Source organism: Halorubrum trapanicum (assembly GCF_017873555.1).
In the GTDB taxonomy this organism is placed as follows: domain Archaea; phylum Halobacteriota; class Halobacteria; order Halobacteriales; family Haloferacaceae; genus Halorubrum; species Halorubrum trapanicum.
On record NZ_JAGGKE010000012.1, the window covers coordinates 1 to 57,671 of the forward strand.

At 57.2% G+C, this 57,671-nt stretch carries 43 protein-coding genes and 3 pseudogenes (1 of these 46 running past the window's edge); 27 read left to right on the top strand and 19 right to left on the bottom strand.

Annotated features, from left to right (window positions below):
- Window positions 1–131 precede the first annotated feature (131 nt).
- Window positions 132–6,101, top strand: a complete 5,970-nt coding sequence (locus J2744_RS12435; RefSeq protein WP_210113673.1) for a GLUG motif-containing protein — start codon at window positions 132–134, stop codon at window positions 6,099–6,101.
- Window positions 6,102–6,179: 78 nt separating this feature from the next.
- Here J2744_RS12435 and J2744_RS12440 read toward each other — a convergent pair whose 3' ends face one another.
- Both J2744_RS12440 and J2744_RS12445 read right to left on the bottom strand, forming a co-directional pair.
- A complete protein-coding gene (locus tag J2744_RS12440; RefSeq protein ID WP_210113674.1) occupies window positions 6,180–7,919 on the bottom strand; it encodes a hybrid sensor histidine kinase/response regulator in 1,740 nt (579 codons plus the stop codon).
- A 167-nt stretch (window positions 7,920–8,086) separates the two neighbouring features.
- Window positions 8,087–8,239, bottom strand: a complete 153-nt coding sequence (locus tag J2744_RS12445; RefSeq protein ID WP_210113675.1) for a hypothetical protein — start codon at window positions 8,237–8,239, stop codon at window positions 8,087–8,089.
- A 293-nt stretch (window positions 8,240–8,532) separates the two neighbouring features.
- Between J2744_RS12445 and tnpA the strand changes: the two genes are divergently transcribed.
- From tnpA to J2744_RS12485, 8 genes and pseudogenes are all read left to right on the top strand, one after another.
- Window positions 8,533–8,922, top strand: coding sequence for an IS200/IS605 family transposase (tnpA, locus tag J2744_RS12450; protein WP_210113676.1), 390 nt, complete (start codon window positions 8,533–8,535; stop codon window positions 8,920–8,922).
- A gap of 79 nt (window positions 8,923–9,001) precedes the next feature.
- Window positions 9,002–9,742, top strand: a pseudogene (locus J2744_RS12455) (RNA-guided endonuclease InsQ/TnpB family protein); the annotation flags it as partial.
- A 179-nt stretch (window positions 9,743–9,921) separates the two neighbouring features.
- Entirely contained in the window at window positions 9,922–10,596 is a 675-nt protein-coding gene (locus tag J2744_RS12460) for a helix-turn-helix domain-containing protein (RefSeq protein WP_425544864.1), read from the top strand.
- Window positions 10,597–11,481: 885 nt separating this feature from the next.
- Window positions 11,482–11,721 (top strand): 4Fe-4S ferredoxin N-terminal domain-containing protein, encoded by a 240-nt coding sequence (locus J2744_RS12465; RefSeq protein WP_210113678.1) that lies wholly within the window; start codon window positions 11,482–11,484, stop codon window positions 11,719–11,721.
- On the top strand, window positions 11,714–14,224 hold the full coding sequence (locus J2744_RS12470; protein WP_210113679.1) for a molybdopterin-dependent oxidoreductase: 2,511 nt from the start codon (window positions 11,714–11,716) through the stop codon (window positions 14,222–14,224). The genes J2744_RS12465 and J2744_RS12470 overlap by 8 nt, the downstream gene beginning before the upstream one ends.
- Window positions 14,225–14,226: 2 nt before the next feature.
- Window positions 14,227–15,000, top strand: coding sequence for a sulfate reduction electron transfer complex DsrMKJOP subunit DsrO (gene dsrO / locus J2744_RS12475; protein ID WP_210113680.1), 774 nt, complete (start codon window positions 14,227–14,229; stop codon window positions 14,998–15,000).
- Window positions 15,000–16,328 (top strand): NrfD/PsrC family molybdoenzyme membrane anchor subunit, encoded by a 1,329-nt coding sequence (nrfD, locus tag J2744_RS12480; protein ID WP_210113681.1) that lies wholly within the window; start codon window positions 15,000–15,002, stop codon window positions 16,326–16,328. Before dsrO ends, nrfD begins: the two co-directional genes overlap by 1 nt.
- Window positions 16,321–16,884 (top strand): TorD/DmsD family molecular chaperone, encoded by a 564-nt coding sequence (locus J2744_RS12485; RefSeq protein WP_210113682.1) that lies wholly within the window; start codon window positions 16,321–16,323, stop codon window positions 16,882–16,884. The genes nrfD and J2744_RS12485 overlap by 8 nt, the downstream gene beginning before the upstream one ends.
- 119 nt (window positions 16,885–17,003) lie before the next feature.
- Here the strand turns inward: J2744_RS12485 and J2744_RS15330 are convergent.
- Window positions 17,004–17,520, bottom strand: a pseudogene (locus J2744_RS15330) (IS6 family transposase).
- A 642-nt stretch (window positions 17,521–18,162) separates the two neighbouring features.
- Here J2744_RS15330 and J2744_RS12490 point away from each other — a divergent pair.
- Both J2744_RS12490 and J2744_RS12495 read left to right on the top strand, forming a co-directional pair.
- Window positions 18,163–19,215: an RNA-guided endonuclease TnpB family protein gene (locus J2744_RS12490; protein ID WP_210113683.1), complete on the top strand. Its 1,053-nt coding sequence runs from the start codon at window positions 18,163–18,165 to the stop codon at window positions 19,213–19,215.
- A gap of 658 nt (window positions 19,216–19,873) precedes the next feature.
- Window positions 19,874–20,533 (top strand): O-methyltransferase, encoded by a 660-nt coding sequence (locus tag J2744_RS12495; RefSeq protein ID WP_210113684.1) that lies wholly within the window; start codon window positions 19,874–19,876, stop codon window positions 20,531–20,533.
- A 380-nt stretch (window positions 20,534–20,913) separates the two neighbouring features.
- Here J2744_RS12495 and J2744_RS12500 read toward each other — a convergent pair whose 3' ends face one another.
- A complete protein-coding gene (locus J2744_RS12500; protein WP_210113736.1) occupies window positions 20,914–21,915 on the bottom strand; it encodes an NAD(P)/FAD-dependent oxidoreductase in 1,002 nt (333 codons plus the stop codon).
- Between the two features lie 205 nt (window positions 21,916–22,120).
- Between J2744_RS12500 and J2744_RS12505 the strand changes: the two genes are divergently transcribed.
- From J2744_RS12505 to J2744_RS12515, 3 genes are read left to right on the top strand one after another with little or no spacing between them, the layout of a single operon-like run.
- Window positions 22,121–23,287, top strand: coding sequence for an ABC transporter substrate-binding protein (locus J2744_RS12505; RefSeq protein WP_210113685.1), 1,167 nt, complete (start codon window positions 22,121–22,123; stop codon window positions 23,285–23,287).
- Window positions 23,287–24,402 (top strand): FecCD family ABC transporter permease, encoded by a 1,116-nt coding sequence (locus J2744_RS12510; RefSeq protein WP_210113686.1) that lies wholly within the window; start codon window positions 23,287–23,289, stop codon window positions 24,400–24,402. Before J2744_RS12505 ends, J2744_RS12510 begins: the two co-directional genes overlap by 1 nt.
- Window positions 24,402–25,262 carry an ABC transporter ATP-binding protein gene (locus tag J2744_RS12515; RefSeq protein ID WP_210113687.1) on the top strand — a complete coding sequence of 287 codons (861 nt, stop codon included), beginning with the start codon at window positions 24,402–24,404 and terminating at the stop codon, window positions 25,260–25,262. Before J2744_RS12510 ends, J2744_RS12515 begins: the two co-directional genes overlap by 1 nt.
- 66 nt (window positions 25,263–25,328) lie before the next feature.
- On the opposite strand, the gene J2744_RS12520 is transcribed toward J2744_RS12515, so the two are convergent.
- A complete protein-coding gene (locus J2744_RS12520; protein WP_210113688.1) occupies window positions 25,329–26,123 on the bottom strand; it encodes an IclR family transcriptional regulator in 795 nt (264 codons plus the stop codon).
- 203 nt (window positions 26,124–26,326) lie between these two features.
- On the opposite strand from J2744_RS12520, the gene J2744_RS12525 reads away from it, so the two are divergent.
- Window positions 26,327–26,968 (top strand): hypothetical protein, encoded by a 642-nt coding sequence (locus J2744_RS12525; protein ID WP_210113689.1) that lies wholly within the window; start codon window positions 26,327–26,329, stop codon window positions 26,966–26,968.
- Window positions 26,969–26,986: 18 nt separating this feature from the next.
- Here J2744_RS12525 and J2744_RS12530 read toward each other — a convergent pair whose 3' ends face one another.
- The 6 genes from J2744_RS12530 to J2744_RS12555 all read right to left on the bottom strand — a co-directional run bounded on the left by J2744_RS12530 (window position 26,987) and on the right by J2744_RS12555 (window position 33,534).
- A complete protein-coding gene (locus J2744_RS12530; RefSeq protein ID WP_210113690.1) occupies window positions 26,987–28,366 on the bottom strand; it encodes a PEP/pyruvate-binding domain-containing protein in 1,380 nt (459 codons plus the stop codon).
- A 155-nt stretch (window positions 28,367–28,521) separates the two neighbouring features.
- The gene (rdfA, locus tag J2744_RS12535; protein WP_210113691.1) at window positions 28,522–29,148 is read right to left on the bottom strand and encodes a rod-determining factor RdfA; all 627 of its coding nucleotides are present in this window, start codon (window positions 29,146–29,148) and stop codon (window positions 28,522–28,524) included.
- Between the two features lie 214 nt (window positions 29,149–29,362).
- A complete protein-coding gene (locus tag J2744_RS12540; RefSeq protein ID WP_210113692.1) occupies window positions 29,363–31,291 on the bottom strand; it encodes an archaea-specific SMC-related protein in 1,929 nt (642 codons plus the stop codon).
- 328 nt (window positions 31,292–31,619) lie between these two features.
- On the bottom strand, window positions 31,620–32,759 hold the full coding sequence (locus J2744_RS12545) for a glycosyltransferase family 4 protein (protein ID WP_210113693.1): 1,140 nt from the start codon (window positions 32,757–32,759) through the stop codon (window positions 31,620–31,622).
- A 97-nt stretch (window positions 32,760–32,856) separates the two neighbouring features.
- Entirely contained in the window at window positions 32,857–33,261 is a 405-nt protein-coding gene (locus tag J2744_RS12550; protein WP_245203361.1) for a type II toxin-antitoxin system VapC family toxin, read from the bottom strand.
- Window positions 33,262–33,534 carry an AbrB/MazE/SpoVT family DNA-binding domain-containing protein gene (locus J2744_RS12555; RefSeq protein ID WP_210113694.1) on the bottom strand — a complete coding sequence of 91 codons (273 nt, stop codon included), beginning with the start codon at window positions 33,532–33,534 and terminating at the stop codon, window positions 33,262–33,264.
- Window positions 33,535–33,661: 127 nt separating this feature from the next.
- Here J2744_RS12555 and J2744_RS15335 point away from each other — a divergent pair, with 127 nt between their 5' ends.
- From J2744_RS15335 to J2744_RS12590, 6 genes are all read left to right on the top strand, one after another.
- Entirely contained in the window at window positions 33,662–34,474 is an 813-nt protein-coding gene (locus J2744_RS15335; protein WP_245203362.1) for a DUF7342 family protein, read from the top strand.
- A 301-nt stretch (window positions 34,475–34,775) separates the two neighbouring features.
- Complete coding sequence (locus tag J2744_RS12570) at window positions 34,776–36,035, top strand: sulfatase (RefSeq protein ID WP_210113696.1); 1,260 nt, start codon at window positions 34,776–34,778, stop codon at window positions 36,033–36,035.
- 111 nt (window positions 36,036–36,146) lie between these two features.
- Complete coding sequence (locus J2744_RS12575) at window positions 36,147–36,359, top strand: hypothetical protein (RefSeq protein ID WP_210113697.1); 213 nt, start codon at window positions 36,147–36,149, stop codon at window positions 36,357–36,359.
- 1 nt (window position 36,360) lies between these two features.
- Complete coding sequence (locus J2744_RS12580) at window positions 36,361–37,668, top strand: sulfatase-like hydrolase/transferase (protein WP_321169800.1); 1,308 nt, start codon at window positions 36,361–36,363, stop codon at window positions 37,666–37,668.
- A gap of 92 nt (window positions 37,669–37,760) precedes the next feature.
- Window positions 37,761–38,921 carry a glycosyltransferase family 4 protein gene (locus tag J2744_RS12585; RefSeq protein ID WP_210113738.1) on the top strand — a complete coding sequence of 387 codons (1,161 nt, stop codon included), beginning with the start codon at window positions 37,761–37,763 and terminating at the stop codon, window positions 38,919–38,921.
- Window positions 38,914–40,806, top strand: a complete 1,893-nt coding sequence (locus J2744_RS12590; protein WP_210113698.1) for a hypothetical protein — start codon at window positions 38,914–38,916, stop codon at window positions 40,804–40,806. The genes J2744_RS12585 and J2744_RS12590 overlap by 8 nt, the downstream gene beginning before the upstream one ends.
- A 22-nt stretch (window positions 40,807–40,828) precedes the next feature.
- On the opposite strand, the gene J2744_RS12595 is transcribed toward J2744_RS12590, so the two are convergent.
- Both J2744_RS12595 and J2744_RS15340 read right to left on the bottom strand, forming a co-directional pair.
- Window positions 40,829–41,527, bottom strand: coding sequence for a glycosyltransferase family 2 protein (locus J2744_RS12595; RefSeq protein WP_210113699.1), 699 nt, complete (start codon window positions 41,525–41,527; stop codon window positions 40,829–40,831).
- A gap of 66 nt (window positions 41,528–41,593) precedes the next feature.
- Window positions 41,594–42,532 carry an alkaline phosphatase family protein gene (locus tag J2744_RS15340; RefSeq protein ID WP_245203363.1) on the bottom strand — a complete coding sequence of 313 codons (939 nt, stop codon included), beginning with the start codon at window positions 42,530–42,532 and terminating at the stop codon, window positions 41,594–41,596.
- Between the two features lie 465 nt (window positions 42,533–42,997).
- On the opposite strand from J2744_RS15340, the gene J2744_RS12605 reads away from it, so the two are divergent.
- The 3 genes from J2744_RS12605 to J2744_RS12615 all read left to right on the top strand — a co-directional run bounded on the left by J2744_RS12605 (window position 42,998) and on the right by J2744_RS12615 (window position 45,836).
- Window positions 42,998–43,756: a glycosyltransferase family 2 protein gene (locus J2744_RS12605; protein ID WP_210113700.1), complete on the top strand. Its 759-nt coding sequence runs from the start codon at window positions 42,998–43,000 to the stop codon at window positions 43,754–43,756.
- Window positions 43,757–44,007: 251 nt separating this feature from the next.
- Window positions 44,008–44,808: a hypothetical protein gene (locus J2744_RS12610; RefSeq protein ID WP_210113701.1), complete on the top strand. Its 801-nt coding sequence runs from the start codon at window positions 44,008–44,010 to the stop codon at window positions 44,806–44,808.
- Between the two features lie 53 nt (window positions 44,809–44,861).
- The gene (locus J2744_RS12615; protein WP_210113702.1) at window positions 44,862–45,836 is read left to right on the top strand and encodes a hypothetical protein; all 975 of its coding nucleotides are present in this window, start codon (window positions 44,862–44,864) and stop codon (window positions 45,834–45,836) included.
- A 266-nt stretch (window positions 45,837–46,102) separates the two neighbouring features.
- Here J2744_RS12615 and J2744_RS12620 read toward each other — a convergent pair whose 3' ends face one another.
- The 4 genes from J2744_RS12620 to J2744_RS15345 form a co-directional block, all read right to left on the bottom strand.
- A complete protein-coding gene (locus J2744_RS12620; RefSeq protein ID WP_210113703.1) occupies window positions 46,103–47,911 on the bottom strand; it encodes an ABC transporter ATP-binding protein in 1,809 nt (602 codons plus the stop codon).
- 430 nt (window positions 47,912–48,341) lie between these two features.
- Window positions 48,342–48,518 (bottom strand): hypothetical protein, encoded by a 177-nt coding sequence (locus tag J2744_RS12625; RefSeq protein WP_210113704.1) that lies wholly within the window; start codon window positions 48,516–48,518, stop codon window positions 48,342–48,344.
- A gap of 26 nt (window positions 48,519–48,544) precedes the next feature.
- Window positions 48,545–48,751, bottom strand: a complete 207-nt coding sequence (locus tag J2744_RS12630; RefSeq protein ID WP_210113705.1) for a hypothetical protein — start codon at window positions 48,749–48,751, stop codon at window positions 48,545–48,547.
- Window positions 48,752–49,070: 319 nt separating this feature from the next.
- On the bottom strand, window positions 49,071–49,751 hold the full coding sequence (locus J2744_RS15345; RefSeq protein WP_321169802.1) for a transposase: 681 nt from the start codon (window positions 49,749–49,751) through the stop codon (window positions 49,071–49,073).
- A gap of 509 nt (window positions 49,752–50,260) precedes the next feature.
- Here J2744_RS15345 and J2744_RS15510 point away from each other — a divergent pair.
- From J2744_RS15510 to J2744_RS12645, 3 genes and pseudogenes are all read left to right on the top strand, one after another.
- Window positions 50,261–50,356: pseudogene (locus J2744_RS15510) on the top strand (SWIM zinc finger domain-containing protein); the annotation flags it as partial.
- A 275-nt stretch (window positions 50,357–50,631) separates the two neighbouring features.
- On the top strand, window positions 50,632–51,765 hold the full coding sequence (gene dgoD / locus J2744_RS12640; RefSeq protein WP_210113706.1) for a galactonate dehydratase: 1,134 nt from the start codon (window positions 50,632–50,634) through the stop codon (window positions 51,763–51,765).
- A 102-nt stretch (window positions 51,766–51,867) separates the two neighbouring features.
- Entirely contained in the window at window positions 51,868–52,593 is a 726-nt protein-coding gene (locus J2744_RS12645) for an IclR family transcriptional regulator (RefSeq protein WP_210113707.1), read from the top strand.
- Window positions 52,594–52,719: 126 nt separating this feature from the next.
- On the opposite strand, the gene J2744_RS12650 is transcribed toward J2744_RS12645, so the two are convergent.
- Entirely contained in the window at window positions 52,720–56,580 is a 3,861-nt protein-coding gene (locus J2744_RS12650) for a glycoside hydrolase family 2 TIM barrel-domain containing protein (protein WP_210113708.1), read from the bottom strand.
- Window positions 56,581–57,126: 546 nt separating this feature from the next.
- Window positions 57,127–57,671, bottom strand: the 3' portion of a protein-coding gene (locus J2744_RS12655) for an ABC transporter ATP-binding protein (protein WP_210113709.1). It continues 583 nt past the right edge of the window; only the last 545 of its 1,128 coding nucleotides appear in the window; the start codon falls outside the window, past its right edge — the gene reads right to left on this strand; the stop codon is at window positions 57,127–57,129.

Sequence of the window (57,671 nt, forward strand, 5' to 3'; positions counted from 1 at the left end):
AGCAAGGCGACTCCCATTACCGCTTTCTCGACCTCGTTTTCCTAAACTCATTACGGCGTGATCCCGTTGCTGTCTTCCATTTTCAATAGAGCAGAAATAGCACAATTCAACACGTAACAGCGTCTGGTGACGTGAACGGATCGAACCATGTCGGTGGACTTGTCGGCAGACAGGACGGGAATGTTTTAATTCAGAATGCGACAGCGTCTGGCGATGTGATCGGATCTGGTGCAGTCGGCGGACTCGTTGGAACCAACGCGATAAATGGCACAATTCAGAATGCGACAGCATCCGGGGATGTGAATGGGTCTGACCAGACGGGTGGATTTGTTGGGATCAGCTTTGACAGCACGACAATCCAGAACGCCACAGCATCCGGAGATGTGAACGGTTCTTCCAGCACGGGCGGGCTTGTCGGATACAACTTTGGGAACATAGTGGTCCAGAGCGCCACAGCATCCGGGACTGTGGACGGGTCTGACCAGACGGGTGGACTCATCGGATACAGCAGTGGCAACACCACAATCCAGAGCGCCACAGCATCCGGGGATGTGAACGGGTCTGACCAGACGGGGGGACTTGTTGGAATCCGCTTTGACAACACGGTAATCCAGAGCGCCACAGCATCCGGGACTGTAAACGGGTATGACAGTACGGGTGGGCTTGTCGGAGCCAGCTTTGACAACGTGGTAATCCAGAGCGCCACAGCATCCGGGGCTGTGAACGGGGCTCGTAACACGGGGGGACTTGTCGGAGACAGCGGTGGCAGCGGTGGCAACACCATGATCCAGAACGCCACGGCATCTGGGACTGTGAACGGATCTGACCAGACGGGGGGACTTGTCGGAGATAGCGGTGACACCATGATCCAGAACGCCACGGCATCTGGGACTGTGACTGGATCTGACCGCACGGGTGGACTTGTCGGAGATAGCGGTAGAAACACGACGATCCAGAGCGCCACAGCATCCGGGGCTGTGAACGGGTCTGAATTGACGGGTGGACTTGTTGGAGTCAGCTTTGACAACACCACGATCCAGAACGCCACAGCATCTGGCGATGTGAATGGAACGGACGACGTAGGCGGACTCGTTGGAACCGCTTCTGACAATACCACGATACAGAATGCGCAAGCGTCCGGTAATGTGACTGGATCAGACGGCAACGTGGGTGGGCTTGTTGGAGCTGCTGACAATGCGGTAATTCAGAACGTGGTAGCGTCTGGCGATGTAGTGGGTTCTGATCAAACAGGTGGGCTCATCGGATCCATAGGTCGGTTCGTTGGAAATTCTGGAGGAACGGTTCGGAATGCGACAGCGTCCGGAGCTGTGAACGGGTCTCGTGACACGGGTGGACTTGTCGGAGAAAGCCGTGACACCACGATCCAGAACGTCACAGCATCCGGGACTGTGAACGGGTCTCGTAACACGGGTGGACTTGTCGGAGAAAGCGGTGACAATACCACGATACAGAATGCGAAAGCGTCCGGGGCTGTGAACGGGCCTGACCGTACAGGTGGGCTTGTCGGGCATAACGCAGGTGAGAGGATTCAACATACATTCGCTGTCGGTTCTGTGAGTGGAGAAAACGATGTGGGAGGTTTGATAGGGCATAACTCCGGGACTGTCGTAGACTCATACTGGGATGAACAGGCGACCGGCCAGGCATGGTCCGCCGGCGACGCGACGGGGCTCACGACCGCCCAGATGACCGGGGAAGCCGCTCGGACGAATCTGAGTGGGCTCGACTTCGGTACTACGTGGCAAACACGACCCGGCGACTACCCGACGCTCACCGCGATTCAAACGGAACCCGGCGACGGCGACGCGCCCCCAGAAGCGAGAACGATCTCCTTCGTGCCCGGCGGCGGCAGTTCGAGCTTTGGCCGGGACGGGTCCCGCGTGTACGCCGCGAAGATTGTGGTCGCCACGCCGTCCTCGGGCGGGGTCACGATCGGCGACGCGAACTCGCGCGCGTTCCGCGTCGTCCAGACTGACACGGACACGAACGAGTCAGTGGTCGTCGAACCGGAGCCCGGCGTCGGCACGTACAACATCTCCGGCGCGTCGTTCGAGATCTACCGGCCCAACGGCACGGTCGGGTACTCCACCCCGCTCGCGGACCGCGGCCCGGAGCTCAGGGTTCGACTCGCGAACGGGACCAGGACCGAGATCCCGGTCGCGGTCTCCGGGAACCGGGACCTGTTCGACCCGTCCCGCGCCGGGTCGAGCGTGTTCGACCCCTACGCCGTCCAGCTGCTCGCGGAGAACACGACACAGCCGTCCGACTTGTCGGTGCTCGCCGGGACCGAGTCCCGTGTTCGCGGTATCGGCTACGACGGCGGGCCCGGGACCGAGCAAGGGCTCCGACAGAATTCGACCGAGGGCACGATCGAGGTCTCGATCAACCACGAATCCGACGTGAACTCATCGTGGCACGTCGAGTATATCATCGCACCCTCCGCAGAGTCCGTGCTCCAGAACCGCTCGGCAGACTCGGTGATCCTGAACCGCTCGGTCGACAACGACGACGCGGCGGACAACTTCACCGCGACGTTCGACAGCCGCGACCTCTCGAACGGCAGCTATCTTCACGCGTTCGTCATTCGGCCGAGCGAGAGGTCTGACGAGGTGTACCTCACGCTGGCCAGCGAGAACCTCCAGATCGGCGACGCCGACGATGGGCCGGACGGAGGTGAGGACGTCCCGCAGGTCGACGTCGATCCGAGTGACCTGAACGGCACCGGCACCAAGGCCAATCCGTACCGGATCGCGAACGCCTCCCAGTTACAGGCCATGGAGGATGATCCGGACGCGAACTACACGCTCGTAAGCGATATCGACGCCTCACATACGGCGCGGTGGAACAGCGGACGCGGGTTCGACCCAGTCGGTAACTTTACCACCCCCTTCTCCGGGTCGCTCGCGGGCGACGGACACACGATTTCGGGCCTGACGATCGACCGGCCGGCAGAGAACCAAGTCGGGCCGTTCGGAGTTGTCGAGAGGGGAAGCATCCGACAGATCAGGACACAGAACGTCAGTGTAACCGGCGCTCGCAGCGTCGGCGGAGTCGTCGGGTTCAGTGACAAGAGCGTCGTCCGGAACGTGTCCGTGTCCGGAGCCGTGGACGGGACGGAGTTCGTGGGCGGACTCGTCGGACTGAACATCCAGAACAGCACGGTTAACGTGGCGTCGGCGTCTACGCGGGTGAACGGATCTGAGAACGTCGGCGGGGCCGTCGGGTTCAACTTCCGAAACAGTACGGTCCAAAACGCGTCGGCATCCGGGCGGGTGACCGGCCTCGACTCCGTCGGCGGACTCGTCGGGGATCAAGAGACCGGTAGCAGCACCCGGAACGGGTCCGCGTTCGGGCCCGTCGTCGGTACTTCGGAGGTCGGGGGGCTCGTCGGAAACCAGGACAACAGCACGATCCGTGACGCGGTTGCGACAGGTGCGGTGACCGGCTCCGTGAACGTCGGTGGGGTGATCGGTCTCAGCACCAACGCGAGCGTCGCGGACGCCTACTGGGACGAACAAGCGACCGGTCAGAACACGACCGACGGGAGCGCCGTCGGGCTGAGGACGGCGCAGATGCAGGGCGCGGCTGCGGCGTCGAACATGAGCGGCCTCGACTTCGAGACTGCGTGGCAGGTGACCGACGGCTATCCCACGCTCCGCGTCTCCCCCGGCAGCGACGACGGCGGCGACACCGACGGGCTCGCTCCGTTCCCCCGGACGACACAGCCAGGGCAAACGGCTCCGCCGAGCCTCGCCGGGAAGTTCCGCGTCGAGCAGTCAGTCGCCGCGTCGACGAACGTCACGCTTTTAGAGAATTCCTCGACCGAGTACTCGATCAGTATCACTGCGCCCGACGGGAGCGAGAACGTCACGTTCTACCTCCAAGAGCAGGCGATCAGCGCCTCGCAGGACATCGACGACGTCCGGATGCTGCTCGACGGCCAGCCCCGGCCGTTCACGGTCGTCGCGGACGCCGGTCCCGGAAACAGTTCGTGGATCGGGTTTACGGTCCCCGAGTTCTCCACCCGCACGGTCACGTTCACGAGCGAGTCAGACGGCGAGACCGTCGCCCCGTCCATCGTCGCACCGAGTAACGCCACCTACGACCCGAACAACCCACTCACCATCGGGACGTACCACAACGCGACCGGCGTGATCGACGACAGCGACGTGGCGATTAGGATGGTCAACGTTACCGACGGCAACGACACCGAGGTCGCGCTAAACGACTCCGTCCCGGTCGCGGGTAGCGCGAACACGACGATCCCGGCCGGCTCCCTCGCGGGCAACGTGACGATTGAAACGCAACTGTACAACACGTCCAGCCAGACTACCGTTGCGGTCGACGCGGTCGCGCTGACAGCTGACACCGGTCGGAGAGACGTCGATCCCGGCGACCTCCCCGGAAACGGGACGCCCACCGATCCGTATCTGATTACGGACGCGGCAGAGCTACAGGCGATGGCAGCCGACCTGGATGCACACTACACGCTGGCAAATGACATCGACGCCTCTGGGACAGTTGACTGGAACGCTACCGACGGGTTTGTTCCGGTCGGCGACGACGGCGTCGGAAACGAATTTGGCGGGACGCTCGACGGCGCGAATCACTCTATCGATGGACTATTCATCAGCCGCCCATCGGAGTCTGGGGTTGGTCTCTTCGGCGATATTAACGATTCGGCCACTGTTCGAGATGTCACGTTGACCGGAGTTGGTATCGAAGGAGGCAGTAGCGTCGGTGGCCTCGTCGGTAGCAGTGGCGGGAAAGTGGATAATGTGTCCATCAGTGGAACCGTCACTGCAGACAACGAAGACGGTAGTGGTGGCCAATTAGTGGGTGGCGTTGCCGGAGTATCCTATGGAACAATAAGCGATTCGCATGTAGATGTCTCAGTGCGTGCAGAGGGAACGGCTGGGGGCCTCGTCGGCCACATTACCGGTGGAACCGTTGTGAGATCGCACGCGACTGGGACTGTCGAAGCGAATCCGTACGGTGATACTGGTGGGTCCGTGTATGGAGAACATCTCGGTGGCCTCGTCGGAGAAAATGACGGTTTCGTAAACAGATCGTACGCGACCGGAACTGTCTCCGGTGAAAATACCACCTCTCTCGGCGGGTTAATTGGACAGAATTCGGCGGAGGGAGCCGTTGACAACTCGTACGCGACCGGGGTCGTGAGCGGTGCGAACAACGTCGGTGGACTCGTTGGATGGAACGATGGCTCGGTTACTCGGTCGTACTCGGTAGCATCAGTGACCGCTCCTGCGGAAGATCAATTCGGTGATCCAACCGACGTCGGAGGGCTTGTCGGCTTGAATGACGACACGGTCACCGACTCATACTGGGACACGACCATCATCAGTACGTCCAGTGGTGGGACCGGACTGACGACGGCCGAGATGACCGGTACAGCAGCGGCAGCCAATATGACCGGGATCGACTTCACCAGCACATGGGAGACCCAATCAGACGGGTATCCCGTTCTCAGGTGGCAAGTGAGCGACGGCATGGACGGCGGTGATGGGACCGATGGTGGCGACGGAACTGACGGCGGCGATGGGAGTGACGGCGGCGATGGGAGTGACGGCGGCGATGGGAGTGACGGCGGCGATGGGAGTGACGGCGGCGATGGGAGTGACGGCGGTGACGGGACCGACGGTGGCGACGGTGACACCGGGACGCCGTCGTTCGCGGTCTCCCAGCTGGAGCCACGGAACCTCACGATCACGGCCGGCGACACGCTCACAGTTTCCGCGACAATCGAGAACGTCGGGAACGCCACCGGCACGCAACCCGTCGAGTATCGCATCGGCGGGACCACGATGGCCAACGAGACGGTGACGCTCTCGTCCGGCGAGAACGCCACCGTCGAGTTCACCGATATCGGAATGACGAACCTCGTCGCGGATGACTACGATCACGGCGTGTTCACTGCGAACGCCAGCCAGACCGGTACGCTGACCGTCGAAGCCGATACGGGTGGCGGCACCGACGATTCGACGCCCGGCTTCGGGAGCGTGGCCTCGCTGCTCGCGCTCGTCCTGTTCGTGGTTGCCGCGAAACGACGAGGTGGCTGACGGGCCGCCGAGCGCCATTTGCTTGTTCGCGGGTACGGACGCGCGAGGAGACGTCCCCTTCCTCGCCCGGGACGGCCGTCAGGACGTCTCGACGTCGACGCCCGTGATCTCGAACCGCGCGCCGCCGTCGCTCCCGTCGGTCACCCGCACGTCCCAGTCGTGCGCCTGTGCCACGCGATTCACGATCGACAGGCCGAAGCCGGTGCCCGCCGCCGCGGTCGAGTAGCCGGCCGCGAACACCTCGTCGCGGTCGGTCTCTGGGATGCCGGAGCCGTCGTCTTCGACGTAGAATCCGCCCGGCAGGTCGCCGACGGTGACAGTCACGTCCGTGCCCGCGTGCTCGACGCTGTTCCGGAAGAGGTTCTCGAACAACTGGCTCAGCCGGCTCTTATCACCGTGGACCGTCCGTTCGGTCTCGGTCACGAGCGTCGCGTCGGCGGTCTCCACGTGTCGCCAGCACTCGCCCGCGAGCGTCGCAAGATCGAGCGCGGCGGTCTCGGTGACCTGGTTGCCGCTCTGTGCGAGCCGCAGGAGGTCGTCGATCAGTTCCTCCATCCGGGCCAGCGCCTCCGCCGTCGCGTCGAGGTACTCGCTGTCACAGGCGTCGCTTGCGAGCTCAAGGTTCCCCGCCGCGACCTGAAGGGGGTTGCGGATGTCGTGTGTGAGCACGCTGGAGAACTCCGCCAAGCGCTCCGTCTCTCGTTCGAGCTCGCGCTCGCGCTGTTTCTGCTCGTCGATGTCGAGGTGGATCCCGACCGCGCGCACCGGCTCGCCGGCGTCGTCCCGCTCGACGACCTTCCCGATGTCGCGGATCCACTTCCAGTCGCCGTCGGCGGTTCGCATCCGGTGTTCAGTGTCGTAGTACGGCGTCTCCCCGTCGATATGCGCCTGGAGCGCCGCCTCGACGGCGTCGAGGTCCTCCGGGTGGACGCGCTCTTCCCACGTGTCGAGGTGCGGGTCGAGCTCCGCGACCGTGTGGCCGAGCATCTCGGCCCACTTGTCGTTGAACCGCACCTCGTCGGTTCGCATGTCCCAGTCCCAGACGCCGAGGTTCGCCCCCTCGATGGCGAGTTCGAGGCGGGTGCGCGTCCGTTCGAGGCGGGATGCGCGCTGTTCGTGGTCGGTGATATCCCGGACGGTACAGACGAACTCGCCGCCGTCGGTCTGCGAGAGGACGCGGTCCGCGGGGAACGTGCTCCCGTCCGCTCGGCGGCCGACCGACCGGCCGTGCCAGCGTCCGGTCTCCCGCACCGTCGGCAGGATCTCGGTGCGAATTCGCTGCGCCTCCTCGGCGGGGACGACGCGCTCCCAGCGGGACCCACGCAGCTCCGCGGGGTCGTAGCCGTACAGGTCGGCGTACGCCTCGTTCACGAAGGCGAACCGCTCTTCGTCGAGGATGGCGATCCCCTCCTGTGCGGTCTCGATGGCGCTGAGGTGTCGCTGGCGCTCGCGCACGGCGGTGGCGCTGTCGACGGCGTTGCGGATCCGGTTCGCGAGCACCGCGTACTGACTCTCTTCGGTGCTTTTCTGTAGGTAATCCGTGACGCCCGCCGCGATGGCGTCGCTGGCGACCGCCTCGGATCCCCTGCCGGTGAACAGGATGACCGGGAGATCGGGATGGTCTTCGCGGACGGCTTCGAGGAATTCGAGTCCGGTCCGGTCCGGCATCTCGTAGTCGGTGACGACGCAGTCGACGTCCGCTGTTGCGAGGCGTTCCAGCCCCTCGCTCGCGCTCGTCGCCGTCTCCACGGTGATCCGCTCGCTTTCGCCCTCGAGCAGGGCTGCCGCTGTCTCGACGAACTGCGGGTCGTCGTCCACGTGTAGTACCCGTATCGGATCCGAACGCGCGGTCATAGCACCGCCATCTGCTCCCGAATCATCAGCCAATCAATATAAATGTTGTAACTACCCCTCGGCCACACGGACGGAGCGATTGGCGGCGAGGCCTTCATCGCGACTCGACCAGCCGCACGCCGATCGGGTGCTTACCTATCGAGTTCGCGGGCGAAGACGCGCTCATCGCAGTTGTCACACTCGATCGCCGTCTCCCACCCTTCGTACGTGTGGTCGGTCGGCGGCACGGTGACCACGTCGATGTCGGTGTCGCCGCATCGGGGACACGCCGCGGGGAGGGGCATACGGGCGGCTGTTACGTCATTCCTTATCAAGAGTTCGTATAACGACTGGAAATTGTTTCAGGAAATTAATATGAACGGCGCGATTAACTCGTGGTGTTCGGATATGCTGGCTCCATTGGAAACTGAACCATCTGACCCAGTCATCGGTGATAAAGATACGAGCGCATACCCCCATCTTTACGCGGGGGTCAAGCGGACAATAGCTGACACACCCACCGACGACGCTATGGCCGGATTTCCAACCGTTCTATCAGTAGCATTAAAACGCCGACAGACTATAGTATGCGACACGGATGAAGACCACACGGCACGCGACCTACAACCTCAACTATCACATAGTGTGGTTGCCGAAGTACCGCAACTCGGTACTCAAAGGCGAGGTCGCCAGCCGCATCCGGTCCATCCTCCACGAAATAGCCGACAACAAGGGCGTCGAAATTCTCGACCTCACCGTCCAGCCCGATCACGTTCACCTGTTCGTCAGTAGTCCACCCAAGAACGAACCGGCGCTCCTCGCTAACTGGTTCAAAGGTATCTCCTCACGCAAGTACAACCACCGCTACGCCGACCACGACGGCGAGAAAATCGGATGGGCGCGAGGCTACTACGCAGGGACCGCCGGGCACGTTTCGAGCGAGACAGTCGAGAACTACATCCAGCAACACAAGGAGAGCGACTCGTGACCGAACTCACGAAGACGCTCGAACTCAAACTCGTGGACCCGAACGCTCACAAGCGGCGGAAACTCCGTGAGACGCAAGAAACGTCACCGCCACCCGCGACGTGGGGGAACGCTCTGAGGCGTCCGCCGAAGAACGGACGCCTATCGGAGTGGACATCGGGGAAGCGTCACTCGTCACGGTGTGTCACCGCGACGACCACGGTTCTCCGACCGCGCCCGAACTGTGGGCCGACGAGGGAAAGACCGTTCGTCGGCTCCGCAAGACCTACTTCACCGCCAAGCGCCGACTCCAGACGCGGGAAAGCGAGCGGATCGCGGAGTCCTTTGGCGACGACCTGTGGAACCAGATAGACGATGTGTTCCACCGGGTCACCCGCGAAGTCGTGGAATACGCCGAATCCGTCGAGAATCCTGTGCTGGTTTTGGAAGATCTGACGTACATCCGGGAGTCGATGGACTACGGCGACTTCATGAACCGGCGTCTCCACGGATGGGGGTTCGCCAAACTCCACGCGCAGATACGCCACAAGGCCGTCGAGAAGGGAATCTCCGTTGAGACGGTGAACCCGCGCAACACCTCGAAGGAGTGCCACGCTTGCGGTGAAGTGGGATACCGCCCACGACAGGCGACGTTCAAGTGTACGAACGACGACTGCTGGATGGGCGAGTACCAAGCGGACGTGAACGGGGCGATAAACATCGCAGACCGCTACCTCGGCGGAGAGAGCTATTCAAGAGAACACAGGGATGGCGATGACTCGGCTGAGGATGGGGGGCGTTTGACCGCCCCACAAGACACCCACGTCGATGCTGAGACCTAGCAGGCGACGCGTGGAACGTATGCGTCTTGAAACCGTCAGGCCACGCTCGGCCTGAAATCCCGTGGTGGGATTCTCGCGTCTTCAGACGCGGGAGGAGGTCAAGCCTCGTTTCACCGTTCCCATGGAATTAGAATTCTCCCCATTCGGTATAGGTGGTCCAAATGTAACTTCATCTTAACATGAGGGCGGACACACCACCAACTCCCGACGCGGCCAGTCGGGATCTGTATGTCGCGTTTGAGATAACGCCCGTAATGGAAAGCGACTGTCCCCTGAACGAATTCGACGGTGAGGCTGATGTGATCGAAATAAACCAGCAACTACAACACGGTCAGTGCCGCACCGAAACGATGATTCAGCCCAATGGGTCCCCTGACTCCTCGGACTGCGGGAAAGCGAACGTCGTCCATTCGGCCAGTGATGTCGGAGAGGACTGTTACTGTGCGGTTTTCGGTGATTTCGGGTGTATCCCCAAAATTGCCGGTGTTAACGGGGATACGATTCATATCGAGACGTTTCTCTCCGATCGAGAGCGACTTACCGACCTGGTTGAGGCACTGAAAGCAGTTACCGAAGAACTGCGACTTCAACAACTGAAACCGATCGACTCCACCAACAATAGTGACGCCTCCAGCCAAACGGTTACGCTCGTTCTCGACGAGGTCACAGAGAAACAGCGTGAAGCGGTCACGAAGGCGGTCGCAGCGGGCTACTACTCCACCCCACGTGAGGCGTCACTTGAAGAATTGGCTGACGATCTCGGCATCTCGAAATCAGCGTACTCGCAGCGGTTGAACGCCGTCGAGTCAACACTGGCGACCAGAGCGTTCGCGAACACCACCACCGACATGTGACGACGCGAGACCCCTGAACCCACTACGATCTCGCGTTGGCGTCGTTTTGCGACTGCGAACGCAGCAATCGACGCAACACACCGATTGACATCCTCCCCGCGCTGAAGCGCGAGGATTCCAGCGCAGGAGCGGGCCGGTCTCGTGTCCTCGCTGGCAACTTCTCGCCTGCCGAACGGGGTCCGGTGAGGCGATACCGGGTTCGTGCGCGATACGTCGGCCCCGCGAGGGGTGTGGCATATTTGGCGTCCGCTTGGACGCGGTATCCGCTTGTATCGTACATCTCGTTTGTCTCGGAGAGACGGCCGGGATGCCCCCGGCCGCAGGTTCCCCGGCGTCCAGTCACGGGCCGTGCCATCGGCCTGCCTTCTCTTCGTATCACGGTGGGAAGGCACAATCGAGCGAGGGTCACTTTTTGCTTGCTGTGTCGCCACGGCCTCGGAGACGCCCTCTCGGGAACGGTGTAAGAGCCTTCATCGTCCGGGCGGACTCCAATCCACCCGCCAGTTTTTGCCCGTTACTTGATTACGAATCTGCTGTCAACTAGCTTAAAACCAGTGGCTGTGGCGGAGTTGTCGGATTCATCCCCACCCTGGAGCACGGGGTGTTCTCCTCGATTTCCGTACCGATTGGGGACCGGACGACGGCGCCACGGACATCTCGGGTCTTCCTCTCTCGAACTCATTGGCATACCGACATAAAGGCTATTCATATTTTCAGAATCCGGAGGTCGTATGATAAAACGCACGTATAGGGGCCTGAGCACTCGACATGTGGGTGTTGTTCTCTCACTAATGATCCGATTCTCGGCAGTATCTAATGTGACACTTGAATCCCTTCACAATCCAGAAGAAGGGATATCGACCCCGACGTGAAAGGGTGGAATGTATGACGGAGGAATCACGACCTCACCACGAGCCGATACCGGAGTGGGATGAGATCGCCGATGAGATTCTCGAGGGGTGTGGGTACGACCCGGACCTCGGAAAGCGCATGGCCGAAGACGCCATCAAGATCGCGAACGGCGAACTGACCGAGCAGGAGTTCCACGAGCGGTACCACGAGGAGGTCAAAGCCGAGTTCGGGACTGACGACCGACCCACGAAACCGGAGGGGTTCGATGACTGACGACGAACTCACTGCGTCCCGCCGGGACATCCTCAAAACTGGCGCTGTCGCCGGGGTCGGTCTCGGCGGTGGTAGTGGCGTTCTTTCGACGCTCCAGCCCGCTGACGAATCGGGCGAAGCCGTCGATCAGGTGACGAGCTTCCTCGGCGAAGATCAAGTTGTCAAGACGGCGTGCGGGCCAAACTGTCGGGGCGATTGTCCACTTGACGTGTTCGTCCGGGATGGCCAGATAAAGAAGACTGAACAGCAGGTTCCGGCAGCGTCCGAGTTCAAGCGCGGCTGTACGCTTGGTATATCGCACGTACAGCGGGCGTACAACGCCAAGCGCCTTAAGTACCCGATGAAACGCGCGAGCTGGTCTCCGGATGACCCACAACCGGGTGCTCGTGGAGAAGACGCACAGTTTGAACGTATCAGTTGGTCCGAAGCGCTTGATCTGGTAGCAGAGCAGATACAGACGACCAAAGGGGAATACGGTCCTGAGAGCGTGTACTGGCATGCTGGGTCGGGGAGTCAAGGGACATCGGGGTACGGACGTCTCAAACAGCTTGTCGGCGGCATTCAAGACAGTTTCGTCTACGGGATCGACACCAACGTCGGACAGGGATTCAACCGCATCACCGGCGAGGGTGGCGTATTCATGCCACCGACAAACACCGTCGAAGACTGGGCGAACGCTGACACGCTGATCATCTGGGGGTCGGACATCTTCGCGAGTCAGTTCCAGATGGACGCCGAATGGATACTAGATGCGAAGCGCAATGGGGCGAAGCTTGTCGTCGTCGACCCGATGTACACAAACACCGCGGAAAAAGCTGACCTCTGGCTGCCGATCCGGCCGGGAAAAGACACGCACCTCGCGCTCGCAATGATGAACTACATCTTTGAGAACGAGGTGTACGACGATACCTTCCTCCGACAGCGTACCAACGCACCCGCGCTCGTCCGCGTTGACGATGGAACCCTTTTCGATCCGACTCGGGTCTCAGATAATCCACCGGACGGCGGAATCGTCGTGATGAACGAAGAGACCAGCGAGCCAAATGTCGTCGGGGCCGAAACCGGTGGCCCATTCGCGCTGTTCGGCGAGTGGACGATAGACGGTGTGGCCGTTCGCACCGGACTCGCTGCCCTTCGGGAACAGGCATCGGAGTATCAGCCTGCTGATGTCGCTGAAGTCGCGGGGCTTAGTGTGGCGGATATTAAAACGGCTGCCGACTGGCTTGCGACACGAGGCGCCGGAGGGATTCTTCCGGCGTACAGTGTCGGTCGCTACCTGTATGGGCATGTTTTCGGACAGGCGTATGCGACGCTGATGGCACTGACCGGGGACTACGGTCGTCATGGAAACGTCCATGCCCAGCACCCCTCTTACGGCGGACCGTCGCTTCAAACGGGCGACTGGGGGAACCCCGAAGGTGGAGTTAGTCTAGACACGTATGGATACCAAGAAATTCTCAGTCTGCTTGAAAACGGCGACCCTGTCCAGCCACGGTTCCTGTACGGGACGAATTCAAACATGCTCGGGAACCAGTTCCCGAACCGGGAACGGTGGCTGAACGCGATGGAGTCCCTCGATACGATCGTGTGGGCAGACATGTACCACACGCCGACCACCCAGCAGGCAGACATTATTCTCCCAGCAGCACACTGGTTCGAGACGGAGGACGTACTCGGCTCGGACCACCACCCGAATATCAGGTACCGGGAGCAAGCCCACGAACCGCTCTGGGAGGCGCGCGACGACTACTATATCATGGCGGGGATAGCCGAACGCCTCGGCCATGGAGACAAGTTCCCCGACGACAAGAGAGAAGTCCTCGACCGCTTCGTACAGAACGACGACCGGCTTTCTTGGGAACAACTCCGAGAGAACGGAACAGTCGAAACCGACGAAACGCCGACAGTCGCGTACACTGACGCGTTCGGGACCGAGTCCGGTCGGATAACGGTGTACGACGACGACGCGCCGACCGAAAAAGGACCGGGGCTGCCCGACGAGGGTATCTCGCTCGAAGTCCCAGAGCCGCTGGAAGCCAGAACTGCTGACGACTGGGAGGCCCAAAACGAGTACCCCCTAGTGTTCATGCAGAAGCACTCGAAGTGGCGGATTCACTCACAGTGGGCGAACGTCCCGTGGCTCCGGGAGGTGAACCGGGAACCGCAGCTCGACATCCATCCGAAAGACGCCGAACAACGTGACATCTCTGACGGAGAGTACGTGCTCGTCCACAACGACCGCGGCTCGATGGTCGTTCGCGCGAAGTACAACGAGGGAATACAGCCTGGACTTGTGAACACGGACCAAGGCTGGTGGGCAGAGGACTTCGTCGAGGGGCACTATCAGGACCCGATCTCCGCGGAGACTGCAGACGTCGGGCGTACGTTCGCGTTCTACGACTGTCGAGTGGAGGTCGAGCGTGCGGCGGAGGAGTACCAGTCCAACCAGTACACACAGGATAATCCGCGTGGTACAGCTGGTAGCGCTAGCGGAGGTGACTGACTGTGACAAACTATGGACTCGTAATCGACCAAGAGCGCTGTATCGGATGCCAATCCTGCGCAATTACGTGTAAGCAGGAGAACAACGTTTCGATGGGTCAGGCCTGGAACCGCGTGCTAACTGTCGGTGGAGACCACGTCGACACTCCCGAAGGCTCGTACCCCGAGGATGGAGACGGTGGGACGCTGGAGATGAGCTACCAGCCGACGGCGTGTCAGCACTGTGAGAACGCGCCCTGTGTCAAGGTCTGTCCCGTGAACGCGACGTTCACGCGCGAGGACGGTATCGTAGAGATCGACTACGACAAGTGTATCGGCTGCCGGTACTGTATGGCGGCCTGTCCGTACAACGCTCGCGTGTTCAACTGGGAGGATCCACAACACGTCCCAGAAGAGGGCACTGGAGATGTCGAAGAGCGGCCCCAGGGCGTCGTTGAGAAGTGTACGTTCTGTAGCCACCGCGTCGAGGAGGGACTCGACCCATCCTGTGTCGTGAACTGTCCCGCCGACGCTCGCATCTTCGGGGACTTCGACGACGAGAACAGTACCGTCTCGAAGTACGTCGCCGAATACGACACCCATCAGCTGCTTGATGATAAGGGAACCGACCCGAAAACCTACTACATTCAGGGTGAGATGTCGCCCGGTCGGCCCTGGAAGGGGAAGGAACTTGAGGAAGAACTCGACGAGGAGCCGACCGCCGAGGAGCCAGCCGACGTTACCGGCGATGAGTCGGTCTCAGGTGCTGCTGCCAACCCGACCGGGGGTGACGACTGATGGCGGGTGAAACTGCCGACAGAGCTACCACGTCCGCGGCTCGCGCACCAGTGCTGTCCTCGTTCGGAACCGTTTCGAAAGCCTGGCTCGGCCTCCTCGGCGTGCTGCTCATGGCCGGGCTCGGTGCGTGGGCGTACCAGCTCCAGCAGGGACTCGCCGTGACGGGGATGCGGAACGTGTTCTCGTGGGGGCTGTACATCATGCTGTTCGTGATGTTCGTCGGGCTGTCGGCGGGTGGTCTCATCATCTCAAGCGCTCCGAAGTTCTTCCACTCGGACCGCTACGAGGAGTTCGCCAGGCTCGGTGTGCTCGTGAGTCTCGCCTGTATCATCGTCGCGGGTCTGCTCATCCTTCCCGACATCGGACGTCCCGGGCGGCTCTACCAGTTCTTCACGTCGCCGGATTTCCGCTCGCCGATGGTCTGGGACTTCGGCATCGTCGTGCTGTACGGCGTGTTGAACCTGTGGTACCTCTGGCTGCTGACTCGGCGTGACCTCGCTGCCCGCGGTTCGCGGTTCGCCTTCGGTACCGAGGACACACAGTCGGGCCGGGACCGAGACCGGAAGCTGTTGTTCTGGACCGCCGCAGTCGCGTTGCCGACGGCGATCATGCTGCACTCGGTGACCGGCTGGATATTCGCGACGCAGGTCGGACGCGGTGACTGGTTCAGTCCGCTCGTCGCACCGGTGTTCATCGCCAAGGCGCTCGTCTCCGGGCTGGGGCTTCTACTCGTGGTCTCGATCCTCGCCGACCGCTACACGGCCTTCGATGCCGACCGCGACGAACTGGCGAGCTTGGGGAAGGTTTTGGGCGTCTTCCTCGCGTTCCACGTCGTCTATCTCCTCGCTGCCGAACGCCTCCCACACGCGTGGGCGGACCACTTCGGCTTCTGGGCGATCACGAGCGAGTTCCTCATCGGGGACTCCATCTACTTCTGGCTCTGGACCGGTCTCGGCGGTGCCCTGCCGCTGGTGTTGTTGCTGATTCCGACACTCCGGAAGCGGCTATCCGTGATACTCGCCGCGGGCACACTTGCTGTGGCCGGTACCTTGTTTGAGGGAATTCGGCTAGTGTTCACCGGCTACGAGAGTGTGAACATCGACGCCGCACCGGGTATCTCGCTGGGCGGTGAGTACGCGGGCGTCGCGACAGACATCTGGGCTACTTCGGGCACCTACACCCCGACGCTGGTCGAAGTGGTCGTCACGGCCGGAATCATCGCAGTCGGCGCACTGGTCGTCACCGTCGGGCTCAGGTACCTGCCCCTACAGCAACCGACAACCCAGGGGACGTACGCGGCAGACGGAGGGAACGAGGGCCATGACTGAGAACACGCCGACAGCAACCGACCACTCGACGGGGGACCCGAGACCGTCGATAGCCGACACGTTTGGTACCCTGGCGGTCTGTTGGCGCGAGCCGTCCGAGGGCTGGGTCGATGCGATCGAATCCGGGCGGTTCGAGTGGCTCGACGGAGTCGAGACGTTCGGCGACCTCGATGAACTGCGTGTAGAATACACGCGACTGTTCATCGGTCCGGGGCGTGACCAGTGCCCCCCCTACGAAAGCGTCTACCGGGACGGTGCGGACAGTGATGACCTCGGGCCAGTATACGGGCCTACAACGCAAGCGGTTGCCCGCTGGTACGACGAGTACGACTTGCGGCTCAGGGACTCGCGGTCAGCCCCCCCGGATCACATCGCGACGGAACTTGAGTTCGCCGCGTACCTCTCCGCCAACGAGGATGACAGCGTTCTCGAACAGTTCCTGAACGAACACCTCCGAGAGTGGGTCGACCAGTTCGTCGCTCACCTCCGAGAAAACGATCCAGGACCGTTCTACCGGGCGCTAATACGAAGAACGACCGAAGCCATCAACTCTTGACCTCCTCCCAACCCTTTTGATGGGCTTCGGTTGTCTCGACCATAGCGAGACAATGATAGCGATACTAATCGAAACTGGGCCACTTCAGCAACTACTGTTCAGGGGTGGGCTTCCGCTCGCTACGTGTCATCGGCGGTTTCCGCTTCGGCGTCCCCAAAACAGTTTCACAATCAGATATTTTGACGTTTTATTCTTCTAAAGACACGTTCAACAGCGTTCCGATGGCCTGTTTTCGTACCTGAAATCCAAACTGTGGCGCTGACACGCATCTCGTGAGCGAAAACCACGTTTATCGTCGGTTCGAGTTCTATGTAGCTAGATTAGCCTATCTCGGGACCGACAGTGGTATTCTGCCGAAATTGCTCACCGCTGAGTCGGATCACGGTCTCCTTAACCGCTACCTGACTTGGACACCCAACTTCGGGCGTACTTCGACCCTGTGAACAATCACACACGATTGATCGGAGACGTTTTGACAGTAAATATCTCAAGAATAGAAACAGTATTTGAAACTGGAGAATCCAGCCAGATGTAGACGAATACTGAGATTCATCAGCAATCGCGGGTCGCTTCTCGTTCAACGAACTCTACGCCGATGTCCCTTAGAAACCCTGTGAAACCGTCGTTCTCGGGCATAGACTGTTCAGAATACGAACCGACTCGCTCTTCACCCGAACACCACCGTGGGGCGGTCTGTGCTCTTTCTTGGCCGCCTCAGCCGTGATTGCGGTTGTCTCGAGTTCGATATCCTGAAGCGAGAGACGACACCCGAGTCGGGACTGAAGCTCGGTATCTAACTCTATTGGGAAGAATTGTCACTTTTCAATATACTACATATTTCTGATAAAACAAACACCACTCGCTATCGAGCGACTGTCTATCGGTGGGTACAGAAGCCCGATCTACAGCCGGTGCTGGTCCGAATCGAATTGTCGTTGATGAGGCCGTGGTTCAGTTCGATTTTGTGCGATATCGGCTATACGCTGCCGTCGCTCCCGACACGAACCGCCTGCTCCACGTCCGGCTTTATCCGACGAGAACCAAGGCGGTCTCCTTGATACTTTCCTCGGAGCTACGTGAGAACGATCAGGGCGACGACGCAGTTTCTCGGGTCGATAGTCCGCCACGGTTACAGTAATTCAAGGCGAAAGCCCACGGCTTTAGCCGTGGGATGAAGCCGACAACAGGGCAACGTTCCACGCCCGGACGCTCGGCTGGATATTCCACCGCCTTGAACCACCAACGTTTACAAACCTGAAACAATAAATTACACGTGTAATGGTCGAAGTGAGCGTGGAAACCACGTTCCGCAATCCCAGCCGTTCCCGCCGTCAAGAGTGGCAACGCGCCACCCACATCCTCCGTGAGTGCAAGCAATGGCTTGTGAACGGCTGGGAGGACGACTCGCTCGCCTCGTCCGTAACGACTGGCGACATCGACAACCCACTCTACTCAGCACTCCAAAACCAAGCCATCCGCAACGCGAAAAGCGACTACGACGACGACCCCATCGAGTACACGAGCGAGCAACCCATCGAGGTTAACAACCAAAATTGGGAAATACACACGACAGACAACGGCTCTGTCGTCATCGGATTCCCGTGTATCAGTGAGTGGTGGTACACACCAATTCACGTCCACGACAGCATCGAAGAGCCTGTGCAAGCCCTGCTCGATGGTGACGCTGAGAAGACAAAACTCAGCGTGTGGCGAGAAGGCGACGATTGGCATTGCTCGTTCACCGTCGAATACGACGAGCAACAAGACGGCGAAGAAACACCCATCGGGGTTGACGTTGGCCACAACTACATCCTCGCCGCTACACCAGACGATGCGAGTGCTGAATCGTTCCTTGTGAGTGGCAAGGAACACACGTACGTGCGGCGGTACTACCGTTCCCTGCGCGACTCCCTACAGGAAACTGGGGCGCATCGCGCCCGAACTCGCGTGGGTAACAAGGAGTACCGTCGCATCCAAGACATGAACCACACCCTCTCAAAGCGATTGGTCGAATACGCCAGTCAGTTCGAGAATCCCGTCATTAAACTCGAAGACCTCGAAAACATCCGTGACAGTAGCGAGTGGAATGGCGTCCACTCGTGGCCGTTCTACGAACTCCAGCAGTTCATCACGTACAAAGCCGAGAAAGAAGGGATTCGTGTCGAGAAGGTTGACCCTGAGAACACAAGTCAGGAGTGTAGTCAGTGTGGTGAACTTGTGGGTCGTGACGGGAGCAAGTTCGCGTGCCCGCACTGTGGGTATGTGCGGCACGCGGACTTGAACGCGGCGGAGAACATCAGTCAACGGGAGGGTGACCCATGCACGGCGTAACACTTCGAGTGACGCAAACCGTGCGGCCCAGCAGGCTGAACACCCTGCCGACCGCTTCGCGGTCGCCTGCCACGTGCAGGTGGGAAGGCTCGTTTGACCGAGCTACACGCGCTGGAAAGCACGCCCTTGGTAACAACTGGGCGGCGACCTGTGACGCTGGCCACGCGAAAGCGTATTTGAGCCGCCGAGGAAACGCGCAACCCTAATATCCCCATCGGGGAATCCCACCCCTTCAGGGGTGGGAGGAGGTCAAGCTGAGGTGATCACGATGAGAGAACTACCAGTTTGATATACCTTCATTTGACCGTATTTCTTCATGTATTGTCGCTTATGTTAGGGACATGATTAGTGACCGCTTTCGTGCGAGCGACATCACTATCTTTTGTGAGTTGAATGTATTTTGTTCGTACACTATGTATGATATACTTTATTTACTTTATATTATGGTTCTCTATGTCTACTAGATGATTGAAACTAATCTAATATACTGGTATACCCCTACCAATAGGATATCGGCGGGGAAGGCGGTGTGTCTGTACGTCGAACAGCTATCAGACAGATATCGTTCATCGTGACAATTTGCCCTTTAAATACACTTCACGGTATGAAGAATCTGATCACAGGAATCATTATCTATAGAGGACGACTCGTATTAAATATGGACCTCGTGACAGACGACAACTTGAGTGTTATCAGTGGCGTAACCGACGTGTCCTCTCCGGTACTCGAAGAGATGACGGAGTACGCGCACGAAGAGGAGTTCCCGATCGTTGGACCCCAGTCTGGGCAGTTCCTTCGGACAATCGCAGCCGCAACCGGTGCTCGTCATGTTTTCGAATTCGGATCCGGATTCGGCTACTCCGCGGCGTGGTACGCAAACGTGCTCCCCGATAGCAGTGAAATCGTGCTCACCGACTACGATAACGAGAACCTTGCGCGTGCGAAAGAGTTCTTCGAACGGATCGAGTTCGCTGGTGATGTCCACTACGAAGACGGTGACGCGATGGAGTCGTTCACGCGTCACGACGGTCCTTGGGACCTCGTCCTTATCGATCACGCTAAGTCACAGTACGCGGATGCGCTCTCGATCGCCCGGTCCGAGTTGTCTGAGAACGCCGTCATCGTGGCCGATAACATTCTTCGGGGACCGGCATCGCAGGACGACATTCGCGCTGCGCTTCAGGGTGCCGCAGTCGACTTCAACGAAAGCACTACCGGAATCATCGAGTACATCCGGACCGTACGCGATGACGACGCGTTTGAGACGAGTATCGTCCCTATCGGTAGCGGTCTCGCCATTAGCGCCTACCGCCCGTAGAGGTTCTTTCGCTGCCCTGAATCCTCGGAAGGCGAAGGGTCCCGTCTTCGACTATTTGTTTGGATCGTTTCCCTCTCTGTAATTCTCCTTGGAGGTGTAACCACGGAGGTTTTCAGATCCTGGGATCGCCACCGACAGATCCGAATCGGACTTGTAGACTCTCGCCGTTATATACTCACTCTGGGTCTCCGTAGTTCGAGGGCACTCTCGAGAAGTCAGTACACTTCTGGTCCTATATTAGTTAAAAAGTCTGTATATATTTGACGTAATCGATATCCTCCTCATCCAAAATACGTTGTAATCTCACCGCATCCGGTATAATGTCTGAAAGCCACTCTTACCATTACAAACATAGTACTGTAAACTCACCTCATACGTCATTATATATTTGACGCGTGGTCGCCCGTTGTCTCGTCTCTTTCGGATGTTTCTCCTTGTCGGTCGGAATCAGTTCGTCGCTCAGACTTGATCTCGTGAGCGGCGGCAAGAATGCGATCATCATCGATATGTTCGAGAAGTCGGTCGTGTCCCCTCTCCGTCCGATGCTCGATTTTGTCCTGAGAGAGATATCGATCGAGTCGCCGGTCGACCTCACTGTCCCGAATCTCGACTAACGACTCCTCGTCAACGTCATCGGGAAGGTCCCTGTTGATCTTCCCACGCAACTTGTCACGCATCGACTCTTTATCGCGGCCATGACCCAGTCGACGCATCCAGTCGTTGTAGTCCGATATCCCGTCAGGAAACCCGTGCTCTCGGCGTACGTCTTCAATTACTGTACGCGCGACACGCGACCCATGGCCGGCGGAACTGAGTACTTGTATCTCGACATCTTCCGCTGGAGAAGCGACGTACAGCCCATCTGTCGGTGTTCGTCCATCCTCGTCCGGATACTTACAGTCGAAGTTATTTCGCTGCTTTCCGCCTCTGTCGCGTGTCTCGAACATCTCACCCTCATCGTTGAGTTCGCGGAGATACTCGCTTTTGTATCGGGTCGCCGCCACGACACGATCCGCCTCTACGATGTCGTCATCCTGCGTAGTGATTTTGAATCGGCCCGAGTCGAGTTGGTCGACTTCCTCAACGAACTCCGATCGGAGTTTACACCCCATCTCCGTCGCGTGGTCGTGTATGAGTTCATAGAACGTCTCGATATCGATGCCGCCCGGGAACCCGAGATAGTTCTCGAGGAACGCACAGCGTTGTAGCGAGGAATTCCCGCGATCAAAGATGAGTGTATCGAGCCCGTACCGTGCCGTGAAGACCCCGACTGCGGACCCTGCTGGACCCCCACCGACGATGACTACGTCGAAACTCTCCGATGTACTGATTCTCGAATCGGTTCCGTTTGACTGCGCACGGCTTTCCGTTTCATACTTCATCGCGATTGGGACTGATTCCACATTGTAATAACCTTTTTGAACTATGAACTCGCTAACGATGATACGCTGGATAAAGCCGCTCTCTTCGCCTGCGTACCACGTACCGTGTACGCGGGCGCTGTCGGCACGCATTGGTCGAACCACTCTTTTTAGGCCGACCTAAAATAGAAAGCTTTAGGTTTGTTTAGGCGGACCTAAAACTTGGATGGCTCAAAGACGCAAGTTCCTGGCCGTCGGCGGCAGTCTGATCACTGGTGCCATGGCGGGATGTACATCGTCCGGAAGTGGTAGCGAATCGACGGACCAAACTACGGCGGGCAACGCGGAGAACGAAACTGAAGCCGCATCGGAGAGTTCTGCGGACGGTTCATATACCGTCACCGTCGAACCATATGGAAGCCACACGTTCGAAGAGGTTCCTGAGACGTACTTCGCGTCGGTGTGGTCCGGATTCGGTATCTCGTTGAATCTGCTGCCGACGTACGGCGGCCGAACGGACAAGATCAACGGGAAATTTTACGACCTCATTCCCGGACTCAACTACGACACGAGCAAGATTCAAACGATAACCGGAGGAAAAGGAGGATTCGACAAGGAGGTGTTCTACCAGACCGATCCCGACGTCATCTTCCAAGATCCCCGCTATCTCAAGCAACAGGCCGGCTGGAGCGATCAAGACGTCGAAGAGATCGCGACCAATGTCGCGCCGCTCCTCGGGTCGCAGATCCACCAGCCGATGAACAATCAGGAACCCTACTACGACCTGTACGGTGCCTTCGAGAAGGTCGCGCAGGTGTTCCAACGGCAGGAACAGTACGACGCATGGGAGGAGTACCACGCGGAGATCCTTTCGGACGTTCAGTCTCGGCTCCCGCCTGAGGACGAACGCCCCACCGCTACCTGTCTGATCAGAGGGGTAAATCCGGCTTCGGGACACTTCATACCGGTCCACATCCGAGAAGACAAGTCGAATACGCGAACGCTCGGTCAGCTCGGCGTCAAAGATGTCTTCGAGGGGCAGAACATCGACGGCGAGATTGGTATCGAAGCGATCTTGGAGGCCGATCCCGACATCATCGCGATTCCCTCTTTGTGGATGGACACCCACGAAGAGTTCGTCACAAACGTCGTCGAACCGCTTGAGAACAACGACCAGACGAGTGGGCTGACGGCCGTCCAAGAAGGGAACCTCGTTCGAACCGTCGGTCACTACATCGACCCGATCACCGACCTGTTCTCACTAGAGGCCGCCGCAAAGCAGATCTATCCCGAAGAGTTCGGGGAGTGGCCCGGTCCGATCGGTCAGCTGTCCAGCGACCAACAGCTCTTTGATCGGCAGCGAGTGTCCGATCTCGTCACCGGGGATCTATAATGTCCAGCAGGGTGAAAACCATCACACAGCGGCTCCCGGACCGGACTATCTACGGATGGATCACGCCTTCGCTGCTGACTGTCATGCTCGGGAGTACCGTCGTTCTCGTCTGTGCGACGCTCGCGCACGTGAGTTTCGGAGCGTATCAGCTCACCATCGCCGAGGCGTGGCGCGGTATCTTTGATCCGAACATCATTTTCAGCCTCCGAGCGTGGCAGACATTCATCCTTGGATATCCGCTTCCCGAGTGGTTCACTCGGACGACACTCGTCGTTTGGAACATCCGGTTCCCGCGAATCGTCGTCGGTCTCCTGGTCGGTGCCAATCTAGCCGTTTCCGGTGCTATCTTCCAAGCTGTCACGCGGAACGAACTGGCGTCACCGTACATCCTCGGCGTAAGCCAAGGGGCAGGGCTAATCATCATGCTTATTGTGATGTTCTTCGCGTCCCTTCAGCCGGTTCTGCCTATCCTCGCAGCTTTCGGCGGAGCAATCGCATTCCTACTGGTATACGCAATCGCGTGGGAGAACGGAGCGAATCCGATTCGACTCGTCCTCGCGGGCGTCATCGTCGGAACTGTCTTCGGATCCATTCAGCGCGGCCTGTTCTTCTTCGTCGACGATCTCGGCACGATCATGACTGCTCGGACGTGGATGGCAGGATCGCTGCTCGGTGCGGGCTGGGCACAGGTCCGGATCGCGCTCCCCTTCTCTATCATCTCGCTGACGCTGGCTGTCGTCGTTTCCAGACAGCTCAACGTCTTGCTACTGGGTGAGGAAACGGCGAAGACCCTGGGCATGTCTGTCGAGAAGATCCGCTTCGGTGTTTCCGCGATCGCGGTTCTCTGTGCGTCTGCGGCCGTTGCCGTCGCCGGTCTCGTCGGGTTCGTCGGCCTGATCGTCCCACACATGGTTCGAACGATCGTTGGCAGCGATTATAAACAGCTGCTGATCGGTTGTATCTTTCTCGGCCCGGCTATCTTGGTCGGAGCCGACGTCGCAGCGCGATTGGCGTTGAGTCCCATTCAACTCCCGGTCGGCGTTATCATGGGTATCTTCGGCGGTCCGTACTTCCTCTACCTCATGCGGAAAAAGAAGAACCTCGGTGAAATCTAATGTCGAACACGACACAAACCCACGGCACGGACACGGTGGACAGCTCAACGGAACGCGAGCATACGGAGAGTGATATTGTCGTTTCAGCCGACGACCTCTCGCTGGCGTACCCCTCCTCGGACGGCGTCGTCGTTGCCTGTGATGATCTCCGGATTCCTCGCGGTCAGATCACGGCCCTTATTGGGCCCAACGGCAGCGGGAAGAGCACACTCCTCAAGTCCCTCTCAAATCACCTCAAACCTCGCTCCGGTACAGTTTCTCTTGACGGCCGAACCGTCCAAGAGTACGACCGGAAGGCGTTCGCTCGCCGGCTCAGCCGGCTCTCCCAAGAGAACGACTCGCCAGGTGACATTTCGGTCGAAGACCTCGTCTATCACGGTCGATACCCGTACCGGGGGTTCTTCGAGGGCGTCTCTGACGAGGACAAGGACGCCGTTGAGCGTGCCATCGATCTCGCGGGCGTTAACCACCTCCGTGACAGTTCAGTCAAAGATCTCAGCGGTGGCCAGAAGCAGCTGGTGTGGATGGCCGTCGTGCTCGCCCAGGAGACCGACGTGCTGTTGTTGGACGAGCCGACAACGTTCCTCGACCTCAAACACCAACTACAGGTGATGGAGACGATTCACCGCCTCAACGAACGTCGCGAGATTACGGTTGTCGTTGTTCTCCACGATATCGAACAGGCCGCACACAACGCCGACCACCTGTTCGCTCTACAGGACGGCACAATTGAGGCGCGTGGAAAGCCGAACGATGTTGTGACTGAGGCGTTCCTCCAGGATGTTTTCGAAATCGAGGCGGATGTACAGTACAAGCCTGCGCTCCGAATCCATCCACAACGGCCGCTTCCGGACGAGTGAGCAACTGCCGACGCGGAATACCACTACCGGTGTGTCGCCCGTTCCGGTCATCGACCGGGTGAGACGCTACTTGCGAGTGAAGGGATTGCCTTGTTGAGGCGGTCCGTGTTCCGACATCCGTCGGTACTGGTCTTGGATGTCATCGGCTGCGGCCTGTAGTTCGTCGACCAGGTACTTGCGGTACTCCATGCGCCGCAGTCTGGTCGCGGACTCCACGATGGAGATGCTTCCGACGTACCCGTCGATAGTGATGGGGCAGGCGACGAATCCGGTTCCATTGGCTTCTTCGTTCCAGTCGACGGCGTACCCCTGTGTCGAGATCTCTTCCAGTTCCCTCCGTAACTCGTCTCGGTCAGTTATCGACTGTTCGGTTGACGCGTATAACCGTTTTTCGTCGAGTATCTCGTCACGTCGGTCGGTCGTGATCTCCGTGAGGACGACTTTTCCGGCGGCGTTCGTGTGTAGTGGAAGTCGCGACCCGCTGTAGAGGCTGAGACCGGTCTCTCGTCGCTCGTTCTCCCTGTGTAAGAGCACCCATTCCCCGCCCTCCTCAACGCCGAGGTGCGCTGGTTCACCGGTCTCCTCGTGTAGTGCCGCAAGCGCTGGAACCGTTGCGTGGAACAGCCAGCTGCGATACTTCTTCTGGTTACCGGTTTCGAGGAATCGGTAGCTGACATCGTAGCGGCCGTTTTCCTGCGTGACGTAGCCGACTTCGGCCAGTGAGACCAGGTACTGGTGGGCCGTCGCGCGGCTTGTCCCGAGTTCGGCGGCGACCTGCGACGGCTGGGCTTCGCCCTCCTCGTTCAGTATCCGAATTACATCAAATGCTCGTAAGACCGTCTTGAGCGGCGTCGTTCCCATACGCCGACTAACTGGCGGAGCCGTCATAAATTGTCTGGCGCGAAGCTTCCTGAAAACGATGTCTTCGCGCTTGGTCGGTCTGCCGTCACCGCGAACCGACCGAGAATTTTTAGGTTAGACTAAAACAAACGGCTTTTGTACGTTAAGCGAGGGCTAAAATATGTTGTCGGCCGGCGTAGCGACGAGGCCGACGAGGCATGAACATGACGAACGACATCACACAGTGGATCGTGAACGACGAATTCGGAGAACACGTCTGGAGCCGCGTCAACAACTCTCCCAGAATCACGTTCGGAAGATCTGACACCATCGGTCTTCTATTCAAAGTCGTCAAAGACGGACACGAGGACGTCACTCTCGTCCGTCGGACAGGCACGGAGTACGATCCAGGGAACTGGGCAGAGGCCAACGCTTTGGACGACCCCGGAGAAGACGTGACCTACAACTGGACGGACAAGACTGGGACCGGGAGCGAGGCAGACGTCGAAGCCTCAGAGATTCGGCTCGCGATGTACGCCTACACCTCGAATGGTGCGATGGCAACCCAAGAGTACTACCAAACCCGCGGCGAGCTCGCGGAAGCCATCGTGCGGATTCCCGTCCCTGATGCGATGCTGGATGAGGTCGAGGAACGCGTCGAAGCCCTCCCGAACTGCCATATTATCCGGGAACCGGGTCGCGTGTTCCAGATGCGGTTCGCGGAGACTGGGAAGTTCCGAGAGGCACCCGAACACTACAGTCACCCACACGTCAAGTGCGAGGGGGTCGCCGAATCCGACGAGCTAACGAGCATCTTTGATATCGCGGTTGATCTCACGGAGCGCGGCGTCCGGAGGTCGCGCTAGCCGTCCATCGGCGTTCCTTCAGTCTCGTGATGTTGCCGTCTCGAGAGGTTCTGTCTCGGTGTCTCGGTGGACTGTCCCCCTGTTGCCGTCGATGGTGACGTCCTGCCCGTGGATTAGTTCTCGGGTAGCGTCGTCGCAGCCAACAATGGCCGGGAGGCCGAGCTCTCGTGAGACGATCGCCGTGTGTGAAATCATTCCGCCCTCATCGGTGACGATGCCGGCCGCGCGCTGCATCGCAGGTACCATGTCGGGCTCCGTCATTTCCGCGACGACGACATCGCCCTCAGTGACTTCGTTTAGGTCGTCGGTATTTTCAAGGACACGAACTGTACCGGATGCGACCCCAGGACTTACACCGAGCCCTTCGAGGAGGACATCCCCAGTACCGCGCGTCTGTCTGCGGCTATCGTTCGTAGCGGTTTCATCTCCGCTCTCGTTGTAATTCCGGTCCGGGATGGTCGTAATGGGTCGAGACTGGAGGACGAATACTTCGCCGTCGACGATGGCCCATTCGATGTCTTGGGGGGTCCCGTAGTGCGACTCGATTCGTTCACCGATGGTGACGAGTGTGCGGAGCTGGTCGTTGGAGAGGACGCGCTGCTCGCGTTTCTCCTCGGAAACGTCGACTTCGATTGTCTCTCCGGTTTGTTTGCTTTTGACGTACTTCACCCTCTTGTCAGCGACTGTGACCTGCTCGATGGCTCCTGTATTCCGATTGACGACGTAGTTATCGGGTGAGACGACGCCGGAGACGACGGCTTCGCCGAGTCCCCACGCGGCTTCGACGATGGCCTTGTGAGCGCCCGTCGACGGGTGAGAAGTGAACATCACGCCGGCGGTGTCGGCTGTGACCATTTCTTGGACGACGACGGCGATGTCTCCCCCATGGCGTGGGAAGTCGTTCTGGTTCCGGTAGTGGATTGCCCGCCGGGAGAACAGTGAGGCCCAGCATCGTTTGATGGTTTCAATGAGATCGTCGCTAGTGACGTTCAGATACGTATCTAGTTGGCCCGCGAATGAGGCGTCTGGAAGGTCTTCGGCTGTCGCTGATGAACGGATCGCGACGGACGTTTCTTCGTCGTTTGTATTCATGGAACGGTAGGCGTCCAGTACCTCTTCCTGAATGGTATCTGCCATCGGTGCTTCCATGATTAGATCGTGTGAACGGTTCTGCGCCTCTGTGAGTGTAGCAGAATCTTCCGTGTCGATGTCCGTAACGGTACGCAACTCGTTCTTAATTCCGGATTCACTGATGAAGTCCCGGTAAGTATCTGCTGTTACGACGAACCCAGATGGAACCGGGAACCCGGTTGCGATCAGTTCGCCAAGCGACGCGGCTTTTCCCCCGACTGTCTCGAGATCTGTAGCCCTAACTTCGTCTAACCAGAGCGCTGGCATGATAGTGAGCAGGGGCTCAACTCTATTCAGACGTTCGGAAGGTGTGTCCCGTCTGGTGAAACGTCGTGGTGACGGCCGTCGTGACCACAGTTGTCTGTTTCGGCGAGAAAGAGGTCAGATCAATAGGATTTCAGCAGAGCCACTAACCCTCAAATTCAATCACCTTTCGCGGAATTAGCATTTGCCGTACAGCCGCACCCGCGCTGTCGAATCAGTTCAACGACCGGTGCGTCGGAGCCACAGTTCGGGCACACGGCGCGCACGTCAACAAGTACGTCATAATTGTCTCTATCTAGCTCGTCCGTGTTCGCGAGTGATGAAATGGCTGACTCGGCGACCGCTGCGACACGCCCCTGGAGTTTTTCGATAGTCTCAACTTTGCGGTCGGCCATATTGTCGTCTGCTTTCGGGAGGCTCGCCTTCCGCTCTTTCGTGAGGTACGTATGGATCGCTTGGTGAGTGACGAAATCTCCAGTGAGTTTGTCGACGTCGATACCTTCACGTTCAAGACGGCGGCGGACGCGTGTCGTCGACGATTCTGACTCACCTCGCAACGCGTCATATATGCTTGACACGTCGGCACTAACTGACGAGACATTAACGTTACGGAGGGCTGTCTCCAAAACCGATTCATTGAACTCATCGGCAAGGTCTCGTAGACTCGTCCGCTCCCCTGTCTCACCGGTCCACGCGGCCTCCAAGCTTTCGCCCATCCCATCAAGATCGTACTCCTGAATTACTCGCGCAACTTTCGTGTTTGTCTCACTCGCTTCGGAGGTCATATCAGGCATTTGGTCCCTGGTATTACAAAATCATCGGTGTCAAGTACACCAACCCCATTCGTAATTGGATATCTCTCATCGCACTCGATAATATACACTCCGTTTAACTACCACTTTCAAATACTGTTTTGATTATTGAAACTTCGGGAATGGTGCTGTGCCGAATCACGCACGTCTCCAACAGGGGTTGGACCCTTCAGGCTGATACGGCCGATCAGTCAATGCTCTCTGTATAGGCGTACTCTTCAGGGAGGGCATTGGCGTCCTCCGGTAGGAGTGCTGTAACCAAGTAATCGGCGTGCGTCCGAAAGTAGTCGACAACACGCGCGATTCGATCCGAGTCGATTGCCTCAAGCGAGTCGAGTAAGACGAACGGAACCGTTTCGTAGACGTCGTGGACGAGGTACCCCGCGAGCGCGAACACAAGTCCCGTTACCTCGCGCTCACTCTCCGAGAGGTGATCAACCGTGTCCTCGTAGGCCGTCCCGTCAGATGACGACCGGACGATATGTAGTTCGAACCGAGTTCGGGTAACCTTACGGCGACCTTCGCGGACCTCCGTTTCCCGGCGCTCGATCCAGATACGGTCGAGATTTTCGTACTCCAGAATCTCGAGCACGGTTTCCATGTGTTCGTTGAACTCCTCAACGGCGGTTTCCTCGATCCGGTCAACGCGCGTCCGCAGTTCCGTCAACCGACTAGCGAGTTCCTCGCGCTCCGATTTCAGCTCTTCGCGGCGCTCGATCGCGGCCTCCCGTTTGTCAATTTCGTCGTCAATCTCCTCAATCTCATCTTTGAACCGCTCAATCCGAAGTTCGATCTCGTTTGCCTCACGATGAAGCTTGATCGACTCGTCGTACCCCTCGACATCGATCGACTCGGCGTCTTGTTCGAGCTCTTCGATCTCCTCTTGTTTCGACTCGATCTGATCTTCTAAGTCCGCGATTCGCGACTCAGTCGACTCAATCTCTGTCTCAACCGCAGTAAGCCGCTCCTGAGCGCGCTCGATCTCACGTTCGGCTTCACGGATCGACGACTGCTGGTCAGTAAGCTCTTGGATCTTCGCACGGATCTCACTGCGCTCATCAAGCTTATCTGAGCGGAGTTCCCGGAGCCGATCGAGGGTTGCCTCGATCTGGTCTGTCCCAACCTCGGACCCGCAGGTCCAACAGACTGTCTGGCCATCTGCGTTCAGCGCATCGGTCGGATCGTCGCTAGGCGTCCCCTCATAAATCTCGATTCCAGAGCCATCAATCAGATCCTCGTTAAAATTGATGACGCTGCCGAGTTCGTTTATATCATCGTCAAGGGAGCGCTTCCGACCGCGCAGCTCGTCGATACGGCCGGCGAGCCGGTCCGCATTCTCGTCTGGCTTTTCCGCATTTTCGATGGTCTCATGAAGCTCCTCACGCTCCGCCTTTAGCTCTGAGAGCGTCGAGCGCTCGGTTTCGAGGTCGAATTCGATATTATCGAGTTTGGAGCGGGCATCGCGGACTCGCTGAAACGCATTCTCGAGTTCCTGCTTACGCGTCTGGCTCTCTTCAATGCCGGTGTCGAGTTCATCGAGTTCGTCGTTGACGGATTCGAGTTCTTCTCTGGCGGCCTCTAGACTTTCGACCTTCTCCCTCCGATCTGTTTCGAGGTCGGATAAGTCCCGTTCGAGACTGTCGAGTTTTTCAATTTCAGACTCCAACTCCTCCCGTTCGCGCTTACACTCGCGGATTTCCGCTTCGATCGAGTCGATATCGATCGGACGCATAATGATCTCGCGGAGGTCGTCGCCGCGCGCCACCGCTTGGCGAGCCTCGTTGTTTTCCAACAGGAACGCGAACAAGTCGGCTAGTTCCGGATCGTCAAGATACGGATCCCCGTCGAAACTGACCGAGTCCCCACGGCGCTGTAGCGTACGCGTGTACGTCTCATCGTCCAGTACGAGGGTCACTTCGCCCTTCTCAGCGTCCCCCTTCAGCGAACTCTGCCGGCTACCGAGTCCGGCCATCAACGCCTGTAGGAAGGATGTCCGGTTGGTCGCGTTTCGTCCGGTCAAAATCGAGACGCCCTCGGGGAGCGTCACCGACGCTTCGTCGATTCCACCGATGTTCCGAACATCGACCTGGGCGACGGGTTTCGACTCCTGTGCCATCGATATGATCGAAAAACTCCGTTTGAAGGGTTAAATCTATCCTTCGAATACCTGATCTATCCGAATGACCGAATTCCGTGCGAAGCCGAATCACCACTTTCAGTGGTGCTCGGATCGACGCGATGAAAATATATGAAAATTGGTGTGTTTGATGTTTTCTTTTATTTCATACATATCAAGCGGCGTTCCGAATCTGGTGTTGAGGTGTTGGATTCAGCGGTCTGGATCGTCGCTCTCGTACGCTGTGCGCCACATCGCGTGGACAGCACGGATCACGAGTGACACCTCGGTCACGTCGATACAGGACGGTTCGGCCGCCGTGGTTCTCTCACCACGCGCCGTCGATCGCGCGCTGGTACGCGGTCTCCGCCTGCGCCGCGATCGCGTCCCAGTCGTACTGCTCGGCGTGCTCGGCGGGTGCCGTGGGCGGTCGGGCGCCGCCCAGCGCGGCGTCGAGTCGCTCCGCGAGCGCGTCAGCCGTCGGCGCGACGCAGAAGCCCGCGTCGGCGATCACCTCGTCGGCGGCCGACTCCGGATGGTCGGCCGCGATCACGGTACAGTCCGCGGCCATCGCCTCCAAGAAGGTGATCCCGAACCCCTCGCGGGTGCTCGGCGACGCGAAGACGTCGGCGGCCCGCATGTGGCCGAGCACGTCCTCGTAGTCGTCGAGAAAGCCCAGCATCTCGACGCGGTCCGCGTGTGCGAGCTCAGTGTGCTTCGCTTCGAGCCGGTCGCTCTCGGGCCCGTCGCCGATGATCCCGAGGGTGGCGTCGTGGTCGGCGGCGACCGCGTCGAACGCCTCCAAGAGTACGTCGACGTTCTTGTGTTCGATCAGTCGGCCCGCAAACAGTACGTCGTACCCCTGATCGGGACGCGGCGCGGTGCGGACCTGCTCGACGTCGATCCCGTTCGGGACGATCTCGATGTCGTCGCGGTCGGGGCCGATCGCGGCGAGCCGATCGGCCGTGATCGCCGAGATCGCCGTCGGGTGTTGGGGGGTGTGCGCGGTGACGCGCTCGGTGACCTTTCCAAAGGGCGCGAGACGTCCCAGATACTCCTCCCAGTAGTCGCCCCACACCTCGTGCCAGGTCGTGACGACGGGCGTGTCCGTCCGGAGGCTCGCGAGTTTCGTCGACAGCACCGGAAAGTACGGAAAGACGCTGGCGACGACCACGTCGTGTTCGTCGTTCCGGAGACGTCTGCGGAGCGGTGGGAGCGCCCGGGCCGCGAAGTCGAGCGCCTCCGTGATCGAGCGCCGGTCCTCGGCGTACAGGTCCGCCTCGGGCGCGACCGCGCGAAGCGTCATCCCCTCGTGGGTGATCTCTTCGGGTCCGTCCCAGAAGTGACGACTGTAGAGCGTGACCTCGTGGCCCCGATCGGCAAGACGGGTGCCGATCTCGTGGATGCGCTTTTCAGCGCCGCCGGTAACAAAGGGGTAGCAGACGTTCGAGACGAAGGCGATACGCATTGTCAACTGACTGTATAGTCTCGCGGCGGCGTCTTGAACACGGCGCTTCGAGCGTCTCTTTCAGTTCGCGGATTAACTGAATGGTTCTCAGCCGTCGCTAGTCGCGTGACGGTATCGAGCGCGTCGAAGTCGTCGTCGACGAGTACAGGTACTCGATGTCCTCTCGCTCCATGTAGGCGGCGATGGTCGCATCTCCGAACGCGAGCCCACCGTAGGCCTCAAAGAGCTCCACCGCGCGATGGAAGTCCTTCTGGGCGGAGTGGACCTCCTCGAAGCCCGCAGAGTCCGAGAGGCGATCGCGGAGATCGACCGCGATATCGTGACGTTGTCGCTCGTGAATCCTGTTCAGGGATTCCAGCAGCACGTAGTTCGTGACCCGAGCAGTCGGAGGGTCACCCCGGTCGTTCGCGTGGACGATGTCCACCGCCCGTTCGTTGCGGCTGCCGTGGCTCGTGTCCTTGTAGTCGATGAGGACGTTCGAATCGACGACGGCAACCGCCATTCAGCGGTTCTCCGTGAACGCGGGGTCTCCCTCGTGGCCGGCGAGGTCGTGGGTTTCGAGACCGTCACCGCCCATCGGGGCCTTCGCGTCGTCGTCCTCGAACGCGCCGTAGCGCTGTCGGACGACCTCGACGGTGAGATCCCGGTCCTCGGTGACGTTCCAGCGGAGCTTGTCGCCGGCCTCGATGTCGAGCCGTCGCCGGAGTGCCGCCGGGACCGTGACCATCCCCTGATCGTTGACCGTGGTTTCTTCGAGAGGGCTTTCGGTCGCCATGTGCGGTAGTACCCGCCGTATCGGGTTACTGTTACGCCACATATCCTCGGAGAGGAAGAGCTCCCGGATCCTCATATCTCATATTTCCAGCGCGATGGACATATCTTCTATCGCTTCGTAACGGGGGATGACCGACGACACCGATCGGGACGACGGACCGGACCGCGCGTCGATGACCCGCGGAGAGCGGGTTCGCGCGGCGGCGCGCACCCTCCGGAAACCGCGGAGCGCATCGTGGATCGCGGACCAAACGGACGCCACAGTGAAGACCGCCCAGAAGTACCTCGACCAGCTCGTCGAGGACAGCGTCCGCCGGACGGTCGAGCAGGGCGATCGGACGCTGTACTGTGTCGATCGACTGGTGGCGTCCTACCGCGAGGTCGCCGCCCTCCAGCGTGAACACGACCGCGAGGAGCTCACAACCGCGCTCGCGTCGATGCGCGAGACGGTGACGGAGTGGATGGAGACGTACGACGTCGAGACGCCGGGGGAACTCCGAGGGCCATCGCCGACCTCGAGGACGCCGCCGAGATCGAGCGGCGGCGTGACATTGCCAGCGAGTGGGAGCACCTCGCCGACCGCATTCCGGTCGTTCGGGCGGCGCTCAACGAGTACGAGTGGGCCATCGAGCGCGACGCCCGCTCCGCCTGAGACAGATGGGGTGGCCGAAACGATCGACACGTCGGTGTACGAGGGGCTGCGGGACGTGCTCCGGCGACAGCCCGCCGTCACGACCGTCACCTACCGACCGAACAGCATCGTCAACTGCGGGTGGCACCGCGACGACGACGACCATCCGGAACTCGGGTCGGTACACTTCCAGTACGAGGGTCCCAGTCCAGACGAGCGCGGCCGCAAACCCGCGCGGTTCGCGAAGTCGATGCCGACGGAGATCCTGTGGAGCGCGCTCGACGAACTGTGCCGAGAGCAACTCGGGTAGTTTCCGTTGCGTTTGAGGTGTTCGTCGTTCCGGGGCCACCTGCGGCGGAGAACCCGTGAGGACATACGAATCCGAAACGGCTGGAGCAGCGGCTCGACATCCGATGGCAGTACGTCAACCGGGCAGTACAGGGACTCGTCGATGCGGGGTGGATCGAGAAGGCCAATCGCGGGTTGTCTCGGTTCGTGACGGATCCGCGGGACACGTAGGACGGTCGTTTCCGAGGCGGAAGTTGCCAATTCGATCGCCGTTCTCTCCACTCACGTAACACCTTTATCAGTTCACGTGTTGTGTCGATGCGATGAGTGAGGATCCGAGAAATATCATTCTTCTCTCCGCCGACGCGCTCCGTGCGGACCACCTCTCCTCGTACGGCTATCACCGCGAAACCTCGCCCGTTCTCGACGACTTGGCGCAGGAGTCGATCCGGTTCGAGAACGCCTACAGCGCGAGCTCGCACACCCGTGAGGCGGTGCCCGCGCTGTTGACGGGCGAGTACCCGGACGTCGCGGTCGACGACGGCTATCGACTCGCGACGGAGACGGTGGCGTCGACGCTCTCCGGGGAGGGGTTCGCGACCGCCGGCTTCCACTCGAACCCGTTCGTCTCGCGGGCGTACGGGTTCGACGAGGGGTTCGATCACTTCGACGACGACCTCCATCTGGGCCAGCACAAGCTGGTCGCGCTCGCCCAGCGGGCGTTCGACAAGCTCCGGAACCGGCACTACGCGCGGGCCGCGGAGATCAACGAGCGGTCGCTGTCGTGGCTGGACTCGCTGGACGACGAGCCGTTCTTCCTGTGGAACCACTACATGGACACCCATGGGCCCTACGAGCCGCCCGGGGAGTACGCGACGCTGTACGCTGACGAGTCGGTGTCCGGCCGGGAGGCGCAGTCGCTGTACCAGCGAGCGATCACAGACCCGGCGTCGATCACGGACGACGAGCGCGAGCTGCTGATCGACTTGTACGACGCCGAGATCCGATACAACGACGCGAAGATCGGTGAGTTCTTCGAGGCGCTTCGGGAGCGTGGGCTGTTGGAAGAGTCGCTTTTGATCGTCACCGCGGACCACGGCGACGCCTTCGGCGAGCACGCTTACTACGAACATCCGCGATACCTCCACGATGAGATCACCAAGGTGCCGCTGTACGTGCGGCCGCCCGGGGGGCGTAGTGAGGTTGTAGAGACGCCCGCGAGCACATTGGACGTGGGCGCGACGATCGAGGCGGCGGTCGGCGTCGAGGCGACGGCCGACGGCGTGTCGCTGGTCGAAGAGCTCGGAGGCGATCGGACGGTCTTCTGTCAGGCACGCGGCGAGGACGAGCACAGCCACCTGCGGCGGTACGCGTCGCGGACCGCGGAGGGCGCGTGTTTCTGTGAGCGCGATCGGGAGTCGGGGACGATCGAATTCGGGGAGTGTGCGGGGTCCGCGTTGCGTGAGGAGTTGGAAGCGCACGTCGACGAGCGGGTCCGCGTCGAGAACGGGGAGTCGGTCGGAGACGAGGAAGAGGTCGACGAAGAGATCGAACGACGGCTCGACGCGCTGGGATACAAATGAGTGAGTCGGGGAACTTCACAGAGACAGGAGTAGACGAAGCACCGAGATGAACAGTCACATGAAATATATATGCGACCGGAACACTCGAACGAACGAGTGTGATCACCACAGATGACTGACCTTACCGTTTCTGAGGACCTCGCGAATCGAATCGAAACGCGTGTCGAACAGACGGAGTTCGAGACCGCCGACGAGTACGCGGAGTTCGTCCTCTCAGAAGTGGTGACGCGCGCCGAACGAGAAACGGATCGGTCCTCAGAGTCGTCGACTTCCAAAGAAGGTGTCCAAGAGCGACTTGAGTCGCTCGGCTACTTGGAGGAGTAACGTGGCGAGCGACCAGCGAAATCTCGTCATGGTCACGGTGGACAGCCTTCGTGCGGATCACTGTGGGTTCGTGAACGCCGAGTCGGATCTGACGCCGGCGATCGATAAGCTCGCCGACGAAGGGGTGTCCTTCACGCAAGCAGTTGCCCCCGGCCCCCGAACGCCGTCGTCGGTGCCGGTGTTCTTCACTGGCGAGTTCATGACCGACGACGAGTCGTGGACGATGGCGGACTGGCAGGGCCGGCAGGCGCGGATCGGCGAGCATATGCGGCGGTTCACCCATCTGAGCGAGCGGCTCCAGCGTCAGGGGTACGAGACCGCGGCGTTCACCGCGAATCCGTGGACGACCAGAGAGAGCAGTTTCGATCTCGGATTCGACGAGTTCACCGAGATTAGCGCCGACAGCCCGGACGTCTCGGCGAAACACCTCTCGGACTCGACGCTGTTCAAACTCGCCGATACAGGGATCGAGGGCCTTCCCGGGGATCCCTTCGGCTGGAGTTCGAAGAAGGAATGGTTCTCCCAGTGGCCCGGATCGTTCGATCTGGTCGAGGAGGCGATTTCCGAGCTTCCCGAACCGTTCTTTCTCTGGGTGTTCATTCTGGACTCCCACCAGCCGTATATCACGCCGCGGCGGTACCGCGAGGAGTCCGCGGCGTGGGAGATGTACTACGCAATCCTCCGCTACTGGCAGGGCGAGACCGCCGACGAGGAATTGCCGGAGCGCGCCCGCGAGCTGATCGGCGGCGCGTACCGAGACGCGGTCCGGTCGGTCGACGCGTTCGTGGACGCGATCCACGAGGCGACCCGAGATCGTGACCCGATCACGGTGTTCACCTCCGACCACGGCGAGGCGATCGGCGAACACGGGAACTTCGGCCACGAGCAGACGCTGTTCGAGGAGAATCTCCGGGTGCCGCTGTTCGTTCACGGGCTCGACGCGTCGGAGACTGTCGACGAGCAGTTTCCCTTACGGGGAGTGCCGGAGTTGCTCCTCGATCTCTCTCAGACGGACGAGTTCGACCCGCGAGACCACACGCAACGGTTCGCAATCTCGAAGACCGAGAACAACCGGACGCGATCGGTCCGCACGCCCCGCTGGAAGTTGGTTAGCGATGTCGAGACCGGGACGGAGCGGCTCTACGATCTCGTTGCGGATCCCGACGAAACGACCGACGTTCGGGCCGAGTATCCAGAGGTCGGATCGCTGTTCGCGGAGTTGCTCGAACGACACGAGACGACCCAAGCGGAGAAGGCGACGATCGAGGAGGCGACTAGCGATCTGCTCGCAGCGGAGGGATCTCTGTGAGCGAAAAAGTGGATGTGGTGGCTGGAAGCGATACGGACAGCAGCGAGGGGAGTGACATCGACGATTCGCTTCGAGTCTGTCTGATCACGAAGATGTACCCGCCGCGGACGGGCGGTGGGGCAACGTACGCGTACGAGCTCGCGAACGCGCTCGGCGAGCTCGGCCACGAGGTCGACGTGTACACGCAAGCGGTATCAGAGGAGGACGAGTCGGTCGAGACCCATCCCAACGTCGACGTGACGCGAATCACGCAGGCTCGGCCGCTCGTCGTGTTCTCGACGCTGTACTTCAGCATCGCGTGTCGGCTCCGGATCGAGTTCGAAGAGTACGACGTGATCCACGGAACGTTGATGCCCGCCTCGACGATCGCGTTCGGGCCGTGGTTCCTCAAGGGGTTGGACGCGCCGCTGGTGTTGACGAGTCACGGCACGTCCTACGACGAGGCGCGGTCGGTGGATCCGGACGGGTTCGCCGACTACCTGTTTCGGTACTTCTTCCATCCGGTGAACGTGGTCATGGACGCGGTAAGCGGGCGCTTCGCGGATCAGATAATCGCGGTGAGCGACCACACGCGCGAGCAGCTGCGGGACCTGTACCGATTCGACGAGGCGAAGCTCACGACCGTGCCGCCGGGAATCGACACGGATCGGTTTCGGCCGACGAAGGAAGTCCATCCGGCTGTGGACGAGTCGAAACGGACGATCCTCGTGGTGAGTCGACTTGATCCGCGCAAGGGGATCGACAAGGCGATTCGGGCGTTCGCGCAGTTGGACCGGGACGACACCGAGCTGTTGATCGGTGGGACCGGACGACTGGAGGCGTCGCTTCGGGAGCTGGCGGCAGGTCTCGGCGTGGCCGATCGGGTTCGGTTCCTCGGGTTCGTTCCCGACGAGGAACTGCCGTCGCTGTACTCCGCAGTGGACCTGTTCGTGTTGCCCTCGGAGTACGAGGGGTTCGGCATTGTGTTCATGGAGGCGATGGCCTGTGGGACGCCAGTCGTTGGTACTTCAGTTGGAGGGGTTCCGACAGCGGTTGCGGATGGTGAGACGGGGTATCTAGTCGAGAAGAGTAATATTGAGGGGTTAGCAGAACGGATTGGGAAAGTATTGAGAGATTCGGAGCATTCCGCTCAACTGTCAGAAAATGCTCGGAATTGGGCAGTGGAACATGACTGGATGTCTATCGCGACGCGTGTGGACGAAATATACCGCTCTACTCAAAAAGAATGTGCTGAACCTCTGAATGATGCTTGAGTACGTTATTCAATGGCTCCGGAGATACGCAACAGTTCTTCTCTTAGCTGTTGGATTGCTATTGCTGTACGTTTTTGTTTCTTTAGAGTTCTGGTCAATTGTCGGTCCAATTCTCGGGGTTGCGATCGGTGGTTTTCTCGGTGTCGTCGGATTACTACTGAAGCGGTTCTATTTACCCTCGAATCTGTCCATTGATTCCGAGAATGATCCGTTAGATGCTCGTATTCCGATAATCCTCGCTTGTCTGTACGCTGCTGCGATAATCGTTCTTTTCCGGTTTCATACGTATCAGCGGCCTCCTCTCCTGTACGTGCTCTTCGGCGGCTATGCGGGACTCATTGCGTATCAAATAGCTAGAGGAGCGCCACCACGCAGTATCGTTCCCCAGATAGCATCGTTATCGTTCTTCACCTATTGGAGCAGTCAACTCCTATTTCCGGCGGGAATGGCCGGTCCTGATACGCTACAGGGGTATATTCCCGGTGTGGAATATATCCTTTCGACCGGAAATATTCTATCTGGACAGACAATATACGCAGGCCATCTCGCTCATACAGCGGCATTTTCCCAAATCACCGGATTGTCTCCGCAACTCGGATATTTTCTCCTCGCGACATTGTTGCTCGTCTGTACTGTTCTGGTGATATCTATTCTTGATCACGTTTTTCCTTCGATAACGCGACGGATGGCGCTCTACGCGACACTCATCTTTGCCACGTCTAGTTGGATGCTTGGTCGCGGTATGCATCCGAACAAATTGAATTTCTTTTATGCGCTGATTCTCCTCCTAGGTAGCACCGGTGTGCTACTATACCGGTCGTTGGAATTGCCCAACCCGGCGAGAAGGAGGGTTTTACTTGGAATCACCATTATGCCTGCACTCATATTTGGTCATCAGTTCAGTGCCGGAGCCGCGATGATCCTTCTTATTGTACTCGGTGTGTTCGCGTTTGTTTCAAGCCTGATCACGCCACGAGAGTACGCTCCAATGACATCTGCCAAAGGTGCTCTCCTGTTCGTCAGTGTGTATCTCCTCGGTGTGATGGGTAATCCGATTCACCAAGACCCACTGGTGGGACGGTTCACTGGACTTCTGTTATCGGTCGTTCAATCATCGGAAACGGGGACAGCTACGGGCGGACCGGGACGATATTCAGAACTCGCAATCGACGTACTGATCGCCAGCACGGCTGCTCAAACGATTCTCTTCGTATTGTCAATTCTCGGAGCGGTATGGCTGTTTCGGCGGAGCGAATGGGAGTACGACTTTGTCCTCACTTGGATCGGTGCTATCTCTCTTCTGCTGGTCGTGAGCCTACTAACGAACTCGGTAGATACTGCACCGCAACGTTTCTACGGATTGCTCATACTCTTCGGGTTCAATATCTGTGTCGGTACACTATTCTATGTGATCGATAGGCGTGGGAGGATCAGTAATGGTCATATCACAATCAGCGGTGGCCGAATCACGGTCGTCTTTCTCGTAATCTCTCTTTCAGTGGCAGGTCTCGCATCTCCCGTAGCAGATAAGGCAACTTCTCCAGTTGGAGACGACCTACCACACTTCCGTCAGTTCAATACACATCAGGAGATACAAGGCGATAAATGGACTCAAACATATGTGGACGGATCACTACAACTGACTCACCCTGGAACATCCATCCCAATTGAACAGACTGGACCAAATACGGGGGAAGCAAACCTGACTGGTGTCGATCGAGGGACTCTAATTTCCTATTCTGATCTCACCAATCGGACAGGAGTGATTTCAGAATCCGGCCTTTCATTGGGTGGGCGACAATTCGTATTCGTCGAATCACCAGAACAGCCGACAGATAGTCGCGTCTATGAGAATGGAGAAACCAGAGTATTCGTCCACAGATAACCGTTTTGTAGAGAATTTTGTTCTAGGGTCGCAGATTCCTTGCTACTTTGATCAGTATTTCACCAACCTTCGGGAACGTCTGATAACACATGGCTACGACTAAACCCACCTGTCTACCGAACGGGATATTCGGATAGTATAGGACAGTAAAGTACCGCTTTGGATATCTCGATCTGAATTTTTGTTCCTTTTCGCGGTCTACATTCGTTCTGGTCGGTCCATCATGTACCACCTCCAATTCTGGATCGTGATGACAGCATTCCACTCCGTACTCGTCTTCCATTCTCCATCCAAAATCAGTATCTGCACGCCACCCTGCGAATTCAGAATCGAACCCACCGATATCAAGGGCAGCTTTCCGCCGATACGCCATATTGGCACCAATATAATGTCGTGCGGGAAGCCGTAGTTTGTCAAGCGGCCCTTCTAATAGTACCTTTTCAGGATGGTCATCGAAGAAATTTCGAATTCGCTCAACCCAATCTTCAGGCGGATAGCAGTCATCGTCCGTTTGGGCGATTACTTCGGCGTTCGCTTCTTCGATTCCCTTGTTCCGGGCTTCACACCGATTTAGAGATGCATCCGATACGACGACAACCTCAAATTGATCTTCGGTTTGCTTTTGAAGTGCAGAAAGAGTTTTGAGTTCGTACTCAGGGATCGTTGGAATAACGACCGAAACAGCAGGATCCGGATGTGTGATCGGTCTTTCAATCGCCATACAGGTCTATGATTCCAATGTATTATATATCCTTTTAGATCGGATACAATTCTTTATTCTCGATACTTATCGATAACCAAGCGCTTCCAGTCGATCTTCAAGTTCCTCATCTGACGCCTCAGTCTCTGAGCGTACGGGCTCTGGCTCATAGTTCCCGGTATCAGTAGCACTGGTTTCTGTCCACGGAACTTTTCGAATAGCTGGATGGGGGAATCCGACCTCATGAGAATACAGACCCCATTCACCGAACAGTTCTCCGTGGTCACTCGTTATGACGACGGTTTCGGCGTCGACGTTCTCAAGGAGTGTCTCTACGTAGTCAAGTACGAGACGTAAATTGTCCACGTAAGCAGTCCAGACATTATCGAAGTCTCCGCCATCTCTCAGGTATCCAAAGGGGCGTTCCTTCCAAGGAACATCTTCGGAAGTGGCTAGATACGGTCTATGGGGTTGCATATAATGGACTATCTGACGTTCACAATCAGTTCGTCTGCCGGTGCGTATCGCACAATCTGTGACCTTCTCAGGGTGTAACTGGGAGATGTCATCGTCATCTACCATCCCCCATAGATCCACGAATTCACCGAAGTCATCGGCAGTGAGGAGATCACCCCTCACCAAGCCAGATAGAAACTTGCTGTTTTCAAAACGGGTGTCCTCAGTCCAAGTATACGCAACCCTCTTTCCTACGGTATCCTTTAGATGACTGGAGAATGGATTTGGAGTGACGTAGGCGGTCAATTCGACCTCGTCCCGATATTGCTCGACAAACGTATTCTCCATCCATTCTTTCGAGGTACTTCCCCGAGACCAACGCGTCTCTATTTCTTCGATAAAATCGTATTCGTCCTGTACTTCCTGTAAAGCATCTACCCGGCAGGCATCCAAAATCACCAGCAGGTCCCAGTCGTCTTCGTATATATTCCGCCCCCACCGTACGTGAGATTGCGCTACTGCAGTAGTAGATGCATATAACGCCTTAGCCCCATCTATAACCCAGCTCATGGGCAAGAGTTAGTTCCGACTTTCATTAACTTATCGCAGCAAAAGGAAAGGTGTCAAGGTTAGAGAGTCATATGTGGACACGGAGAAAGCAGCGATCATGATCTGGTAGTCTAGCTCAAAACGTACTTCAGCCGATGAAACCACTGTCTAATCGCCTTATACAGCCGACTGGTGATAGTTCGATCCGTCGGTAAACAGGCCAGCATGGAACAAGCAACGCTGCGATAACACACCGCTCTGTCGACGTGTCTTTAGTAGAAAACACTTCCAATGGTGGCCTTTTTCCACATGCGGTGAGCATTGCTGATGTGCCACGCAACACTCTCGGTTGTTCCCATCACGCTAAAGTTGATAACCTTTTCAGCAGAAATTAGGTCTCCGATCTATTCCAGACATAGACTCGTAACCACGGAGTACAGTTTTATACGGTAACCATAAAAACAGCTACGTAGTCACAGTAATCATATGTGTGTTTCAGCGATTATACCGACTTACAACGAAGAGAGGGAGTTAGAAGAGGCATTAACCTCCGTCATATGGTGTGACGAGGTTATTATCGTCGATAGTCAAAGTACCGATAGAACTCGGGAAGTCGCCAGGTCGAGGGGAGCGAAAGTGGTTGACGCACCAAAACCAGAGCAGGGTGAACCATTCGATCATCTACGGCAGTTAGGTATTGACGCAGCAACCAACGATTTAGTTCTCTTCATAGATGCAGATGAGAGACATCCAAAGGCACTCCAAGAACGCCTTCAAGAGCTTAAAGAGCAGCCCACCGAGGATATCGGCGTGGTCCGTGCTCCGATTTTGAATTATCTTGGAAATAAACAACTATCCGGAGGGCTACAATCACTTGGCTATACACCGACCTTGCTGAACCCTGAAAAGGTGGAACTCAAGAAAAAGGTCCATAGTTTTCTTGAGTACGATGAGGATGACGCTTATGATCTTGAGCCAGATCCTGAGTTAGCCGTTCGACACCAGTTGGCAGAATCCCTCTACGAGCACTGGCAGGCCCAACGCCGATACGCAAAAATCGCAGGCAGTAATAGGGAATTCAAGCTCTGGAAATTATTCTTATCTCCTCCTTGGGGCATATATCACCATGTTATCGAAAATCAGGGATGGAAGGATGGTTTCATTGGCATCGGTATTGGCATCTGCTATGGTTGGTTTTTATTTGAATCACAGCTAAGAGGTGCTTTGAGTAAGTTTTATTTTTAAAACTCTGATGGTCTGTATAACTAGAATCACAAACAAAGGGATGAACTCTTATATCAGCCCCTTTCCCCTGTCCCTGTCTGGAATATTTACGTACAATGAACATTTTTGTACAGGCAGAACGTGCCGAAACCATTTTCTGGTAGTAGAAGGAGGGCCTACTTGTAATAATGTCCTATCGGAGAATTCTCGAGGGTGTTCTCCATCCTGTGAAAGCAAGCCGCTATTTACGGACAGGTGCGAAACTTTGGTGGATGAAACACAAAGCGCCAAACATATTTAATCGGGAGTGGGATGTGCTCGTCATTTTAGACGCTTGTCGTGTTGATAGCCTTGAAAAACAGGTACGAGATCGGGATAATTACGGAGATGTGGCGGAATATCTCTCTGTCGGAGCAAATTCTGCAACTTGGTTAGACGCTTACGAGGAAAAGCTCAAAAGCGACGACATCGTCTATGTGTCTGCGAATCCTCATACAAAACCGTGTCTTGACTCAAACGGCTGCGTAGAGGTTTGGAAAACAAACTGGGATGAAGGACTTGGCACGGTTCGAGCTGAGGATGTTACTGATGCGGCACTCTATCATTATGATCCTAAACCCTCCAACAGATTAGTAGTACACTATATGCAACCACATTTCCCCTCTGTTCCGCAGCCGCAATTTAACTCGGGGTTTGACAAGAAGGGAGTGACCGGAGACAATGAATCAAACTGGTCAGGATCGGTCTGGGAGCAGCTGAATAATGGAGATGTTGCCAATGAAGAGGTACAAGAGGCATATACGGAAAACCTGAAATATGTATTAGATGAGGTCGATGTTCTTACAACGTTCCTGTCTGACTGTACAGTTTCTGTAACTGCAGATCACGGCAATTCGTTTACTGAACCTTATGGACATCCAGACAGAGCTACAAGCGACGCCGTCCGTCAGGTCCCGTGGTGTTATGCCGAGGCAATCGAGGATCCCAAGAGACACCCAAAGGATATTGAAATGTCATCCATGGATGATAAAATCGATGTAGAAAAACGATTAAGCTCTCTCGGCTATCGATAGGCTCCGTGTAGTCCAATAATAATTTAAGCATAAGACGTGATACCAATTACAGAATGGCTAATCCGGGAGAATTCACCGATATCTCTTTTGCCGTAACATCAGATAAAGGGAAGTTAGGTACTCGAGCTGCTTTACTCATCAAGTCAATCCGCAATCACTATCCAAAAGCTAAAATATATAATTTTATACCTGAGTTAAGTTATCCAGATCTCAACAATGATTTAAAATCTTTTTTTGAGTCGTCATCAACAGTCATCGTTGATGAGATCCCCATGCCAGAATATCCGTTAACTGCTCTCCACCGTGCATTTATCGAAGCAGCTAACGCATCTGACAGTCGCTATATTGCTGCACTGGATACGGATACTATACTGTTATCCAAACTTCAGAAACCAGATACAAATGGTGACCCTGAGCTTTTTTTAAAACCGGAAGATAGTGGCGAAGACTACTGGGGGTCATCTCACTCAAAAGACGATTGGCGCGGGGTGTACAATCATTTTGGCGTTGAGCCACCAAAAATGCCATCGAATCTGTATAGTTCGGTGGACAACAGACAATTGATCGCCCCCTATTATCAGGGTGCGGTTATTATCACACAGAATAGAAATTTTCCCTCTCGTTGGCTAGAGATGACACGAGAGGCTGTTGATGAAGAGATATATGATCACGACGAATCGTGGTTCCATGAACAGATTGTTCTCGGCGTCTTGAGCACCCAGTATGATGTCGGATTGCTATCAAACGAACAAAACTATCCACTGTATGCAAGGCTGAATTGTCCATCTGATGTCCAATTGGTGCATTACGTGCGTGACGGAACACTTTCTAGGTTCAAAGACTCTCCACAATTCAAGGCTGTCACACAATTCCGTGAGTTTGATGAAGTGGCCACCCCTGCGACTCTCTCAGATTACTACCGAATTTTTTATGATAATATCTCAAGATTCATTCCGTATCCATATCACCAAAAGATCAATATACCAATCAGCTGGGCGCGTACCACACTTGAGTTCATTCGATCTTGAGGATCGCTATAGCTAACAGTATACGACTGTTCGATCAGATTCTCAGATCGTTCTCGATATGAGCCTCCTTAGCCTTCTGTATGCCAAACAAACCAATAATGAAATAGGTTATACGCTCATTTGACTTATTCTCTGTAAGCATTTACTGATTTGATATGTTGATTTAATGGCAATACCGTTATAGGATATGTGTATGTGTCAGGACGTTGGAATTTGAAGCATCGACAGTGGATCTGATTGTCAAACCGGTATCACTCATGGATACTTTACCCACTCACCTGCGTAGCGTACAACTCTGCATACTTCCCCTCTTGATTAAGCAATTCTCCGTGTTCTCCATACTCTGATATACGTCCGTCCTCGACAGTGTAAATTCGATCCGCATTCTTTACGGTTGACAACCGGTGAGCAATTGTGATAATGATGTAATCGCGGTCCATTTCTTCGATCGCCTGCTGTACTTCTTGCTCCAGATTCGTGTCGAGATCACTAGTTGCTTCATCAAGAATCAGTATGTCAGCATCGGCAAGCAACGCCCGAGCAAGCGCCACTCGCTGTTTCTGCCCACCAGAAAGACGGATCCCGTCATCCCCCAATAGCGTGTCATACCCGCTCGGCAGGCCATCAAAGAACTCGTCAACCTTCGCGATTTCACATACCTTTTCAATCTCAGCTTTCGACGCATCCCGGTTCGCGACAGTCAGGTTATACCGGAGCGTGTCGTCGAAGATATAGGGATTCTGTCGGACGACAGCGAGATGATCGCGCCACTCGTTAATGCCCATTTCTCCAATCAGTTCGCCGTTCGCTGTAATCTGGCCGTCGTCCGGTTCGTACATACGCGCGAGCAGTGCAGCAATCGTCGATTTGCCAGCTCCAGACTGACCGACAAATGCGATGAATTCCCCCTGATGAGCCTCAAATTCGATTCCCTGGAGGACATCTTCTTCTTGGTTATAGGAGAACCAGACGTCGTCGAACTCAACAGTGGTAACGGTATCCGGAGCCGAGCGGATAGCATCGCTTGGTTCCTGATAACGGGCAAGTTTGTCGACGAATTGTTGCGTGCGAACGAGGTGAGGAAGGTTATTCGAAACTTTGTAGAACAATTGATTCGCTTGGCTCGCCTGCGGACCGAGACGGAACATCGCGAAAAGGAACACTCCGAGCGCTCCTAATGAAAGATCCGCAAATCGTAACGCGAGAAAAATGAGGACAAACACCGAGACGGCAACGATCAGGTTGTAGAAATTCTGGAGTGCGGCCTCGTTGCGCCGTAGTTTGATCTGCGATCCGGTGTAGGTTTCTACGGCATCAACGAAGTCCTCGCGAAGCTCGTTAGCGATACCGAAAATACGGATGTCGCGAACGCCCTGTGTTCCAGCTTGTGCCGCCGACTGACGTTTTTCGTTAGCCTCTGCAACCTCGTTCCCGAGGTCGTAACCTGATTCTATCACGCTTTGTACCATGTACGTGAGTCCGCCTAGGAACACAACTGTAAATATTGTGAGTTCAGGGGAGATGACGAACGCGACAAAGAGATAAACGAGTGAAAGTAACCCGACTTGGAGTAAGCGAACCCCGTTCTTAATCACTTCTCCCGCGAAGTTGGTCTGTGTGATGATCGCATTTAGAATGTCGTCTGAGCCCTCCTCGTCGAAGTATTTAATACGGGCCTCAAGAGCGCGATCGAACGCCTCGATCTGGAGGTGCTGGACGTAGTAGGTTTGGATCGCCGCCCGGAACCACGCACCGAAGAAGCTCGACGTATACCGAACGAACATCACCGCTGCGACGCCTACAACGACTGTTGACAGGGAGAACGGGATGTTCAACAGCTGGTACACCGAGACGAATATCGCCATCACTCCACTCGCATTGGCTGCCGGGTCACCGTTGGATTGGACAAGTTCGATGACCGGGAGAATGAAGCCCAACCCGACCGCCTCGAGTCCCGCCGCGGTCACGCCGAACACGACAATAAGGGCAGTCAGTTTCGGATCGAACTCCGCGACTTTCCGGAGTGCGATTAACTTCTCACGTCTCGACACCTGCTCCGATTCGGATTCAGACATGATGAAGGGTCAGTTCATCGTCCAGTATTTGGGGAAGATACATAAGTTCATTCGTTCGATAGGTGTCGGTAACATCTTATTATTCGTGATAGATTCTATATTGTTCACTCACCAAAAGCGCCCAATATTCATCTCTGGAACCGGTCCCCTCGGAATGTTCACTACCCCGCGAGGAGGACAATTACCGATAATCAGCAGGCTACGCCAGCGGAGTGAACCGAAATCTCCACGAGAAACACACCAAATTGTTCTCAATAGAACTCCGTGCCGCTACTGTGGTGCCGACACTGTCTGTCGATTCCCGGTGTCGTTTTGCCGATCGTCTCGCGACATCCGGCTTCCGTAACCCCCTACTTTCGCATGCGGAGGCGGCTGTCGCTCTGGCCTTACCGCTGGGTACGTGGCTCCGTGAGCCGATACCAACGAAGAGTCACTCTGTGGGCGCGTGCCACAGAAGGCCGTCCGCCATGACGAGATAACACAACACACCTGCGGTCGCGATGGCAATCAGGCGGGCGTTAAGCACTGTACCGACGCTGTAAGCGATGATGAGCGTGACAGGGATGACTGTTAACACGAAATCCGGATATTGGTAGCGGTCGGTCATCCCTGGCTTGTCCTCCTGGTAGCAACCTACTCCATGTCGCCCGACTCCCGGCGCGTCTGTGCGATCCGGCGAGCGGCAGTCGGAGATCGTTCGTCGGCTGCCTCCGTCTCACAGCCGGTGACCTGTTTGCCGAACCCCTTCATGGAGCTGAACGGGTCACCCTTGATCTCACCCTCGACATCCGTGATCCCCTTCTGGAGAGAGCGAACCATTGGTTCTCGTTGACAGGTCATCCTCTCTCCTCGGTAATAAAACTAATTAGATATAATTAGGGAGTGACGAGGTGAAATCTCACGGCTTCAACCGTGCGAGGAGGTCACTGCGGTTTGTTCGCACGGGTTACGAGTCATTGACCTCCTCCCGCGCCTTTACAGTAGGTGCCGAAGTACTGGAGAGATTCGGTTGAGTTCCGTTTCTCGTGATCGAGAAAGGCCGATCAAGTCGACGTTTTCCTCAGTGAACCACTGTCCGAGAGCGAAAAAGAGTGGTATCCGCAAGCGGTTTGGCAATCTTGTCAGTAGTCAGCGGCGTGCTGACCCGGTGGAATCCGGATCAGCCCCACATCTGTCGCGATCCGTCCGGGACTGACAGCACGAACAGCCGAAACAGTGCTGTCGAGACGGCTGGTCGATCAGCGAATTCTCGCTGCTCAGCAAGGAACAGACACACCAGAATCCACGGATTGTACATCGCCACCGCGAACAGAAACTCGAACAGCCGCACCGCAAACCTCGGTGACGACGTTCGCGGCAGAAACTCACCGATCTTCCGGTAGGAGGTTTCGATTCCCCATCGGCGGCGATATGCTTCTGTAAGCGGTTCAGCGGCATCTTTCGAGACCGCACAGTTCGTCACAAGGCAAAACGAGTCGTCGTCTCGTGTGCGGTGCGGGACGACGACGAGTGTTACTGGCACCCGGCCGGTCGGTGGATTCTTTCGCACCAGCTCGTAATCTGTGACGAATCGAGAAGCGTCGTGGGCGTCAAGCGCACGCTTGACGCCCACAGTCTGTGGCGCACGCACAGCGAACTCGAGGTCAAGCTCAACGAACGTCTCAACGAGTGGCACGCGGTAGAAGCCGCGATCACAGTAGACGCGGTTGATCTCGACGAATTCTCGAGCAGTGGCGACGAGCCGGCGAATCGACTCCCGCAGCGTGCGGGAGTCATTCGCCTCGACAGATTCCGATGCGAGCGTGAATCGAACGGCAGGATCGACGATACAGAGTGTCACAAATGCGTACGCGAGGTTTGTTCCGCGGTCTGGATTGACCGAACAGACGTGTGGTGTATCGTCCGATCCGTAGTAGAGCCATTCGTGAATATCGAGCGCAACATCGACAGAACGAGTGAACGCTCGCTGGCGGCCGGCGTGAGCGAACGTGGCTGTCCGGACGCCATCGAACTAAGTGTCGATGGCGTCCGGGCTCAGTCCACGAAGATGGTAGAGCAGTGATTTGGCAAGCGGACTCCGTTGGAGATCAATCTCTTCATTCCGAGCAAGCTGAAGCTCTTTCGCGGTTGTATGAACGAATTCGCCGTCGAAGGAACTCCGAGCGAGGACTTTCTGGAAGTCCTCGCTCGGATACTGTCCGTTCGGCTTCGTCGAAAAATCAAGATGTGTGAATAACAGCCTAAAAGCAGCACGAGACAGCTGTTTCGCCTCAGTTGTGTGGATCAGACCGCAGATTGGTCACCACCAACGAAAACGACGACTCAGCTACTTCGGCACCTACTGTTGAGGAGCGGGTGACGTCGGGAACGCCGTTCCTCGCGGAACACTTCGAGAAGGCAGCAGTCGAGCTTCGAGAGAAACTGGGCGAGCAGTCTGACGAATAGCCGTGTCACCCTCGATGATCTCCCCACTCAATCACTAGCCGCCTTGTCGGCAGTGTACTATTCAACCTGAAGCGATCAATGAGAAACTCAAATCCGTGTAACAATTACGGTGAGGGCCTCATGGCGTAATTCTGATCAAGCATCCCCGTGAATTTTTGATTCATATCAACTACCAATATATATAATACGCATTATTATTTGGTGCCAAATCACCAATCAGATTCTGTCTGGTGAAGGTGCCAATGTTTAACGTTAGCGGCCACTGTCAATTTGATATGACACAGATTGTCGAATATGAGCTTTTCAAGGTACCACCACGCTGGCTCTTTTTGAAGATTGAAACCAGCGATGGGACGGTCGGCTGGGGAGAACCAATATTAGAGGGTCGTGCAGAGACCGTCAAAAGTGCCGTCAACGAGCTGATGGAGGGCTATCTGCTTGGTGAAGAGTCAAGCCAAATAGAGAAGCTCTGGCAGACAATGTACCGAGGGGGGTTCTATCGAGGTGGTCCGGTGTTGATGTCTGCCATTGCTGGGATCGACCAAGCGCTCTGGGACATCAAGGGGAAGTACACCGGAGAATCAGTCTCCGAATTGCTCGGGGGACGGACACGCGAACACGTCCCACTATACAAACGATTGGTACCAGAGACCGTCGAAGAAGTCTCGTCTCTCGTTGAGGACGCCGTCTCAGACGGATTCGACACGCTCAAACTGCTCACGACGTATCAAACGTCGCCGATCGAGTCGACCGTAGATATTGACGAGATCTGTAAACACCTTGCGACGGCACGCGAGGTTGCCGGCCGGGGGGTCGATATCGGGATTGACCTTCACGGGCACATCTCCGCGAGCATGGCTCCAAGGGTGCTTTCTCGACTAGCAGAGTACGATCCGATGTTTGTCGAGGAGGTTGTTCGGCCGGAGCATCTTGCCATGCTCGATCGATCCGCGGCATACGATATTCCAATCGCGTTCGGCGAACGATTGTACTCTCGGTGGGAGTTTCAGCCACATCTGGAAGCAGGACGGCTCGACATCGTACAACCGGATGTTTCCCACGCAGGCGGGATAACTGAGATTCAGAACATTGCCTCACTCGCTGAGACGTACGGAGCGAAACTGATGATGAACTGCTCTGTCGGACCGATCGCATACTCAGCAAGTACGCAGCTGAGTCACCACCTCCCGAACGCGATTCAACAGCCTACTATCGGAGAGAGATACATCGACGATTACGTCGATAATGCGGAGGATCTCCATAGTGAGGAGGGTCATGTAACACTCCCTACGAAGCCCGGTCTCGGGATCGAGGTGAATGAAACGGGCGTACGAGAGCACGCCGGTGAAGGAAGTGAATGGCGGACACCAGTCCGCCGATACAACGATGGAAGCTTCGTCGAGTGGTGAGGTGTTTCCCGATGTGTTCCCAACCAGTCAGCCAGATATTGTGGAGATACCGAGGCGTACACTATCTGTATACTTATTGGTGGTGAGGGGGTACAACCGGATATGTCCGAGAGCGATAGAATTGAGGCGACGAGAACCTCTTTCGATATTCTCGATACAATTCACGAGTTGAAAGGCGCATCGGCCGCCGAACTGATCGCCGCGACCGGCTTATCACGCGGGGGAGTCTACAAACATCTCCGAACGTTGATGGACGTGGACGCTGTCGAGAACCAGAACGGAACATACGTGATCGGCCCGAAGTTCAATGAATACGGTCTCTCCGTGACCGGGTCTCGGCCTGTTCTCTCCCAACGTGACAAAGTTGATAAGCTCTCTCGTTCACTCAATGCGCCGACGAATCTATGGTTCTACAGTACCCCGGATTGCCACTGCCTGTACACGACCGTCGGCGACGAACAAGACCAGTATCCACGACAGCGAGGCGACACGGAATCGCTCGTGGAGAGTCCAGCGGGGAAGGCGATATTGGCGCACCTTCCGTCTGATCGGCGCGATTCGATCGTCGATGGAGACGAAACAATCGCCGCGCAGATCGAAACGATCCGGGAACGGAGCCTCCTGGAAGAGCCGCTCTCCTTTGCGCCGGAGTGGGTCTCGATAGCGACCGCAGTCAGAGACCCGGAAGACGAACCGATCGCGTCCTTAGAAGTCGTCATCCCGGCAGAGCGGGCGCGAGGCATCGACGTGAAAAACAACATCAGTGGCCTTCTCACCGAAACCGCGAACCGAATGCGCGTCGAGATGTTGGCAGGATCGGATCGGTGAGAACTAATCGTTGTGTTGTTATAAAATCTGATGTATTTTAATACTAGTCTGATTTTCTATGTTTGTTCTATGAGAACGTGGTGGCTGATACAGTGACAGCCACTCTCAGTTACGTTCCTGTTTTTTTTAGTTGTCGTTTCCACGGCCGTTACCGTTCCCACGCCCGTTACCGTTCCCCGGTCGTTTATCGCGACCCTTGTTCGAATCGTCTCCATCCTCCTCCGGGTTAGCGACGCGGAAGACAACCCGACCGTCGATTGATTCATCGGCGCCGATGGTCGGATCCTGAGTGACTGGTTGATGTCGACTTAACCATTCGTCGGCGTTGGTTCCGGAAAGCGAGCGATCGATAGCAAGCAGATCGACCGTCTCGTCGCGGACCTGTGCCCGTACGTGAGTCTCACCGTTTCCGAGAACACGGAAACCCCGATCCGATTCGTTTGTTAGAGCCGCTCGATAGACATTGCGTTTCGTCCCCCGGAAGTCGTTTGAACCATGTGATGTCGCGTCGTCTTTCCACGGCTGATCGCTTCGAATGCGGATCCCCTCGTGATTCGGCCGAGACCCGTCGGGGAACGCTTGTGCTGAACCTGTTTCCCGTCCGATATGGGTTTCCGGATAGGCGGTCCACTGACCGTCACGCGTCCACGAGAGCGTCGTGTAATCGCGATTCAGCGGCATGGCGACACCCACCTCTCGGGCGTCAATCGCCTCCTGAATGCTGAAGTCGTACGACAGGTCGATCCCACGCTCTTGTGGATAAATAACGAAGGTCCCTTCCGCGATGTCGTACGTGACGTCGACAGCGATCGCACTCCCACCGTCTACACGACGAACATCGGTAACTGTCCGTTCAGAGAGACGGTGATCGATAGCATTCTCGTACGCACGTCCCGTTGCGTTCTGGGTTGGAGTAATGACGAGTTCCGGACCAGCGGAGACGATCGGGTTACCGTCGGTTCCTTCAATTACAACGTTTCCGGTGCCCCGGTCAACACTAAGGCTGAACGTGCCCGTCTCCACTGCCAGTGTCTCGTCGGTTGCGGAGATCGACTCCGTAATCGGTGTTGAATCAAGTCTGCTACTCGGCGTATCGGCAGTAAACACAACCTGCTGGATCACGTGACCCTCGGGATGGGTGACGGTCATCTCTAAGCGACCGTCTTCAACCGGTACCGTGATCTGTTCTTGCTCTCCAGGTTGGGCTGAAAGCTCACGGTTCCCGCGTCCGCGAGCTCCTTCAAATGACACCGTCCGCTCGGTGAGGTCGATAAACTCGTGACGGTTCTCGACAGTAAGGGTGACGACATTTCCGTTGCCGCGCCACGTCGTATCAACTACCTGAACCGGTGAATACGCTTTCTTGACGTGCCAGTACTCGGGACGGGCGCGCCTGTTTCGGTCGAGCAGCCCCCAGAGATATTCACCCCATTGCTCAAGGTGATCGCCACCGGCCCAGATAGCAGCACCGGCAACTGCCCCGGCATCCCGACACTGCTCCCAGATGAGTTCAAAGACGCTCCCCCACTCATCCCGCAGCCCGGGATCAGTCACAAGCTCTTGGTCATTGTAGCAGTAGGTATGTGCGTATTCGTCGAAGAGAGTCGGTGCATCGAGGTTCCCGTACGCTGTAACGGTCGAGTCAGTACGTAACGCGGGGTAGTGGTGGGCTCGCAAGCTGTAGGCGTCGTGCCAGGGATCCGAATCATCGTACGCGTCGTGGTTGAAGATTAGCGGTCTAGTGGGATCTGCTTCCTTCACAAGAGCGGTAACAGTCTCGAACGCTTCGTACCACTCAGACTCATTGGCGATTGACCAGAGACAGACAGAGGCACGGTTCTTATCCCTCTCAACCATTTCGAGGGTCTGCTCGATGACCACGTCTGGGTACGGATCGCCACGCTGCCGGCCGACGAACATGTGTGGTGCCTCTACCTCCACTACGATACCCAATTCGTCACAGGCGTCAAGGAATGCTTCAGATGTCGGGTGGTGAGCAGCTCTCACATAGTTTACGTTCGCCTCTTTCAGCCGGCGCGCATCCTCCCGAGTGATCTCTGCTGGGATGGCGTGCCCGTGTTTCGGTAGGTGAATTTCTTCCCAGTTGACTCCCCGAAGTGTGACCGATTCTCCGTTGATACGCAACGCCTGCCCGTCAACCTCTATCTCTCGAATCCCAATCCGCTCAGTCACTTCCTCTGTGACACCTCCAGCATCGAGTGACACGTCGAGATCATGGAGTCGGGGCTGTTCAGGATTCCATGTCTCGGGATCGTCGACGGTCATCTCAACGGTTATACTACGGGCTTTTCCGGAAGGAACAGCATCAAGGACTGCCTTGTCGGAACCGACGACAGTTCCGTTAGGATCTGTTAGCGAGACAGATAACTCGGCAGTCGTCTCAGATTTTCCCGAATTCTCAACAATAGTGTTGACGTGAACGGTTGCCGCTGTTCCGTTATCGATGAGTTCAGTTCGTACATCGCAGTCGGCCAGATGAACCTGAGGGACCGAGATCAGCGTTACGTCACGCGGGATACCCCCAGTGACGTTCTGCCAACCCATATCATCGGCTTCAGACGCCTGTGCCACACCGACTGTCACTGTGTTCGACCCCTGGGGTTCGATTTCGTCGGTAACGTCTACCTCGAATGGAGTGTGACCGCCCACGTGAGTCCCCATAAGGGACCCATTCACATACACCCACGCTTCGCTGTAGACTGCACCGAACTGTAGCAATACACGTCCTTCTCTCCAGTCTTCAGAGACATCGATCTCACGACGGTACCAGCCGCGCTGGTTTCCTGGAGGATACCAGTCGGCGGAATCTTCAGGTACTTCATAGCCGTCATAACCCCACTGACCAGGAACGGTCTCGTCACGCCACTCAACGCTCCGGTCCTCGATGGTCGCGTAGTCGAACCAAAGAACGGCGGTATCTGGGACAGCCCTAAATCCGGTGCTTACCTGTTCCGCTGATAGGGCAGAGGGGAGTGCCCATGTCGACGTGACAGCCACATCGAGATCGCCTCCACCGACGATGAGTGGTGCATCACTCTCGGCGAGTCCAGTCGCCTCATGTTCAATAGTTCCGATTGGGTCACCATCGACGTACAGCTGATTCTCGCCTTGGTTACCGACGATTGTTACGCTGTGCCACTTACCTGATTCCACATCGGTTTGGAGCGTCTCTGGATACGTCCCGTCCGCTGTTTGCATATAAAATGAGAGCGTCCCATCGTAGATACCAAGCCCGAACTGCTCAGTCCCCGATCCGATAGCACTACTGCCCCGATCGAGAACCAGTCCGCTCCCTCCATCATATTTCAGCCGTGCGTGGAGTGTAAACCCGGGAGAATCGAACGCCAGCGAATCGTCGTTTTCGACAATAACGTACCCGTCCTCCGCAAGATCAATTCCCTGTCCATCAGGGCTAGGGACAAACGACGGATCGTTTTGGAGAATGCCATCGTTCCCCTGCCCTGACTCGTCGGGTGTCACTCCGTTAGTGGCTTCGTTTAACGGCAGCCATGCGACAGCGTCGTCCGGTATTTCAGCGAATCCGCTGGTAATTTGATCTGTGGTGAGTGCCGTCTCGAACGCGCGGAAGGAGTCGACTGTCGGCGATCCGCTGTCGTCGTTTCCGGCGTCATATCCGAGGTGTAGCGGGGAGTCAGTACTTGGGAGTGACGCGAAGTCGTGCGGCGTTGATCCGATCTCTTCAGCATCAACGTAGAGTCGAATTTCATTCGCAGCAACGACCAGCGTCGTCGTGTACCATTGTCCTTGAACGAGATTTCCAGCGTCGATACCCGGCCAGTTGCCGTCGCCTTCTGTCCAGAACGACAGCTGGCCACCCCAGACACCAAGCGAGTACTGATTTCCGCCCTTAGAGTAGATTGGACCATCACCGGTGTACTTGAATGTCGTCTGTAGTGTAAAGCCGGGTTCAGTGAAGTCGACTCCCTTTGTATCACCGACTGCCACGTATCCGTCGTCGGTAAGATCAACTGCCTGCTGAGCGGGATCGGTGACCGTCTCCGGGTCATTCCTGAGATTCCCGTTGTTGCCCGCCGAGGATTGGTCAGGAACTACGCGCCGCCCCGATTCGGAGGGGGGACCATCTCCCGGAGCCAGTGTAAATCCCCACGTGCCGTTAAGCGATTCTGTTCCCCCGACGTCGGTCTCACCCGGGCTCGGGACAACTCGGGCAGACGACGCGACCTCATCATACTCGTCACTCAGTTGTGCGGCTGCGTTCCCTGCTGAGAGCGCAGAACCGAGTGCGACTCCCGATATTGCTGAAAGAACCGTACGACGGCGGAGCGGTACCGCTCCATCATCCCCTTGATTGCTATCTGTTGGCATGTGTGTACCCAACAACCGGTTGTTTTCGTATATTAATAAAAGTTTCTGATAGATTATATAAAACCCAACTAAAGCTATCAGTTCAGCATTCAGCCCAGTTCACCAGCCGGGCAGGACTTAGAACGCAAAGTACCGCAGCGTCTCCTGTCCAGTTACACTCAGGATCTACTGCTGTGCCTGTTCGAATTGTTCATGTTCCAGCGCTGTCTCACCCGTTTTGGTCTTTATCGATTCTTTCGTGGTGGCATCGAAGAGGTAGAGGTCCTCCTCATCAAAGCCGAAGATAACTGTTGAGTTCTCCTCAGGCCGAATTTGGCTCCCGCTCCGTACCGTCAGCTCCACGTCACCCATTTCGGCGTAGAGGAAGTTTTCGTTCCCCATGTGCTCGACAACGTTGATCTCGCTCGGAACGCTGCCATCGGACGCGACGTAGAGATCTTCCGGTCGAATGCCGACACGGACGCGCTCGCGGCCTTCAACCATCGAGGGATCGTCTAGGGAATACGTGAATCCGGCGGGCCCGCGAAGCGTCTCTCCCTCAACCTCGGCCGTGAAGAGGTTGATGTTCGGGCTACCGATGAACCCGGCGACGAACTCGTTCGTCGGTTGCCTGTAGACGTCGTCCGCCGTGCCGACCTGCTGGAGCATCCCATCATCCATGATCGCGATGCGGTCGCCCATCGCCATGGCCTCAGTCTGGTCGTGCGTGA

Coding starts and splice junctions, on each gene's coding strand:
- J2744_RS12445 (WP_210113675.1), bottom strand. CDS start 8,239: ATGCCCCTCCCCGCGGCGTGTCCCCGATGCGGCGACACCGACATCGAC.
- tnpA (WP_210113676.1), top strand. CDS start 8,533: ATGAAGACCACACGGCACGCGACCTACAACCTCAACTATCACATAGTG.
- J2744_RS12460 (WP_425544864.1), top strand. CDS start 9,922: ATGAGGGCGGACACACCACCAACTCCCGACGCGGCCAGTCGGGATCTG.
- J2744_RS12465 (WP_210113678.1), top strand. CDS start 11,482: ATGACGGAGGAATCACGACCTCACCACGAGCCGATACCGGAGTGGGAT.
- J2744_RS12470 (WP_210113679.1), top strand. CDS start 11,714: ATGACTGACGACGAACTCACTGCGTCCCGCCGGGACATCCTCAAAACT.
- nrfD (WP_210113681.1), top strand. CDS start 15,000: ATGGCGGGTGAAACTGCCGACAGAGCTACCACGTCCGCGGCTCGCGCA.
- J2744_RS12485 (WP_210113682.1), top strand. CDS start 16,321: ATGACTGAGAACACGCCGACAGCAACCGACCACTCGACGGGGGACCCG.
- J2744_RS12490 (WP_210113683.1), top strand. CDS start 18,163: ATGGTCGAAGTGAGCGTGGAAACCACGTTCCGCAATCCCAGCCGTTCC.
- J2744_RS12495 (WP_210113684.1), top strand. CDS start 19,874: ATGGACCTCGTGACAGACGACAACTTGAGTGTTATCAGTGGCGTAACC.
- J2744_RS12500 (WP_210113736.1), bottom strand. CDS start 21,915: ATGAAGTATGAAACGGAAAGCCGTGCGCAGTCAAACGGAACCGATTCG.
- J2744_RS12505 (WP_210113685.1), top strand. CDS start 22,121: ATGGCTCAAAGACGCAAGTTCCTGGCCGTCGGCGGCAGTCTGATCACT.
- J2744_RS12510 (WP_210113686.1), top strand. CDS start 23,287: ATGTCCAGCAGGGTGAAAACCATCACACAGCGGCTCCCGGACCGGACT.
- J2744_RS12515 (WP_210113687.1), top strand. CDS start 24,402: ATGTCGAACACGACACAAACCCACGGCACGGACACGGTGGACAGCTCA.
- J2744_RS12520 (WP_210113688.1), bottom strand. CDS start 26,123: ATGGGAACGACGCCGCTCAAGACGGTCTTACGAGCATTTGATGTAATT.
- J2744_RS12525 (WP_210113689.1), top strand. CDS start 26,327: ATGACGAACGACATCACACAGTGGATCGTGAACGACGAATTCGGAGAA.
- J2744_RS12530 (WP_210113690.1), bottom strand. CDS start 28,366: ATGCCAGCGCTCTGGTTAGACGAAGTTAGGGCTACAGATCTCGAGACA.
- rdfA (WP_210113691.1), bottom strand. CDS start 29,148: ATGACCTCCGAAGCGAGTGAGACAAACACGAAAGTTGCGCGAGTAATT.
- J2744_RS12540 (WP_210113692.1), bottom strand. CDS start 31,291: ATGGCACAGGAGTCGAAACCCGTCGCCCAGGTCGATGTTCGGAACATC.
- J2744_RS12545 (WP_210113693.1), bottom strand. CDS start 32,759: ATGCGTATCGCCTTCGTCTCGAACGTCTGCTACCCCTTTGTTACCGGC.
- J2744_RS12550 (WP_245203361.1), bottom strand. CDS start 33,261: ATGGCGGTTGCCGTCGTCGATTCGAACGTCCTCATCGACTACAAGGAC.
- J2744_RS12555 (WP_210113694.1), bottom strand. CDS start 33,534: ATGGCGACCGAAAGCCCTCTCGAAGAAACCACGGTCAACGATCAGGGG.
- J2744_RS15335 (WP_245203362.1), top strand. CDS start 33,662: ATGACCGACGACACCGATCGGGACGACGGACCGGACCGCGCGTCGATG.
- J2744_RS12570 (WP_210113696.1), top strand. CDS start 34,776: ATGAGTGAGGATCCGAGAAATATCATTCTTCTCTCCGCCGACGCGCTC.
- J2744_RS12575 (WP_210113697.1), top strand. CDS start 36,147: ATGACTGACCTTACCGTTTCTGAGGACCTCGCGAATCGAATCGAAACG.
- J2744_RS12585 (WP_210113738.1), top strand. CDS start 37,761: ATGTACCCGCCGCGGACGGGCGGTGGGGCAACGTACGCGTACGAGCTC.
- J2744_RS12590 (WP_210113698.1), top strand. CDS start 38,914: ATGCTTGAGTACGTTATTCAATGGCTCCGGAGATACGCAACAGTTCTT.
- J2744_RS12595 (WP_210113699.1), bottom strand. CDS start 41,527: ATGGCGATTGAAAGACCGATCACACATCCGGATCCTGCTGTTTCGGTC.
- J2744_RS15340 (WP_245203363.1), bottom strand. CDS start 42,532: ATGAGCTGGGTTATAGATGGGGCTAAGGCGTTATATGCATCTACTACT.
- J2744_RS12605 (WP_210113700.1), top strand. CDS start 42,998: ATGTGTGTTTCAGCGATTATACCGACTTACAACGAAGAGAGGGAGTTA.
- J2744_RS12610 (WP_210113701.1), top strand. CDS start 44,008: ATGAAACACAAAGCGCCAAACATATTTAATCGGGAGTGGGATGTGCTC.
- J2744_RS12615 (WP_210113702.1), top strand. CDS start 44,862: ATGGCTAATCCGGGAGAATTCACCGATATCTCTTTTGCCGTAACATCA.
- J2744_RS12620 (WP_210113703.1), bottom strand. CDS start 47,911: ATGTCTGAATCCGAATCGGAGCAGGTGTCGAGACGTGAGAAGTTAATC.
- J2744_RS12625 (WP_210113704.1), bottom strand. CDS start 48,518: ATGACCGACCGCTACCAATATCCGGATTTCGTGTTAACAGTCATCCCT.
- J2744_RS12630 (WP_210113705.1), bottom strand. CDS start 48,751: ATGACCTGTCAACGAGAACCAATGGTTCGCTCTCTCCAGAAGGGGATC.
- dgoD (WP_210113706.1), top strand. CDS start 50,632: ATGACACAGATTGTCGAATATGAGCTTTTCAAGGTACCACCACGCTGG.
- J2744_RS12645 (WP_210113707.1), top strand. CDS start 51,868: ATGTCCGAGAGCGATAGAATTGAGGCGACGAGAACCTCTTTCGATATT.